The sequence below is a fragment of the Arcobacter sp. ISO1 genome (assembly GCF_058105185.1).
This window is the reverse complement of sequence record NZ_CM176573.1, coordinates 461243-518913: the sequence shown is the minus strand read 5'-3', so window position 1 is coordinate 518913 and position 57671 is coordinate 461243. Positions and strand designations below refer to the sequence as shown.

The 57671-nt window shown below is 29.5% G+C and carries 63 protein-coding genes, 1 tRNA gene and 2 riboswitches (2 of these 66 running past the window's edge); of the genes, 32 read left to right on the top strand and 32 right to left on the bottom strand.

Translation table 11 applies throughout. The features are described from left to right. From mqnP to AC2TY9_RS02555, 5 genes are all read left to right on the top strand, one after another. Nucleotides 1-110: the end of a menaquinone biosynthesis prenyltransferase MqnP gene (mqnP, locus tag AC2TY9_RS02575; RefSeq protein WP_489779316.1), read on the top strand. Its footprint begins 760 nt before the window's first position; the window shows 110 of its 870 coding nt (coding positions 761-870); the start codon falls outside the window, past its left edge; the stop codon is at nt 108-110. 90 nt (nt 111-200) lie between these two features. Further along, the gene (locus AC2TY9_RS02570; RefSeq protein ID WP_489779315.1) at nt 201-1010 is read left to right on the top strand and encodes a GGDEF domain-containing protein; all 810 of its coding nucleotides are present in this window, start codon (nt 201-203) and stop codon (nt 1008-1010) included. A 93-nt stretch (nt 1011-1103) separates the two neighbouring features. Next, nucleotides 1104-1180 (top strand) — tRNA-Arg (locus tag AC2TY9_RS02565). A 168-nt stretch (nt 1181-1348) separates the two neighbouring features. After that, nucleotides 1349-1921, top strand: a complete 573-nt coding sequence (locus AC2TY9_RS02560; RefSeq protein WP_489779314.1) for a hypothetical protein — start codon at nt 1349-1351, stop codon at nt 1919-1921. 138 nt (nt 1922-2059) lie between these two features. Next, entirely contained in the window at nt 2060-3688 is a 1629-nt protein-coding gene (locus AC2TY9_RS02555) for an EAL domain-containing protein (RefSeq protein WP_489779312.1), read from the top strand. Here AC2TY9_RS02555 and AC2TY9_RS02550 read toward each other — a convergent pair. After that, nucleotides 3681-3956 carry a hypothetical protein gene (locus AC2TY9_RS02550; RefSeq protein ID WP_489779311.1) on the bottom strand — a complete coding sequence of 92 codons (276 nt, stop codon included), beginning with the start codon at nt 3954-3956 and terminating at the stop codon, nt 3681-3683. The genes AC2TY9_RS02555 and AC2TY9_RS02550 overlap by 8 nt on opposite strands. Before the next feature lie 62 nt (nt 3957-4018). Then, entirely contained in the window at nt 4019-6226 is a 2208-nt protein-coding gene (locus tag AC2TY9_RS02545; RefSeq protein WP_489779310.1) for an ATP-binding protein, read from the bottom strand. Between the two features lie 519 nt (nt 6227-6745). Here AC2TY9_RS02545 and AC2TY9_RS02540 point away from each other — a divergent pair. The 7 genes from AC2TY9_RS02540 to AC2TY9_RS02510 all read left to right on the top strand — a co-directional run bounded on the left by AC2TY9_RS02540 (nt 6746) and on the right by AC2TY9_RS02510 (nt 13446). Then, the gene (locus AC2TY9_RS02540) at nt 6746-7846 is read left to right on the top strand and encodes a TRAP transporter substrate-binding protein (protein WP_489779309.1); all 1101 of its coding nucleotides are present in this window, start codon (nt 6746-6748) and stop codon (nt 7844-7846) included. After that, nucleotides 7843-8352, top strand: coding sequence for a TRAP transporter small permease subunit (locus AC2TY9_RS02535; RefSeq protein WP_489779308.1), 510 nt, complete (start codon nt 7843-7845; stop codon nt 8350-8352). Before AC2TY9_RS02540 ends, AC2TY9_RS02535 begins: the two co-directional genes overlap by 4 nt. A gap of 3 nt (nt 8353-8355) precedes the next feature. Next, nucleotides 8356-9681 (top strand): TRAP transporter large permease, encoded by a 1326-nt coding sequence (locus tag AC2TY9_RS02530; RefSeq protein ID WP_489779306.1) that lies wholly within the window; start codon nt 8356-8358, stop codon nt 9679-9681. A 1-nt stretch (nt 9682) separates the two neighbouring features. Continuing rightward, nucleotides 9683-11281, top strand: a complete 1599-nt coding sequence (locus tag AC2TY9_RS02525; RefSeq protein WP_489779305.1) for a gamma-glutamyltransferase family protein — start codon at nt 9683-9685, stop codon at nt 11279-11281. A gap of 12 nt (nt 11282-11293) precedes the next feature. Then, nucleotides 11294-12100 (top strand): sulfite exporter TauE/SafE family protein, encoded by an 807-nt coding sequence (locus tag AC2TY9_RS02520; protein ID WP_489779304.1) that lies wholly within the window; start codon nt 11294-11296, stop codon nt 12098-12100. Nucleotides 12101-12186: 86 nt separating this feature from the next. Further along, a complete protein-coding gene (locus AC2TY9_RS02515) occupies nt 12187-12468 on the top strand; it encodes a hypothetical protein (protein WP_489779302.1) in 282 nt (93 codons plus the stop codon). An 18-nt stretch (nt 12469-12486) separates the two neighbouring features. Beyond that, nucleotides 12487-13446, top strand: coding sequence for a ketopantoate reductase family protein (locus AC2TY9_RS02510; RefSeq protein ID WP_489779301.1), 960 nt, complete (start codon nt 12487-12489; stop codon nt 13444-13446). Nucleotides 13447-13617: 171 nt separating this feature from the next. Here the strand turns inward: AC2TY9_RS02510 and AC2TY9_RS02505 are convergent, their stop codons facing one another. Next, a complete protein-coding gene (locus tag AC2TY9_RS02505) occupies nt 13618-13818 on the bottom strand; it encodes a hypothetical protein (RefSeq protein ID WP_489779300.1) in 201 nt (66 codons plus the stop codon). 355 nt (nt 13819-14173) lie between these two features. Here AC2TY9_RS02505 and AC2TY9_RS02500 point away from each other — a divergent pair, with 355 nt between their 5' ends. Continuing rightward, nucleotides 14174-14533 (top strand): DUF2237 family protein, encoded by a 360-nt coding sequence (locus AC2TY9_RS02500; RefSeq protein WP_489779298.1) that lies wholly within the window; start codon nt 14174-14176, stop codon nt 14531-14533. Between the two features lie 30 nt (nt 14534-14563). Here AC2TY9_RS02500 and AC2TY9_RS02495 read toward each other — a convergent pair whose 3' ends face one another. From AC2TY9_RS02495 to coaE, 5 genes are read right to left on the bottom strand one after another with little or no spacing between them, the layout of a single operon-like run. Beyond that, the gene (locus AC2TY9_RS02495; RefSeq protein WP_489779297.1) at nt 14564-15148 is read right to left on the bottom strand and encodes a hypothetical protein; all 585 of its coding nucleotides are present in this window, start codon (nt 15146-15148) and stop codon (nt 14564-14566) included. Nucleotides 15149-15162: 14 nt separating this feature from the next. Further along, nucleotides 15163-16332 (bottom strand): formate-dependent phosphoribosylglycinamide formyltransferase, encoded by a 1170-nt coding sequence (gene purT / locus AC2TY9_RS02490; RefSeq protein ID WP_489779296.1) that lies wholly within the window; start codon nt 16330-16332, stop codon nt 15163-15165. A gap of 9 nt (nt 16333-16341) precedes the next feature. Continuing rightward, the gene (locus tag AC2TY9_RS02485) at nt 16342-17091 is read right to left on the bottom strand and encodes a glucosaminidase domain-containing protein (protein ID WP_489779295.1); all 750 of its coding nucleotides are present in this window, start codon (nt 17089-17091) and stop codon (nt 16342-16344) included. After that, complete coding sequence (gene dapF, locus AC2TY9_RS02480) at nt 17091-17840, bottom strand: diaminopimelate epimerase (protein ID WP_489779293.1); 750 nt, start codon at nt 17838-17840, stop codon at nt 17091-17093. The genes AC2TY9_RS02485 and dapF overlap by 1 nt, the downstream gene beginning before the upstream one ends. After that, nucleotides 17837-18427: a dephospho-CoA kinase gene (coaE, locus tag AC2TY9_RS02475; protein WP_489779291.1), complete on the bottom strand. Its 591-nt coding sequence runs from the start codon at nt 18425-18427 to the stop codon at nt 17837-17839. Before coaE ends, dapF begins: the two co-directional genes overlap by 4 nt. 116 nt (nt 18428-18543) lie before the next feature. On the opposite strand from coaE, the gene purM reads away from it, so the two are divergent. Continuing rightward, nucleotides 18544-19539, top strand: coding sequence for a phosphoribosylformylglycinamidine cyclo-ligase (gene purM / locus AC2TY9_RS02470; protein ID WP_489779290.1), 996 nt, complete (start codon nt 18544-18546; stop codon nt 19537-19539). Between the two features lie 123 nt (nt 19540-19662). Here purM and AC2TY9_RS02465 read toward each other — a convergent pair whose 3' ends face one another. Beyond that, the gene (locus AC2TY9_RS02465; protein WP_489779288.1) at nt 19663-20685 is read right to left on the bottom strand and encodes a glyceraldehyde 3-phosphate dehydrogenase NAD-binding domain-containing protein; all 1023 of its coding nucleotides are present in this window, start codon (nt 20683-20685) and stop codon (nt 19663-19665) included. Between the two features lie 238 nt (nt 20686-20923). On the opposite strand from AC2TY9_RS02465, the gene AC2TY9_RS02460 reads away from it, so the two are divergent. The 10 genes from AC2TY9_RS02460 (at nt 20924) to AC2TY9_RS02415 (ending at nt 31502) form a co-directional block, all read left to right on the top strand. Continuing rightward, nucleotides 20924-21397, top strand: a complete 474-nt coding sequence (locus tag AC2TY9_RS02460) for a DsrE family protein (RefSeq protein ID WP_489779287.1) — start codon at nt 20924-20926, stop codon at nt 21395-21397. 109 nt (nt 21398-21506) lie between these two features. Beyond that, a riboswitch (guanidine-I (ykkC/yxkD leader) is annotated at nt 21507-21606 on the top strand. Between the two features lie 45 nt (nt 21607-21651). Then, entirely contained in the window at nt 21652-22731 is a 1080-nt protein-coding gene (locus tag AC2TY9_RS02455) for a putative urea ABC transporter substrate-binding protein (RefSeq protein WP_489779286.1), read from the top strand. Between the two features lie 12 nt (nt 22732-22743). Beyond that, a complete protein-coding gene (locus AC2TY9_RS02450) occupies nt 22744-23556 on the top strand; it encodes an ABC transporter permease (protein WP_489779284.1) in 813 nt (270 codons plus the stop codon). Between the two features lie 2 nt (nt 23557-23558). After that, nucleotides 23559-24287 (top strand): ATP-binding cassette domain-containing protein, encoded by a 729-nt coding sequence (locus AC2TY9_RS02445; RefSeq protein ID WP_489779282.1) that lies wholly within the window; start codon nt 23559-23561, stop codon nt 24285-24287. A gap of 9 nt (nt 24288-24296) precedes the next feature. Further along, nucleotides 24297-25016 (top strand): urea amidolyase associated protein UAAP1, encoded by a 720-nt coding sequence (locus AC2TY9_RS02440; protein ID WP_489779281.1) that lies wholly within the window; start codon nt 24297-24299, stop codon nt 25014-25016. Between the two features lie 10 nt (nt 25017-25026). Next, on the top strand, nt 25027-25647 hold the full coding sequence (locus AC2TY9_RS02435) for an urea amidolyase associated protein UAAP2 (protein WP_489779279.1): 621 nt from the start codon (nt 25027-25029) through the stop codon (nt 25645-25647). Between the two features lie 107 nt (nt 25648-25754). Continuing rightward, nucleotides 25755-29342, top strand: coding sequence for an urea carboxylase (gene uca, locus AC2TY9_RS02430; protein ID WP_489779277.1), 3588 nt, complete (start codon nt 25755-25757; stop codon nt 29340-29342). Between the two features lie 117 nt (nt 29343-29459). Beyond that, on the top strand, nt 29460-30788 hold the full coding sequence (gene atzF / locus AC2TY9_RS02425; protein WP_489779275.1) for an allophanate hydrolase: 1329 nt from the start codon (nt 29460-29462) through the stop codon (nt 30786-30788). A 1-nt stretch (nt 30789) separates the two neighbouring features. Beyond that, nucleotides 30790-31176, top strand: a complete 387-nt coding sequence (locus AC2TY9_RS02420) for an allophanate hydrolase-related protein (RefSeq protein WP_489779274.1) — start codon at nt 30790-30792, stop codon at nt 31174-31176. Beyond that, entirely contained in the window at nt 31173-31502 is a 330-nt protein-coding gene (locus AC2TY9_RS02415; protein ID WP_489779273.1) for a DMT family transporter, read from the top strand. Before AC2TY9_RS02420 ends, AC2TY9_RS02415 begins: the two co-directional genes overlap by 4 nt. A gap of 16 nt (nt 31503-31518) precedes the next feature. On the opposite strand, the gene AC2TY9_RS02410 is transcribed toward AC2TY9_RS02415, so the two are convergent. The 7 genes from AC2TY9_RS02410 to AC2TY9_RS02380 all read right to left on the bottom strand — a co-directional run bounded on the left by AC2TY9_RS02410 (nt 31519) and on the right by AC2TY9_RS02380 (nt 36460). After that, on the bottom strand, nt 31519-32223 hold the full coding sequence (locus AC2TY9_RS02410) for a pirin family protein (RefSeq protein ID WP_489779271.1): 705 nt from the start codon (nt 32221-32223) through the stop codon (nt 31519-31521). A gap of 3 nt (nt 32224-32226) precedes the next feature. Then, on the bottom strand, nt 32227-32730 hold the full coding sequence (locus tag AC2TY9_RS02405) for an NADPH-dependent FMN reductase (protein WP_489779269.1): 504 nt from the start codon (nt 32728-32730) through the stop codon (nt 32227-32229). A gap of 24 nt (nt 32731-32754) precedes the next feature. Then, nucleotides 32755-33825 (bottom strand): ADP-ribosylglycohydrolase family protein, encoded by a 1071-nt coding sequence (locus AC2TY9_RS02400; RefSeq protein ID WP_489779268.1) that lies wholly within the window; start codon nt 33823-33825, stop codon nt 32755-32757. A gap of 3 nt (nt 33826-33828) precedes the next feature. After that, nucleotides 33829-34596: a DODA-type extradiol aromatic ring-opening family dioxygenase gene (locus tag AC2TY9_RS02395; protein ID WP_489779266.1), complete on the bottom strand. Its 768-nt coding sequence runs from the start codon at nt 34594-34596 to the stop codon at nt 33829-33831. 22 nt (nt 34597-34618) lie between these two features. Then, a complete protein-coding gene (locus AC2TY9_RS02390; protein WP_489779265.1) occupies nt 34619-35185 on the bottom strand; it encodes a YceI family protein in 567 nt (188 codons plus the stop codon). A 57-nt stretch (nt 35186-35242) separates the two neighbouring features. Continuing rightward, on the bottom strand, nt 35243-35692 hold the full coding sequence (locus tag AC2TY9_RS02385) for a MarR family winged helix-turn-helix transcriptional regulator (RefSeq protein WP_489779263.1): 450 nt from the start codon (nt 35690-35692) through the stop codon (nt 35243-35245). A 144-nt stretch (nt 35693-35836) separates the two neighbouring features. Beyond that, entirely contained in the window at nt 35837-36460 is a 624-nt protein-coding gene (locus tag AC2TY9_RS02380) for a LysE family transporter (protein WP_489779262.1), read from the bottom strand. A 143-nt stretch (nt 36461-36603) separates the two neighbouring features. Here AC2TY9_RS02380 and AC2TY9_RS02375 point away from each other — a divergent pair, with 143 nt between their 5' ends. From AC2TY9_RS02375 to AC2TY9_RS02350, 6 genes are read left to right on the top strand one after another with little or no spacing between them, the layout of a single operon-like run. Next, nucleotides 36604-37707 carry a pyridoxal-phosphate-dependent aminotransferase family protein gene (locus AC2TY9_RS02375; protein WP_489779261.1) on the top strand — a complete coding sequence of 368 codons (1104 nt, stop codon included), beginning with the start codon at nt 36604-36606 and terminating at the stop codon, nt 37705-37707. Between the two features lie 2 nt (nt 37708-37709). Continuing rightward, on the top strand, nt 37710-38555 hold the full coding sequence (locus AC2TY9_RS02370) for an ATP phosphoribosyltransferase regulatory subunit (protein WP_489779260.1): 846 nt from the start codon (nt 37710-37712) through the stop codon (nt 38553-38555). Between the two features lie 2 nt (nt 38556-38557). Next, nucleotides 38558-39808: an adenylosuccinate synthase gene (locus tag AC2TY9_RS02365; RefSeq protein WP_489779259.1), complete on the top strand. Its 1251-nt coding sequence runs from the start codon at nt 38558-38560 to the stop codon at nt 39806-39808. 4 nt (nt 39809-39812) lie between these two features. Next, nucleotides 39813-40364 carry a DUF507 family protein gene (locus AC2TY9_RS02360; protein ID WP_489779258.1) on the top strand — a complete coding sequence of 184 codons (552 nt, stop codon included), beginning with the start codon at nt 39813-39815 and terminating at the stop codon, nt 40362-40364. 1 nt (nt 40365) lies between these two features. After that, a complete protein-coding gene (carA, locus tag AC2TY9_RS02355; protein WP_489779256.1) occupies nt 40366-41487 on the top strand; it encodes a glutamine-hydrolyzing carbamoyl-phosphate synthase small subunit in 1122 nt (373 codons plus the stop codon). Nucleotides 41488-41531: 44 nt separating this feature from the next. After that, nucleotides 41532-42413 carry a DMT family transporter gene (locus AC2TY9_RS02350; RefSeq protein WP_489779254.1) on the top strand — a complete coding sequence of 294 codons (882 nt, stop codon included), beginning with the start codon at nt 41532-41534 and terminating at the stop codon, nt 42411-42413. Here the strand turns inward: AC2TY9_RS02350 and AC2TY9_RS02345 are convergent. The 11 genes from AC2TY9_RS02345 to AC2TY9_RS02295 all read right to left on the bottom strand — a co-directional run bounded on the left by AC2TY9_RS02345 (nt 42405) and on the right by AC2TY9_RS02295 (nt 51596). Beyond that, nucleotides 42405-42875, bottom strand: a complete 471-nt coding sequence (locus AC2TY9_RS02345; protein ID WP_489779252.1) for a phosphatidylglycerophosphatase A family protein — start codon at nt 42873-42875, stop codon at nt 42405-42407. The genes AC2TY9_RS02350 and AC2TY9_RS02345 overlap by 9 nt on opposite strands. Nucleotides 42876-42883: 8 nt before the next feature. Beyond that, nucleotides 42884-43768 (bottom strand): DNA-binding transcriptional response regulator, encoded by an 885-nt coding sequence (locus tag AC2TY9_RS02340; protein WP_489779251.1) that lies wholly within the window; start codon nt 43766-43768, stop codon nt 42884-42886. After that, complete coding sequence (locus AC2TY9_RS02335) at nt 43765-44889, bottom strand: bifunctional 2-C-methyl-D-erythritol 4-phosphate cytidylyltransferase/2-C-methyl-D-erythritol 2,4-cyclodiphosphate synthase (protein WP_489779250.1); 1125 nt, start codon at nt 44887-44889, stop codon at nt 43765-43767. The genes AC2TY9_RS02340 and AC2TY9_RS02335 overlap by 4 nt, the downstream gene beginning before the upstream one ends. Before the next feature lie 56 nt (nt 44890-44945). Continuing rightward, on the bottom strand, nt 44946-45767 hold the full coding sequence (locus AC2TY9_RS02330) for an HDOD domain-containing protein (RefSeq protein ID WP_489779248.1): 822 nt from the start codon (nt 45765-45767) through the stop codon (nt 44946-44948). A gap of 3 nt (nt 45768-45770) precedes the next feature. Next, entirely contained in the window at nt 45771-46709 is a 939-nt protein-coding gene (locus AC2TY9_RS02325) for a hypothetical protein (RefSeq protein ID WP_489779246.1), read from the bottom strand. Between the two features lie 54 nt (nt 46710-46763). Then, complete coding sequence (gene thiE / locus AC2TY9_RS02320; RefSeq protein WP_489779245.1) at nt 46764-47435, bottom strand: thiamine phosphate synthase; 672 nt, start codon at nt 47433-47435, stop codon at nt 46764-46766. Beyond that, nucleotides 47428-48222, bottom strand: coding sequence for a hydroxyethylthiazole kinase (gene thiM, locus AC2TY9_RS02315; protein WP_489779243.1), 795 nt, complete (start codon nt 48220-48222; stop codon nt 47428-47430). Before thiM ends, thiE begins: the two co-directional genes overlap by 8 nt. A 22-nt stretch (nt 48223-48244) precedes the next feature. Then, the gene (locus AC2TY9_RS02310; protein WP_489779242.1) at nt 48245-49192 is read right to left on the bottom strand and encodes an ABC transporter substrate-binding protein; all 948 of its coding nucleotides are present in this window, start codon (nt 49190-49192) and stop codon (nt 48245-48247) included. 44 nt (nt 49193-49236) lie between these two features. Next, the gene (gene tenA / locus AC2TY9_RS02305) at nt 49237-49890 is read right to left on the bottom strand and encodes a thiaminase II (RefSeq protein WP_489779241.1); all 654 of its coding nucleotides are present in this window, start codon (nt 49888-49890) and stop codon (nt 49237-49239) included. 81 nt (nt 49891-49971) lie between these two features. After that, nucleotides 49972-50075: riboswitch (TPP riboswitch) on the bottom strand. A gap of 46 nt (nt 50076-50121) precedes the next feature. After that, on the bottom strand, nt 50122-50868 hold the full coding sequence (locus tag AC2TY9_RS02300; protein ID WP_489779240.1) for an ABC transporter permease: 747 nt from the start codon (nt 50866-50868) through the stop codon (nt 50122-50124). Further along, complete coding sequence (locus tag AC2TY9_RS02295; RefSeq protein ID WP_489779239.1) at nt 50865-51596, bottom strand: ABC transporter ATP-binding protein; 732 nt, start codon at nt 51594-51596, stop codon at nt 50865-50867. The genes AC2TY9_RS02300 and AC2TY9_RS02295 overlap by 4 nt, the downstream gene beginning before the upstream one ends. A gap of 174 nt (nt 51597-51770) precedes the next feature. Between AC2TY9_RS02295 and AC2TY9_RS02290 the strand changes: the two genes are divergently transcribed. Continuing rightward, complete coding sequence (locus tag AC2TY9_RS02290; RefSeq protein WP_489779238.1) at nt 51771-52880, top strand: Mrp/NBP35 family ATP-binding protein; 1110 nt, start codon at nt 51771-51773, stop codon at nt 52878-52880. Nucleotides 52881-52919: 39 nt separating this feature from the next. On the opposite strand, the gene AC2TY9_RS02285 is transcribed toward AC2TY9_RS02290, so the two are convergent. From AC2TY9_RS02285 to AC2TY9_RS02265, 5 genes are all read right to left on the bottom strand, one after another. Then, nucleotides 52920-53474 carry a hypothetical protein gene (locus AC2TY9_RS02285; protein WP_489779236.1) on the bottom strand — a complete coding sequence of 185 codons (555 nt, stop codon included), beginning with the start codon at nt 53472-53474 and terminating at the stop codon, nt 52920-52922. 484 nt (nt 53475-53958) lie between these two features. Then, complete coding sequence (gene hisIE, locus AC2TY9_RS02280) at nt 53959-54642, bottom strand: bifunctional phosphoribosyl-AMP cyclohydrolase/phosphoribosyl-ATP diphosphatase HisIE (RefSeq protein WP_489779235.1); 684 nt, start codon at nt 54640-54642, stop codon at nt 53959-53961. 8 nt (nt 54643-54650) lie between these two features. After that, nucleotides 54651-54905, bottom strand: a complete 255-nt coding sequence (locus AC2TY9_RS02275; RefSeq protein WP_489779234.1) for a hypothetical protein — start codon at nt 54903-54905, stop codon at nt 54651-54653. 34 nt (nt 54906-54939) lie between these two features. Beyond that, entirely contained in the window at nt 54940-56034 is a 1095-nt protein-coding gene (locus tag AC2TY9_RS02270; RefSeq protein ID WP_489779232.1) for an SPFH domain-containing protein, read from the bottom strand. A gap of 18 nt (nt 56035-56052) precedes the next feature. Further along, complete coding sequence (locus AC2TY9_RS02265; RefSeq protein WP_489779230.1) at nt 56053-56973, bottom strand: branched-chain amino acid transaminase; 921 nt, start codon at nt 56971-56973, stop codon at nt 56053-56055. A 269-nt stretch (nt 56974-57242) separates the two neighbouring features. On the opposite strand from AC2TY9_RS02265, the gene AC2TY9_RS02260 reads away from it, so the two are divergent. Then, nucleotides 57243-57671, top strand: the 5' portion of a protein-coding gene (locus AC2TY9_RS02260; RefSeq protein ID WP_489779229.1) for an SAM-dependent methyltransferase. 168 nt of this gene lie beyond the right edge of the window; only the first 429 of its 597 coding nucleotides appear in the window; the start codon lies at nt 57243-57245; the stop codon falls past the right edge of the window.

Here is a 57671-nt window from a genome sequence, read left to right as displayed (position 1 = left end):
AACACTACTTAGTAAATAAAGACTTTACAAAAATTGATAAAGCCTTTTTTACTGTAAATGGATATCTAGGTATTGTATTTTTCTTTTTAATATTAATTGATTCATTTTGAGACTATTTTAGGGACAGTATTAAATAATCCTTAATTAAGAATTTAGATAATTCCTAGTAAAATTTTTTATTTTGGGATGGGGATTAACAAATGAGCGATAAATTAAAACAAGTCACATACCTGACTGTAAAAAACTTAAAAAATGAAGATATTATTTTGCCTGGGAAATACTCAAGCACTTTTGAAACCTTTGCAAAGGGACTTGAACTAGATGTTAAAGATGAAAAAGTAGTCTTAAAAGAATTAAATAATGATACAAATTATGTAAATAATATTGTTAAGAAAACAAACAAAAATTTAGATAATTTTTATAAATCAACAACTGATGCTCAAATTGCTATAAAAAATAATGATAGTAATTCTTTAGAAAAAATCAATTCAGAAATAGCTCAAATGAGAAATGAGATTAATGCCTTACAAAAGCAACTTTTTTCAGATCCTTTAACTGGTGCATACAATAGAAAATGGTTTGCTGATGAATACCTAAATGATGATATTTTTCAACATGAAGGTTTTATGGCATTTTTAGATTTGAATAAATTTAAACTTATAAATGATACCTATGGACATATTGTTGGGGATCAGGTTTTAAAATATCTTGTAAGATTTTTAAAAAAAGAGTTACAAAAACCAGGTGTTGATATTGTAAGATATGCAGGGGATGAGTTTATTGTTTTATTTAACAAAGAAAAAACTACAGTTTTAAATGTAGATAGAACTATCTCTGAAGCCCAAGAAAAGCTTTCAAGACAAAAACTAAAATCTGCAAAAATAGATGAACTTCAATTCTCTTTTTCTTATGGCATTAGCCCTTTTAGAAGAGGTGATTATATGGAAGATATTCTTAATACTGTTGATGAACTTATGTATAAAAATAAAGAAGCAAGCAGACAAATCTAAACCTCCCTAGAGCCTGCATAAGAGTCTATTCAGAGATTTTTAAACAAAATCAATGTATTATTCGCTTCCAATCAGTGTGAAACTGATAAAAGCGCGTCTGTGGCTCAACTGGATAGAGCACTGGGTTTCGGCCCCGGCGGTTGTGAGTTCGAATCTTACCAGGCGTGCCATCTAAAATCTCTTATCTAAACTCTAGGTAGTTTTTATATCGGTCTTTCTAATATTCTAAACTTCATTCACCCTTTTTTAACTATACAAATAATCAATTTAGATATTCATATATACTTTTAAACAAAAAATAATTCTAAAAATAATAAAATAACTCCAAAGGAATAAGTATGATTAAATATATAAAATATGGATTTTTGACTCTTATCGTAGGAGTCATATTTAGTGGTTGTGTAGCAAAGCCTAAGATTGCACTTGAATATAGACCTGCTTCTGTTTTAGAACTTGAGGGTAGAGTTAGTGTAAATGATTTTGGATACCTTCCAAAAGAAGATGTAACTCAAAAACAAATACCTAATACAGCATTAGGAGATGGATTATTTCTAGATGACCCAATAGGTGTGTTCTTTTCAAATGCAGTAAGAAGAGAATTTAGACAGTCAGGATTATCTATTAAAACAGGTTCATGCGAACTTGATGGAGAGGTAAATGAATTATTAATTGATGATTTAGGATTTTCAGTAGATTTAATCACTGATGTTAGATATGTCTTATACAACAAAGATAAAAAAGTATTAATGGACAATACATATAATACAAAGCTTGATGGCTTATCAAAGTTTGTGCAAGCATCTGTACTTTTTCAAAATTTAAATAAAATGTTTTCAAAAAATATTGAGTCATTTATGAAAGATCCTCAATTTGTTAAATCATTAGAAAAAGAATGTTCAGAAAATAATTAGGAGAGTATTTGAATAATAAGACTAGTCTTATTATTCCGCTCTTCAACTCTAGTTTATTTAATTCTCACTTTACTATGTATTTAGAATATATTCTAAAAATAACTAATAAATAATCATTTTTTATAGTATAATGAAATCATGGTATTTAATATATTAGTTATAGATGATGAATTTTCATCAAGAAACTTTTCTTTTATTACAGATAGTCTAAACAATACTAAAATAAGTATCTTAAGTGACTATAGCACTCTTAGTGCAGTTTTAAAAGAAGAAGCTATTCATATGATTATCATCAATCCTAATATCTTTTCTCTAGAAGAATTTAAAGAAATCATTGAAGAAAATAACTTAGATTATACTACAAATCCTATCTTGGTAATAACTCAAGAAAAAGATTTAAAAGTTGACTTTGATTTTATCTATGATTATATCAATTTTGAGATGTCTCAAGAACTGATTATTCGAAAAATAAGATTTTGTAAAGAGCTTTTTGAGAGAGAACTCAATTATCAAACAAGCATAAATAAACTTTTATACACAGATTCCCTGACCCAATTACCAAATCGTGTAAAACTAATAAAAGATTTACAAAATGGTTCTTTTCCTATAAATGCCCTTGCCATAATTGATATAAAAAACTTTAGAGGAATAAATGATTTTTTTGGTATTAGAATAGGTGACAAGGTTTTAAAACATACAAAAGAACTACTAACAAAATATATAGAACTGATAAACAATCGTGTGGTTTTATACAAGTTTCCTTCAGATATTTTTTGTTTAGCAAATACTGGATTATCAAAAAAAGAGTTTCAAGATTTAGTTTTTTATATGCTAAGTGGTATAAATAATCAAATCATAAAAGAACATGAATATGAAATAGATATTGATGCAGTTGCTGGTATAACCTTTTCTAAAAAAAAGAACAAACTGATTACTGCTGATTTAGCCCTTCAAAAAGCAAAATTGGAAAATAAACTATATCTAGTATTTTATGAAAAACTTGACAATCTAGTAGAATACGAAAACAATATGTATTGGACTAAAAAGTTAAAAAAAGCACTTTTTGATAATGATGTTATTGTTTACTTCCAGCCTATTTTAGATAACCGCACAAAAAAAGTTCAGAAATATGAAGTTTTAGTAAGACTACATGATAAGCAAAATGATGAGGTTGTACTCCCCTATCACTTTTTAGAGATATCAAAAAAGGCATGTTTATATAAAGAGATTACTAAAAATGTGATTGAAAAATCTTTCAAAGAGTTTGAAAATCTTGATTATGAATTTTCTATTAATATTTCATATGAGGATATAAATGATCCAACATTTTTGATATATATTGAAGAGATGTTGAAAAAATATCAAGTATCCAAAAGATTGACTTGGGAGATTCTAGAAGATGAAAATATAAAAAACTATGATGTTTTGATATGTTTTATTAAAGCAGTTAAAAAGCTTGGTTGTAAAGTTGCTATTGATGATTTTGGTACGGGATATTCTAACTTTGAACACTTATTAAAGATGAATGTTGATTGTCTGAAAATTGATGCTTCACTTATTAAAAATATTGTAAAAGATAAAACAAGTTACAAAATTGTAGAAACAATAATAAAATTTGCAAAAAATCTAAACCTAAAAACTGTTGCTGAGTTTGTAGAAAATAAAGAGATTTTTGACTTAGTAAATAAATTAGATGTTGACTTTTCTCAAGGAAACTATGTTAGTGAACCCCTAGAAAAGCCAAATTTTAAAGAGAATTTTATCTAAGAAAACCATATCTTCTATGATGGTTTTTTGTTCTTATTCTTTTTATCTTATGGGCGTACCTATTGTTCATTTGTTTTAAATCTTGTATTCTCTCCCAAAGTTTTTGGATTTTTATCTCATTATGTCTAATCTTTTGTCTAAAGTTTGAGACTCTTTCTTTTTTTGGATTTACTTTTATAAAGTTGTCATAGTGTCTATCAAATTGTTTTGCATTTAAACTTGATACTCCTAAACCTATAATCAAACCTATTGCTAATAACTTTTTCATTTTTTACTCCTTAAAGTTTATATGTGAAAGTTTAAAAACAAAAAGTGAAACTATCGTGAATATCAATTTTTTGGAATTTTAATAGTAAAAACAGCACCATGTATATTATTAGAGGCTTCTAGGTTCCCATCACAATGTTTATTTATAATTGTTCTACTCATGTGAAGACCAAGTCCTGTACCATCTCTATTTTTTTTAGTAGAAAAATATGCTTCAAAAATCTTATCAATCAACTCTTCTTTTATTCCACCTGCATTGTCATTTATTGTTAGCACTATATATTTATCTTCTTCTTTTGTTTCTATGAAGATTTTTTTATCTTTTATTTTTCTTTCTATTAGTACATCTTCTGCATTTTTAAATATATTCAATATCACTTGTTTTACTTCATTTTCATATGTATAAACTCTTTGCTTACAATTGTAGTTTTTTAATATCTTTATATTATTTGTATCAAGGGATAGTTTTATAATATTTAATGATTTATCAGCTAATTCTTCAAAGGAAACAATAGTTTTTTCTTTTTCTGCCTTGAAAAAGTTTCTAAAGTCATCTATAGTAGAAGACAAGTGATTTGTATATGTAGATATTAAGTTAAGTTCATCGTTAAGTTCTTTTGAATTTATCTCTTTTCCCATCATATTTTTAAGTAATAAAGCATTTGTAGTAGCTGACAAGGCAGTAAGTGGTTGTCTCCACTGATGAGCTATCATGCTTAGCATTTCCCCTTGTTGTGCTAGTTTTTGTTGGTGCATTATTAGTAATTGTTGATTTTCTAATTTTTTTTGTGCAAGAATTTTTTCTGTTTTATTAATAATATATCCATTTATATGACTTAGTTTATTTTCCTTGTCATAGGAAAACTGCCAATGAATAGATATGTATTTAATTTTTGTGATATCAGAATTAAGGATTAATCTAAATTCAAATTCATAGATATTTTGTTTTAAAAGTGTTTGTTCTTTTATTTTTAACATATCTTTTCTATCATCTGGATGGATGAGATTAAGAAAATGTTTAAAACTAATTACATCTTTATTAACTTCATATATCTTTTTTGCAGGTGCGTCCAAATGAAGAGTATCATTATAAACATCGTATGTCCATATGCCCATTTTTGCTAGGATTTGCATCTCATTTAGTTTTTGAGCATACTCTTCACTTTTGTCCTTTTCTGTATGGATACGATTATAAATACGAAATAAAATCAAAGAAAGAAAAGCAAAAGATTCTATTATAGAACCAATTTGCATACTTACAAGTCCATAACTAGTATCAATTATTCCCGTAAAGTATAAACCACAATACATAGAAGTATTGATAAAAGTGAACATTCCAATAAAAATAAATAAACTATATTTTACTTTCTTGATAATCATAAATAGTACAAATAAAAATAGAGATATTAATCCAAAATTTATTATCACTAGTTCAATAAAAAGATCAACATAATAACTAAAATTAAAAAGTAGTAAGATGATTCCTAATGAGCACATTGCTAGTATAGTTTGAAATAAATATTTTGTGAAACTGTATTTATTGACTTGTTTTTTAAAAAAGTTTTTAATAAATAAAGTAGTACCAATCAATGCTGCAAGTGCAAGAATCTCAGCATATTTAACTAAATTGGGAATATCTACATACATCAAAATGTAGCCAGAATGATATATCTGAAAAATCATAGTTATAAATATAAAGTACATATAATAGATAAATAGTTTCTCTTTAAATATAAAATAAATGATTAGGGCACTAGTTAAAATCAATATCATTATAGAAAGATATATCATAAAAACATTTTCATAAAAATCATTATATTTATCTACTTCATTATATGATTTAAAAATATCATAGGCATAAGTTGCATTGTATTTAGGCAATATCTTTACAAAGACTGTTTTACTACTGTTTTGTTCAAGTTCTACTTTAAAAGTATCTGTCACATATGGAAGTTGTTTATTTTTAAATGAAACGCTTGAGCCTCCTTTTAGAATATTATTTTCATCATAGAGTTCTATTTTATAAAGAAAAGCTTCTCTAAATCTAATATATTGTGAAGAAGCATATTTTAAGTCATTTTTCAAAGTGATACTTAGCCAGATTACAGATTGCGTTGCTGCAAAACTTGCTTTATCTGTTTTCTTAAAAATTGTATGCTGTTTTTTTTTAATATAGTCTAATGTTTTATTCCCATTTATATCCTCATATACTAAATATTCTGCATTTAATAAAGAGAAAAAGAATAAAAATATTAATAGTTTAAATTTCAAGTTCACAATCCGAAGTATTTAAAGGGTAAAAGTTTTATGAGGGTAATATTATCATAAATAGGTTTATAAGAATAATAATTAATCAATATCTAAATATAAAAAATAACAATAATCCATAATCTTTCTGGCATGATAAAAATTAAACATAGCCTGTATAAAAATTATGCATACTAAATGTACAATTAATGATAAAAAATATCTTTACAAAAATCTTACCAAGTTATAAAATACTTTTACGAAACACATTGAGGTGCTAAACAATACTAAAAATACTTAACTTTGGTATTTGTAGTTCCTTAACTTTTGATTTCATATATTTTTAGATAAATAAACATTTTTCTAAAAAATAAAAGTGCCTCTTTTATGTTTTATACTCTATTTAGAAAGAAAATAAGTTTAAATAGTTGTTCAAAAATAAAAATGAACTAAAAAAATAATATTTATAAAGCTTATTTAAAAAGAGAAAAGTCATAGGTGGATTCATCTTGAATCTTAATTATGAAGGACTAAGGAAAGAAAATGACTAAGAACAGAAGAGATTTTATAAAGAAAACAGGTTTAGCAGGAATAGGTGCAGCAATAGCAGCTCCAACGTTAGCAAATGCGGCAGTATCAGAAAAAAAATTTAGATGGAAGATGACAAACTGTTATGGAGCAGGGGCACCATTTTATTCAACTGGTCCTGGAAGTGCAAGTTACTTTTGTGATAGAGTTGAAGAATTATCTGGTGGTAGATTAAGAATTAAACATTATCCAGCAGGTGAACTAATCCCTGCAATGGAAGGTTTTGATGCAGTCTCTAAAGGAACTATTCAAATGAACTGGGGTAATTCATATTTTTGGGCAGGTAAAACTTTTGCAGCTCAATACTTTACAGCAGTTCCATTTGGGATGAATTTTCAAGGTACAAATGCTTGGTTACAATTTGGTGGAGGTCAAGAACTTTGGGATGAAGTATATAAGCCATTTAATGTAATTGGTTTAGCAGCAGGGAATACTGGTGTTCAAATGACTGGTTGGTTTAAAAAAGAGATAAATTCTGTTGAAGATTTAAAAGGTCTTAGAATGAGAGTTCCTGGTCTTGCAGGAAAAGTTTTAGAACAGCTTGGAGTTGGAGTTAAACTTCTTCCTGGTGGAGAGATTTTCCCAGCTTTAGAAAGAGGAGTTATTGATGCAGCAGAATTTGTAGGGCCTTTCCAAGATAGAAGAATGGGATTACATAAAGCTGCTAAAAACTACTATACAACAGGATGGGGCGAACCAAGTAATACAAGTGAGTGTTTAATCAACAAAGATGCATGGGAGTCTTTACCAAAAGATTTACAAGTTATTGTAAAAGCAGTTGCCGCAGAGTGTAATCTTATGGGATTATCTTGGTCTGAAGCAAACAACTCAGAAGCATTAAAAGATTTAGTTGAAAACGAAGGGGTAATAGCTAGAACTTTACCTGATGAAGTAATAGAAAAGCTAAGAGAAGTTACATTTGAAACATATGATAAATTAACAGCTAAAGATCCTTTAGTAAAAAAAGTTCACGACAGTTATTTTGCTTTTAAAGCAATGCATGATGATTGGCAAAATAAAAGTGAAGAAGTTGTGATGACTAAGTTATCATCATGAAAAACCTGATTGTAATTTCAGATAAACTCGATGCGTTCGTTGAACGCATCGGTAAAATAAGTTCATGGTTAATATTTATTTTAGTTTTGATGGTTGCAGGAGATGTACTTTTTAGATATTTTTTTCATATAAGTTCAATTGCTGAACAAGAACTTCAATGGCATATATTAGCTGCAATCGCAATGTTTGGTTCAGCTTTTACTTTCCAACAAAAAGAACATGTTCGAGTTGACCTTTTTTATCATCATTACAGCGAAAAAATAAAACAAATGATGGATATTTTAATTCCTCTTTTTATAATAATTCCTTTTTCACTTTATATAATTTATTTATCAAGTGACTATGTAATGCAGTCATATCATAATGGTGAAGTATCTCCTGATCCTGGTGGACTACCATATAGATATTTAGTTAAATCATTAATCCCAATTGGATTTACTTTGATTTTTATTCAAGCTTTAGCTGTTTTATTTAAAGCAATTTCACGATTTATAGGGGAGAGATAATTTATGGATCCACAAATTTTAGCAATTATGATGGTTGTATCTTTATTTACCCTTATTATATTAGGAGTTCCTGTTGCCTTTGCTATTGCAGGTGCTGGACTTTTATTTGGAGTTATTGGTGTAGATTTAAATTTGTTTAATCTTCTCCCTTCACGGATCTTTGGGGTACTTACAAATTATACACTTTTAGCAGTTCCTCTTTTTGTTTTTATGGGGATACTTTTAGAAAAATCCCGTTTAGCTGAAAAAATGTTAGATGTGTTAGGACTTTTATCTGGTAAAAAACCTGGAGGAATGGCTATTGCTATTATTGTTGTAGGTATTCTTATGGGTGCATCAACAGGTATTGTTGGAGCAACAGTTGTAACTCTTACAATGATTGCCTTACCCACACTTTTAAAAAGAAAGTATTCTCATAGTGTTTCTTGCGGGACAATTTGTGCTTCTGGAACATTGGGACAAATTTTACCACCAAGTTTAGTATTGATTTTACTTGCAGATATTAGTGGTGAAGCTATTGGACCATTGTTCGCAGCAGCACTTATGCCAGGACTTTTACTAGCTAGTTGTTATATTTTGTATATTATAGCTTTAAGTAAATTTGCTCCACACCATGTACCCCCAATTGATGAAGAGGAAAGAAATACTTACACAAAAAAAGAATTATGGATAGAATTTTTTAAATCAGTTGCACCTCCTTTTCTACTTATTTTTGCAGTACTTGGTTCTATTATTGGAGGACTTGCAGCTCCAACTGAAGCTGCTTCTATGGGAGCTATTGGTGCTTTGATAATTGTACTTTTAAGTAAAAGACTAAGTTTAGAAATTTTGAAAGAAACTTTATATGAAACTATGAAAGTGACTGGTATGATTATGTTTGTCCTTATCGCCTCTCAAGTTTTCGGATTAAGTTTTAGAGGATTAGATGGGGATTATTTAGTTGAAGATCTTTTTGATGCGATACCAGGGGGAATGTGGGGTGCAATTTTATTTATGATGTTTGTTTTGTTTATTTTAGGATTTTTCTTAGAATGGATTGAAATATCATATATTGTATTGCCATTAGTATTACCTATATTTCATGCTTTGGATGTAAATATGATTTGGTTAGGGATTTTAATTGCATTAAATCTGCAATCATCATTTTTAACACCACCCTTTGGCTGGTCACTCTTTTTCCTAAAAGGTGTAGCACCAAAAGAGATTAAAACAATGGAAATATATAAGGGAGTTCTTCCATTTATTGCAATTCAAATTATAGTGATTGCACTTGTGATGATTTTCCCAGAAATAGCCCTTTGGCTACCAAAAGCAATAGGATGGATGTAATATGAATATAAATTTACCAAAAACTCAAACTTCAAAAAATGGAATGGTTATTTCACCCCATTTTGCAGCTTCAGATGCTGGATTAGAGATTTTAAAGCAAGGTGGAAATGCACTTGAAGCAACAATTGCCGTTGCCTCTTCTTTGGCAATTCATTACCCACATATGACAGGGATTGGTGGAGATGCCTTTTGGTTAGTTTATGACCCAAAAGAGGGTGTTAGTTTTATTGAAGCTTCTGGATACTCTGGTTTTGATGTGAATATGAGTTATTATGAAGGTTTAAAAACAATTCCTTTTAGAGGAAAATTAGCTGCAAATACAGCTGCAGGAGCAGTTTCTGCTTGGGATTTAGCATATGAAAAAAGTAAAAAAGAATGGGATGGAACAATTCCTGAATCAAAGCTTGTAGAAGAATCAGTAAGTTCTGCCAAAAATGGAATAGTTGTAACAAAATCTTTAAGTGAAACTTTAGAAGAGAAAAAAGAAGAATTAAGTGTTGATGAATATTTTGCAAAGGTTTATTATCCAAATGGAAATACACCAAAAGAGGGTGAAAAACTTGTTCAAGAAAAACTTGGAAACACTTTAGAAAAACTTGGAACAAATGGTTTTGATGATTTTTATAGAGGAAGTTTAGCAAAAGAGATATCAAGTGACTTTAAAAAAAGAGACGCCTTATTAACAAGTAAGGATTTAAGTGAGCATAATGCATCTTGGAATAAGCCCCTTGAAATGAATATGAGCAAAGGAAAACTTTTTAATGCTTCTGCTCCAACACAAGGGATTGCTTCACTTATGATTTTAGGGCTTTTTGATAGATGGTGTGAAAAACTTCCACAAAAAGATTCTACAAACCATGTGCATCTTTTAGTAGAAGCTACAAAAATAGCTTTTAAGCATAGAGATAAAATGGATACAAGTGCAAGCCCAGAGGATTTACAAAAATGGTTAGAACCAGAGTATTTAGACAAATTAAGTTTAGAACTTGATTTAGAAAAAGTACTTCCTTGGGGAGAAAATGCAGCCCCAGGCGATACAACTTGGTTTGGTGTTTCAGATAGTGAAGGTAGAATTGTAAGTGCTATTCAAAGTATTTATCACGAGTTTGGAAGTGGGTTAACTCTTCCAAATACTGGAATTGTTTGGCAAAATAGAGGTTGTAGCTTTGCCTTAGATTCAACTCATATTCAATCTTTGGCGCCACATAAAAAACCATTCCATACTTTAAATCCTGCAATTGCATTATTTGATGATGGAAGAGTTATGGCCTATGGAACTATGGGTGGAGATGGTCAACCTCAAACACAAGCTGCTGTTTTTTCTAGATATGCCTATTATAATGAAGATTTGCAAACATGTATAAATAACCCTAGATGGTTATTAGGTAGAACTTGGGGAAATTCATCTCAAAGTTTAAAACTTGAATCAAGATTTGATGAAAAATTAATTGAAGAGTTAAAACAAAAAGGTCATGATGTAGAGATTTTAAAAGATTTAGATTCAGCAGTTGGACATGCAGGAGCATTGGTTTTTTATCCTTCTAAAACAATAGAAGGGGCATTTGACCCAAGAAGTGATGGAAAAGCTTCAAGCTTTTAAGGATATATATTTATGAATGAATTATTGATTTTAATCCCTATTTTACTTGCAAGTGGTGTACTAGCTGGGTTGCTTGCAGGACTACTTGGAGTTGGTGGTGGAATTGTAATAGTTCCAATGCTATATCATATTTTTATATATATGAACATTGATATATCTATTGCAATGCCACTAGCTATTGGAACATCACTTTCTACAATAGTTGTAACATCAATTATCTCCGCACGGTCACACCATAAAAAAGGTGGAATCGATTGGGATTTAGCAAAAAGGTGGATACCTTTTGTGATACTTGGGGTATTAATTGGAGCTTTCTCTTCAAAGTTTATTGATGGGACAAATTTAAAATTTATGTTTGGTATTTTACTTTTAGTAGTATCTTTACATATGATTATTAGTAGTTTCAAAAGTTTAGTTATTGCATCATCTTTACCTGGTAAATTTGGTCAATCAATTTTTGCAGTGCTTCTTGGTGGCTTTGCCTCATTACTTGGAATTGGGGGAGGGACACTTATGGTTCCACTTCTTTCGCTATTTTCATTTCCAATTCATAGGGCTGTTAGTACAGCTTCATTATTTGGGCTTATTATTAGTATCCCTGCAACAATTGGCTATATAATTGTTGGGTGGAATGTCGAAAATCTTCCTTTAGCTTCTACAGGTTACGTAAACTGGTTAGCTTTTGCTGTACTTGTTCCTATGACTATGTTTTTTGCTCCTTATGGGGTAAAGTTAGCATATAAATTAAATGTAAAACAGCTAAAACTAGCTTTTTCTATATTTTTATTATGTGTTGGAATAAAGATGGTTTTTGTATAAAACCATCTTTAACTCTTTTCTTACCACTAGATTTTTTAATTATAAACATAGTATCTTTTTAACTTCTATATAAATCAGGAGATAAAATGAAAAAATTAATTTTACTATTTACCTTAGCTATTTTTACTATTTCAGCAAATGCAGTTAGTTTTTCATGGCTTGAAGGGAAGTTTAAAAACGGTGGAACAATCAAATCAGTAATGAATGAAGTTGACGCAGCTGGATGGGATTTTAGAACTTATACTTGGATTGATGCAGCAGGAAGAGTTTGTACTGTTGTCTTTACTGAAAATAAAGGGGGAAATGCTGATTGTGATTTTCCTCCAAAAGATTTTGATTATGATGAATTTTACAAAAAAATAAAATAAAAACCTAGGATAAAATTTATGAATATTGTAGTAATTGGAGCAGGGGGAATAGGCGCTTTTTATGGGATGATTTTAGAAAAAGTAGGTTGTAATCTGAGCTTTGTAGCTAGAAATGAAACCCTTGATTTTTTAAAAAATAATAAGATGAAAGTTACTTATCAAAATGAAATTCTTGAAAAAAAGATTGATACTTACTCAATTGATGAATTAACAAAAAATTTTAACCCAGAAGATTTTGATGCAGTTTTTATAGCCACAAAGGCAATGAGTACAGAACAAATCTCAAAAAAACTTGGCACTTGGACAGAAGGTAGTTTAAATATTCCTTATTATATATCTTTACAAAATGGTGTTGAAAATGAAGATATAATGGAAAAATATTATAAAAAAGAGTATGTAATAGGTGGATTAACTAGACTTATTGTATCCCATACAATCTCTTTAGGTCATGTTCATTGTGAGGGTGAGGTTCAAACTTTGATTGGGGCATTAAATCACACTAATAAAAACAAAAAATTCCTTGATGAGTTAAAATTGATTCTTGATAAAACTGGAACAACAACTTTTATTTGTGAGGATATTAGACTAGAACTTTGGAATAAACTTATCATAAACAATGGTGTTAATGCTATCTGTGCTTTAGTTCAAGAAGAATCAGGACCACTAATAAGAGATGAAAAAACATCAAAATTAATTTATGGACTTATGAGTGAAGCTGCAAAGGCTTCAAATGCTGTTGGTGTAAATCTTACACAAGATGATGCAAAAAAGATGTTTGAACTTATGACAAATTTCCAGTCAGTAAAACCATCTATGTGGGTTGATACTCAAAATAATAGAGATTTAGAACTTGATGAGATTTGTGGAGTTGTTATTAGAAACTGTGAAAAACAAGGTTTTGATGCACCATACACAAGAACTATTTCTACACTTTTAGAGTTTATATATAATAAAAGAAGAACCAAAATTAAGGCATAAAAAAAGGCTCCTTTTGGAGCCTTCCCTGATTTTTCGGAGAAATGTTATTAATTCGCTTTTTTATATTTAAGATAGGAGTTCGCAGTTCCCTCTCAACCAATACTTAAATTATAAAGTATGAGAATTAATCATTAAGTAATACTTAATTAATAAAAGGTTAACAATAGCCTTTTATCTGTAATATTGTTCCAAGTCTATCCATGTTAAATGTTTTTCAACTTTCATTTGATAAATATGCTTTGGTGCAGGAAATTTAAGTTCAACTGGTAAAGAAGCCCATTCTTGTACACTTATATCATTAAAATGATCCGTTAATTGATGTTCTAATTCATTTGAAATTTCAACTATTTTTACTGATTCAACTCTTTTCATTTTAAACTCCTTGTTTATTTCTATATGAAATTGTATTAGTTAAAAATGACATTAAAGTGATGTTTTGAACATATGCTCAAAACTTAAGTAAAAATTTATACTTTGAAGAGATTTTTTGGCATAAAAAAAGGTTCCTAAAGGAACCTTAAAATTTTGGAGAGTTTTTTAATTCGCACATTAAACTTTTTTGAGATAGGAGTTCGCGGTTCCCTCTCAACCCATAAGAAAATTATAATAGATGAGAATTAATCATTAAGTAATAAACTGTTAATCAAAAGTTAACAATTGAATTTACTAAGAAAATAAGAGTAGATTTTTTATTTACTGTTATATAATAGATAGAAAAAGGAAAATAATGCAAACAAATTTATACGATGAACCACTAGCAGTTTGTTCAACATCTCCTATGACGGGTTTTTTTAGGGATGGTACATGTAGAGTATCATTTGATGATAATGGAAGCCATAGTGTTTGTGCTGTTATGACTGATGAGTTTTTAGAATTTTCAAAATCTAGGGGAAACGATTTATCAACACCTATGCCAATTTATGGTTTTCAAGGATTAAAAGAAGGTGATAAATGGTGTTTATGTGCTTTAAGATGGAAAGAAGCTCATGAAGCTGGGTGTGCACCTAAAATTGATGCTAAGGCTACTTCAAATCAAGCAACTAAATTTATCCCTAAAGAGATTCTTTTAAAGTTTAGTATAAATTAATCAAAGAGGAAGTATCTTCCTCTTTAAAATCTAATCTGATTTTTCCAAATACTTTATAATCTCTTTATTTGCTCTATTTGATAAAAAATATTGGTATAACATTCTATCCACATCAAAAAGTAACTTACTTGTGTCTTGGATTTGTGTTGCAACATTATTAGAATCAACAGCAAGTTGAAGATATAACTCTTTATCTTCACTAATCCAAGTATTAACTATCTTTGAATAAGTTAGAGATTTTAGTGAAATATGTTCAGCAAACTTTTTTATATCTTTATCAAACACTTTAGGATTGTCTAGTTTTTCAGTATAGGCTTTATATAATTTACCCGTTTTAGAATATATTCTTTTTAGTAGATTATTACTTGCAACAATAAGTGCCTTTTGTTTATAAAAATCTAGATTTTCCTCTTTGATCTCTTTTACAAAACCAATTGCTGTGATATTGTTTTTTATTTTATTCTCAATTAGCCATGCAGGAGCATTTGAAGGTATCTCAATCTCCTCTTTTTCTATCTTTTTTTTAGAATCAGAAAAAGGATTGATTGAGTTTAGTGAAAAACATCCAGTAAGAAAAAATATTGAAATAAGAATAAAAAATATATTTTTCTTCATAATCTTATATAAACCTAGCAATCTGAAAATTTAGAGATAATCTCTTTTGATGTCTCAAGGGCTTTTTGGCTTGAATCTTTATCAAAAGTTAAAGCAACTGCCATTCTTCTTCCAACATGAGATTGTGGTTTTCCAAATACTCTTACAAAACTATTTTTTGTAAAAGCACTATCTTCTATCTCTACAATTGGGTTAAAAGTATCATCTTTTGCTTTATAAGCAGCACTTGCTCCACATCCATAATCAATATAATCTAAAGGCAATCCTAATACCGCTCTTACATGAAGGGCAAATTCACTTTGAGATTGAGTAATCATAGTAACCATCCCTGTATCATGAGGTCTAGGACTTACCTCACTAAAGAACACTTCATCCCCTTGAACAAACATCTCAACACCGAAAATACCTCGTCCACCTAAACCATCAGTTACTGTTTTTGCAATTTTTTGTGCATTTTCTTTTGCTTTTTCACTCATATCCATTGGTTGCCATGAGAAGATGTAGTCACCATCTTGTTGAATATGTCCAATTGGTTCACAAAATACTGTTTGTTTTTCATTTCGTACAGTAAGCATTGTAATTTCATAATCAAATTTGATAAAGGCTTCAACTATTAATTCACTTGCATCACCCCTAGCTTCTTTAGCAATCTCCCAAGAAGATTCTAAGTCAGCTTCACTTTTTGCTACACTTTGACCATGTCCAGATGAACTCATTACAGGTTTAATTACACAAGGAAATCCCATATTTGAAGCTGCTTTTTGAAGCTCTTTAAAAGTACTTACAAATTCATATGGACCAGTTTTTACTTTTAGTTCTTCTGCTGCAAATTGTCTGATGTTTTTTCTATTCATTGTTTTATTAACTGCATCAGCATTTGGAATTACATGAAACCCTTCATTTTCTGCATCAAATAAAGCTTGGATATTAATAGCTTCAACCTCAGGTAAAATATATGTAGGTTTTTCTCTTCTAATTACATCTAATACTTCATTTTTATTTTTCATATTTATAGTATATGCTTTATTTGCAACTAATTGAGCAGGTGCATTATTATAACTATCAACAGCAATTGTCTCAATACCTAATCTTTGTGCCTCAATCACAACCTCTTTTCCAAGTTCTCCACTTCCAAGAAGCATGATTTTTATGGAATCAGATTTAATAGGTGCAGTAAATTTCATTGTTTTCCTTTAGTGTAAATTTAACATTTTGTCGTTTCTTATCATGATAAAAAACTCTTTGTCATAATGTGCTAGATGGTTTTTTCTAATAATTGATTGTAGAATTTTAACATAGTCATGACCAATTCCCGAGTATTTTGTCATGGTTTTTGCTAGTTTCATACCATCAATAAACTCTTTTTTTAATCTCATTGTGCTTCTTTTTGCTCTAAACTCATAATAAGCCCCTGTTCTATTTAGGTTTTTCATATATGCAGCAATAGAGTTTTGTAAGGTGGCAAAAATTCTAATAAAATGTTTTTTCCCTGTTTGTCTTTGAAGGGGTACCATTCCAATTTTTGGGTTATAGGTCCAGTGTCCAAAAATATTATTGGCTTTTTTGAAAAATCTACTTGTTCCCCATCCACTTTCTGTAGCAGCTTGTGCTAAAGCTAGTGATGGAGGAACTATATCAATTCTTCTTAAAAACTCAGAATAATCATAGATATCTGAAACTTTATATTTTATTTGTAGCTCTTTAAGTTTTTTATACTCAAAAGAGTCTTCTAAAAGATTTTTTTTACCTAACAAAGATTTGATAAATTCTCTTTCTTTTAAAATCTTTCTATTTTCTAATTCTATTTGACCAACAAAATACTCAAAGAAATATTTTTTCTTTTCAGCTAATGGAAGTTTATAATAATTAGGTGGAAAACCAGTAGCTTTTAATGAAACCAAAAGCAAACTAAAACCAAAAACTATTTTTAAAAATATCTTCATTAAATAGTAGCCGTGAATACTTTTTTAACGGCACCTTTAAAATATAATTTGCCGTTTGTTTTAGAAATAGTTAACTCTTCACCACTTTTTGGGTATACAAAGGTTTTGTCCTCAACAAGATGAAGATTATTTGCTCTTATAAAACATGCAACCATTCCAGTTCCACAAGCTAAAGTCTCACCTTCAACACCTCTTTCGTAGGTTCTAACTTTGATTACTTTACCATTTTGGCTATCTTCTATTTTTGCAAAATTTACATTTGCATTGTGTGCGTATCTCATTTTTGAACATAAATCATGGTCATAATTATCTAAGTTATCAGTTAATGTAACTAAATGGGGAACTCCTGTATCAATTAAGTACCAAGTCAAACCATTTTCTTCAAACTCTTCTTTTATAACTTTTGGTTCAGTCATTTGTGTTTCAACTATATCTCCATCTACTTTTGATTCTATAATTCCAGCTTCTGTTAAGAACTTCATATGAGAAGGTGCTAGGTTATTATTATATGCGTAGTGAGCAACAGCTCTTGTAGCATTTCCGCACATAGCAGCATCACTTCCATCGCTATTATAAAACATCCATTTAAAATCTGCATCATTACATGGTAAAAGGGCAACAAGACCATCTGCTCCAATACCTTCAGTTCTATTGCAAAGTTTTATTGCATCTTGTGTGAAATCTTTTTCAATAAAAGAGTGAAAGATAACAAAGTCGTTTCCACTGGCACTATATTTTGTATATGTCATAAAATCTCCCCGATAACTCTTTTAACTTCTTTTTCAAGATTTTCAAGATTTGATGAGTTATCAATAATTATATCTGCTAATTGTTTTTTTTCTTCAATATCCATTTGATTTGAAATTTTTAATTTCGCTTCTTCTTCATTTATATTGTCTCTATCCATAAGCCTTTTTATTTGTAACTGTTTTGGTATATAAACTACTAATGACTTTGGAATTGGATAATGCATTTTTTCAAAAAATAAAGGAATATCAATAAAGTAAGGTTTCCCTTGTTTTTCAAACACCCTTGCTTCATTGTAAATCTCATCTTTGATTAAAGGATGAAGTAATGCTTCAAGTTTAAGTTTATTTTCCTCATTTGAAAATATTATTTTACCTAATTTCTTTCTTATAACTTTTCCATTTTCAACATACTCTTCACCAAAAATAGTGGCAATTTTTCCACTATTTTCATCAAGCAATCTATGTGCAACTTTATCTGCATCAATTATTGAAAAACCGTGAAGTTTGAAAAGGTCACATACAGTACTTTTACCTGTTGCAATTCCACCTGTTAAGGCTATTGCATGTTTAAAAAAATCATTATTCATATTGAAGATTTTACTATAATAATGATTTATTTAAGGTTTAAGAAGATAATTCATCTATATCTTTGTCATTTTTCGATACAATACCACAAAAATTTTAAATAACAATAAGGAAAAAAATGTCAACAGTTAGTTATAAAGACGCTGGTGTAGATATTGATGCTGGTAATCAGTTTGTAGAGAATATTAAACCACACGTAAAATCAACTTTAATTCCAGGAGTTTTAGGTGGAATTGGTTCTTTTGCAGGTGCTTTTGAGTTACCAACGGGATACAAAAACCCAGTATTACTTTCAGGAACTGACGGGGTTGGTACAAAATTAAAATTAGCAATTGATTCAAAAAAATATGATACTGTTGGTATCGATTTAGTTGCTATGTGTACAAACGATTTATTATGTAATTTTGGTGAGCCACTATTTTTCCTAGACTATTATGCAACTGCAAAACTTGAAGTAAATGAAGCAACGGATGTTGTAAAAGGGATCGCTGAAGGATGTATTCAATCTGAGTGTGCATTAGTTGGTGGTGAAACTGCTGAAATGCCCGGGATGTACAAAGAAGGTGATTTTGATTTAGCTGGTTTTTGTGTTGGAATAGCTGAAAAAGATGAGTTAAATAGAATTGAAAAAGTTAATGCAGGTGATGTATTAATTGCACTTCCATCTTCAGGTATACATTCAAATGGTTTTTCTTTAGTTAGAAAATTACTTTTAGAAAAATTAGGGATGAGTTTAGATGATGATTTCCAAGGAAAACCACTTAAAGATGTTTTATTAGAACCAACTAGAATTTATGTAAAAGAGTTTAAAGCAAACAAAGAAAATATTAATGCCTTAGCACATATTACAGGTGGTGGTATTACTGAAAACTTACCAAGAGTTTTACCTGACAATTTAAAAGCAGTTATAAAAAGAGATTCAGTAAAAGTGCTTTCAATTTTTGAATTTATGGGTGAGCATGTTGAATTAGAAGAGATGTATAGAACTTTTAATATGGGTGTTGGAATGATTTTAGTTGTAAACCCTGATAAAGTAGATGCAGTATTATCTAACACTGACGGTTATGTTATTGGCGAGCTAGCTGATGGTGAAAAAGGCGTAGAATACATCTAGATTTTCACTCATCTTCTTCGTTAAAGATTAATTTTAACTCAATCACATACTAAAATGTATGTTCAATCGTTAAAATTGATCTTTGCCTTGAATCTAAATAAAACTCTAAATGTCTTCTTTCTTTTAATTCTTTGAATGATATTTCATAATATCAGTAACTTTTGATGCATATCCCCATTCATTATCATACCAAACTAAAAGTTTAATCATCTTGCCATTTTTTACATCTGTATATCTATGGTCTATTATTGTAGTTTTATTCTCTTTTTTGAAATCACTTGATACAAGTGGGTCAAAATTATTTAGAACAATATTAAAATTTTGATTCTTTTCATACTCTTCAAAAATCTCGATTATCTCATCTTTTGTACAACTTTTTTCTACAAAAAGTGTTACATTTATTGCTCCAACTGTATCTGTTGGAACCCTGAGAGAATTCGAAGCGATTAGTTCATGACTAAATTTTGAGTCAACAAATGAACATGCTTTTATTGTTGTTGTTTTATTTGGAATAATATTTTGTGTTGAAGAACGTCCAAACTCAAAGTTATATTCAACATCTCTTGTTGAACTTCCTACAAAATGTCCATCTAAAACCCTTTGGTGATTCAATAATGGGTGAATAGTAATAATGTCACCACAGATAATTTTTTTCTTTTTATCAATAATTTTAAGTGCAGGTAATAAAGCAGTGGCATTGCATGAACTTGTTGAAATGATTTTGTGTTTTTGTTTATCAAGCTCTTGTTCATTTACTCCTAAGATAATATTGATATCTGCTTGGGCATTTGGATGGCTTAAAAAAACAGCTTTAACAGGTAAGTTTTTTAGTTTGTCTATATTAGTTTTAACTCCACTTGAATCAACTATAATATCGATATTACTTAAATCAGCATCAAGTAAACTTGAATGGTTTGTGATTTTTATTTTTGTTTGAGTATTTTGAATATAGCTTTTATCAACAACTTTGAACTTATCCTCTAAACTACCATATGTTGAGTCATAATTTATTGAATAAACTATATTTTCTATGTATGGATTTATTTCATTTATTATAACAATCTCATATTCTTTTTTTTGAAGAAGTTGGATTAAAACAGATTTTCCTATTCTTCCTACGCCATTTATAAGTACTTTTTCTTTCATAGGCGTATTGTATCATAGATTATATATATTATTTATATCTATTTGGTAATCCATATAAAATCTATTTATTTAATATAAAATCTATTTAAATCCCTTCATATCAATAGTGTATAATCTTGATTAATTTAATATATAATTATTACTTAAAGTATATTGAACTTTTTTATTAAACTAAAAATTGTAATTTGTAGTTTAATCCCTTGATGATATGATTGATTAAATTAAAATAGGAGATAGCATGAAATTTTTTAATTTAAAATTTTTACTAAGTACACTGTTGATATTAGGTACATTTGGATTTGCAAATGCCCAAACAGTAAAACAAAAAGTTGTTTATCATATTAACTATGATAATCCAAAACACCAAGCAGGGGCATTAAGAAATATTCAAAATCATATTAATGCAGTTGGAAAAGAGAATCTTGACATAAAAGTTGTTTTACATGGTAATGGATTAAGTTTACTTCTTGACCCAGAATCACTGGCAAAAACAAAATTAAAGTATGGAAATGCAAATGAGCAAACGCAGGCAAAAATTTCAGGATTAAAAGATCAAGGTATCACTTTTAGTGTTTGTGCAAATACATTAAAAGGTAAAAATATAAATTTTGAAGATGACCTTTATGATGTAAGTGAAGGTGATATTGTTGCAAGTGGAGTTGCCGAACTTGCTATTTTACAGTCTCAAGGTTATGCATATATCAAACCTTAATTTTTAGAACTGTATAAACTTTATACAGTTCTTCCCTTGAAGAAATTAATTTAATCAATTACAATTTAAACAACAAAACATATTAGAGGCTAAGCCTCATTTCAAAACTACAAAAGGAAGCTAGGGTTCCGATCTATAATTTAGATGACTGGTCCGAGAGCTTGCGACTCATAATTAGAGTTACACGGAGGGATAAAAGCCCGGGAGGTTTAGACCTCTTGATGTGTTTTAAATTCTAATTAGGAGAATTAAAGATGAAATCATCTTCTTTCACAAAACTTTTCAAAGTACTGACACTGTCTGTTCTATTCTTAGGGCTAACTACAAGTTCACTTTTTGCTGAGACTAAAAAAGATTTTAAAGTTGCATGGAGTATTTATGTTGGTTGGATGCCATGGGATGTTATAGAATCACAAAAAATCATGGATAAATGGGCAACTAAATATGGTATCAATGTAGAGATTGTTCAAATCAATGATTATATTGAATCAATTAATCAATTTAGTGCTGGTGAATTTGATGGATGTACAATGGCTAATACAGATGCATTAGGAATCCCTGCAGCTGGTGGAGTTGATTCTACTTCATTGATTATTGGTGACTTTTCAAATGGTAACGATGTTGTTATTTCAAAAGATGCTAAATCTATTAAAGAGTTAAAAGGTACAAATGTAAACTTAGTTGAATTATCAATTTCTCACTATCTACTTGCTAGAGGATTAGAAAAAAATGGTATGAGTGAAAAAAATATTACTGTTGTAAATACATCTGATGCTGATATGGTTTCAGCTTATACAACTGCTGATGTATCTTCTGTTGTAACTTGGAAACCACAAGTAAGTGAAATATTAGCTATGCCAAAGGCAAATAATCTATTTAACTCTTCAGATATTCCAGGAGAAATCATTGACTTAATGGTTGTAAATACTCAAACTTTAAAAGATAATCCAGCATTTGGTAAAGCGTTAGTTGGAGCATGGTATGAGATGATGGCTTTAATGAATTCTGATACAAAAGAATCAAAAGATGCTAAAACAATTATGGCAAAAGCATCTGGTACTGATTTAGCTGGTTTTGAAGACCAATTAAAAACTACAAATATGTATTATAACCCTGCTGATGCAGTTGAGTTTAACAACTCTGATGATATTGCAAAAACTATGGAGTTTGTAGCTAAATTCTCATTTGATCATGGATTATATGGAGAGGGTGCAAGTGATTACGGTTTTGTAGGAATTGAGTTCCCTAATGGAAAAGTAGTTGGAGATAAAGGAAATATCAAATTAAGATTTGATGATACATATATGAAAATGGCAGCTGACGGGAAGCTGTAATTAGGATAATCAATGAAAAGGTTAATTAATCAAGTCCCTTCAAAAACAACAAATTTGTTTTTGGGGCTTCTGCCTTTTCTTTTGATTGCGGTGGTTTACATTGGGGCATCCAATGCAAGATTGGCTGAAAATCCAAATGATAAACTGCTACCTTCTATTGAAAAGAGCATCAATTCTATGAGTAAAATGGCTTTTGAGAAGAGCAAAAGAAGTGGCGAATACATACTTTTAAATGACACACTATCTAGTTTAAAAAGACTTGCAATGGGTGTAATTATAAGTGCTATGTTTGCTTTAGCAGTTGGTATTGCAATAGGAACTATTCCATATGTGACTTCAACTGTATCACCGCTTATATGGTTTTTTTCTTTGATACCAACAATGGCAATGCTGCCTATACTATTTATCGTATTTGGATTAGGTGAGGTTTCAAAAGTTGTTCTTATTATACTTGGAGTTGCTCCAATTATGACAAGGGAGATTTACCAAAGAGTAAAAGAGATTCCAAGTGAGCAAATTATAAAAGTTCAAACACTAGGCGCAAATACATGGCATATTATTTTAAGAGTTATAACTCCACAAATATTACCAAGATTGATTGATGCAATTAGAATTACACTTGGAACTGCATGGATATTTCTTATTTCAGCTGAAGCAATTGCAGCAACTGAAGGTTTAGGTTATAGAATCTTTTTAGTAAGAAGATATCTTGCTATGGATGTGATTTTACCTTATGTTATATGGATTACACTATTAGCATTTTTAATAGATTTTATCCTAAGACAATTTAACCAAAGACTATTTCCTTGGTTTGGTAAGGAGTAATTATGAGTTTGGTTAAAGCAAAGAATCTATGGAAAATCTATGGTGATAATATCATCTTAGAAAACGTGAATTTTTCAATGGAAGAGGGTGAGTTTTGCGCTCTTGTAGGACCTTCAGGATGTGGTAAAACTACATTTTTAAGAATGCTTTTAGGTGTTGAAGAACCATCAAAAGGTCAACTTTATTTTGAAAGTAAAGATTATCCAAAGGAGCCAAGTGATGAAAGGGGTATTGTATTTCAGCGATACTCAACACTTAGTCACTTAAATGTGATTGATAATGTAGTTATTGGTTTAGAGTTTGAAAAGTCAAAATTTCTTGGAAAACTCTTTGGAGATGAAAAGAAAAAAGCTATGGAGACAGCTGATGAGATATTAGAAGCTGTTGGTTTAAAAGATGCAAGAAAAAAGTTTCCCCATGAATTAAGTGGTGGAATGAAACAAAGATTGTCAATTGCACAATCACTAGTAAAAAAACCAAAACTTTTACTTCTTGATGAACCATTTGGTGCATTAGATCCGGGTATTAGTTTAGATATGCATGAGTTACTTTTAGATATTCACTCAAAATTAAATTTTGGGGTTGTGATGGTAACTCATGATATAGGCGAAGCCTTTAAATTAGCCCATAGGGTTTTAGTATTTGACAAAATAAAAGTTGATAAAGATTACCCAAATAGATTTGGTTCAACAATTGTTAGTGATGCAGATGCAAGTAATAAAAGAAAATAGGAAATAAAAATGAAGAGTAATAATATTGTATTAAATGAAATTTTATATTCAAGTGTTAAATGGTCGAAAATCATAAGAAGAGGTCAAACTATTCAATTAAAAGCATTAGGAGATAATGCAAGTTTAAGTGCTATGTTCTACAACGCTTCAAACTCATATGAAAGATTTAATAGTGCGGATACAGTAAAGATTCAATGGAATGCCTTTTTAGGAAAAGAAAAATGTCTTTTTTCAGAAATGGGAAGGGTTTTATTTGCAATTAGCGATGATACAACCGATGGTTTACTTGATTCTTTAGGGGGTATCTCAAATCCTAGAATTATAAAAGAAAATTTTGGTGGTGAAGCAACATATGATAGTTGTAGAAATGGTTACCATAAATCTGATAGAGAAAATTTTTTAATTGAACTTGGGAAATATGGTATGGGTAAAAAAGATATGATTCCAGCTCTTAATCTATTTAGAAAAGTAGACGTAAAAGAGGGGTCAAATTTAGTTCTAAGTGATAGATGTGCTAAAGAAGGTGATTATATTGAATTAACTGCACATATGGATGTTTTATTAGTACTTTCAAATACACCACATGCAATGGATAAAAGTGGAACTTACAATCCCAGTGATGTGGAGATTACAATCTTTGATACAGTACCTTTTAAAGATGAAGACTACACAAGTTACTCTCAGGAAGCTAAAAGAGGTTTCCAAAACACTAATAGATATTTTGTATAAGGATAAAAAGATGTCAAAAAATATTGAAACTGCAATTTATAATGAAAAACTACTTTCAGGACTTCCATGGTCTGGTGTAATTAAGAAAGGTCAAAGATTTAGAATAGTTGATTTAGAAGGTTGTCAAGCTGTTGATACACTTTTTTACAACAATAATGATTATTCAGATAGATACAGCGCAACAGATACAATTAGAGAACAAGGTTCTATTTTTATAACAACAGGAACGAAACTAATTTCAAATGATGACAATGTTTTAATGGAAGTTGTAGAGGATACTTGTGGAAACCACGATACTTTAGGTGGACATTGTAGTGCTGAGAGTAACTCAGTTAGATTTGGACTTGATAAAAAGTATATGCACTCTTGTAGAGATAACTATTTAACTTTGGTTGGTGAGCTTGAAATGAGCCCAAAAGATATTACAAATAATATTAACTTTTTTATGAATGTTCCTGTTGAAGAGAATGGACATTTAGCTATTGTTGATGGTATTTCAAAACCAGGTGATTATGTAGAGATGGTTGCTCTTATGGATACACTTGTGATGATTTCAAACTGTCCACAGTTAAATAACCCTTGTAATGGATATAACCCAACTCCTATTCAATTACTTATTTGGGAAGATTAAAAGAATATGGTTTAAAAGAGCCTTATCTTTTTATTTTGTGGGACGACTTACAAAATATAACTCACTTGGGACGGCCCAATCTATAAACTAAAGCTTAAGGATATAAAGTGTTTAAAAAAGTTTTAATAGCAAACCGTGCAGAAATAGCAAATAGAATTATAAAAACTTTAAAGAAAATGGGTATTGAATCAGTTGCTATTTATAGTGAAGCTGATAAACATGCTTCATTTGTGATGAATGCCGATATTTCAATTCCTTTAAATGGAACATCATTAAATGAAACATATTTAGACTATGAAAAGATTATAAAAATTTGTAAAGATAATGGTGTAGATGCAATCCACCCTGGATATGGATTTTTAAGTGAAAATGTTGAGTTTGTAAAAAAATGTGAAGAGAATAATATAGTTTTTATAGGCCCAAACTCAAAACATATTGAAGAGTTTGGTTTAAAACACACAGCAAGAGCTATTGCAAAAAATAGTGGTGTTCCTTTACTTGAAGGGAGTGAATTATTAGATTCACTGGAAATTGCTAAAAAAACTGCTTTAAATATTGGATATCCCGTTATGTTAAAAAGTACTGCCGGAGGTGGTGGTATTGGTATGAAGCTTTGTTTTAGTGAGGATGAATTAGTTGATGCTTTTGATTCAGTTATTAAATTAGCTGGCTCAAATTTTAGTAATAGTGGAGTTTTTTTAGAAAAGTATATTGAAACTGCTAGACACATAGAGGTTCAAATTTTTGGTGATGGAAAAGGTAATGTTAAAACGTTAGGTGAAAGGGATTGTTCTATTCAAAGAAGAAACCAAAAGGTTATAGAAGAAACTCCCTCTCCTCTAATTTCAGATGAATTAAGAGAACAACTTTTTGAAGCTTCTTTTAAACTAGCAAAGGCAGTTGATTATAAAAGTGCTGGTACCGTTGAATATATCTATGATACAAAAACAAATAAGTTTTACTTTTTAGAAGTTAATACAAGATTACAAGTTGAACATGGGATTACTGAAGAGGTTTGTGGTGTTGATTTAGTTGAATGGATGATAAAAATAGCAGCAGGTGATAATACTCCACTTATAAATTATGAACATAATCCAAAGGGACATGCTATTGAAGTTAGAGTTTATGCAGAAGATGCAAGTAAAAATTTCCAACCTAGTACTGGACTAATCACAAAAGTTGAATTACCAAATGATGTTAGAGTTGATACTTGGATAGAAGATGGATGTGAAGTTAGCTCTTTTTATGATCCTTTGCTAGCAAAACTTATAACTGTAAGTGATACTAGAGAAGAGAATATTTTAAAACTACAAGAGGTTTTAAATACAAGTAGAATTTATGGAATTGAATCAAACCTTTCATATTTAGAAGATATTTCTAAAGAAGACTTTTTTATTAACTCAAAATTTTATACAAAGGTTTTAGATGGTTTTGATTATAAACCTTTAAAAGTGGATATTTTAAAATCTGGAACCTTAACAACTATTCAAGATTATCCAAGTAGACTTGGCTTTTGGGCTGTTGGTATTCCACCATCAGGAGCTATGGATAGTTTAACTCCAAGATTACTAAATCAACTTTTAGGAAATAGTGAAAATGCACCATTTATAGAGATGACTTTTATGGGTGCAAGTTACAAATTTAGAGCCAAAACAACTATTGCCATTGGTGGAGCTAATATGCAAGCTAAACTAAATGGGCAAGATATAGATATGTTTAAAGCAATAGATGTAAAAGCTGATGATATATTAGAGTTTAAAAAAGTAGTTGGAGATGGAAATAGAACATATTTAGCTATTTTAGGTGGTTTTGATACTGCAAAATATCTTGGAAGTGCTTCAACTTTCACCTTAGGTGAGTTTGGGGGACATGGAGGAAGAGCTTTAAAAGCTGGTGATGTTTTAAGTTTTAATGAAATTAAAAATAAAGAGATTGTAGATTTAAAAGATACTCCAAATTTAAGTAATGAATGGGAAATAGGTGTTGTTTATGGACCCCATGGAGCACCTGATTTTTTCACAAAAGAGGATATAGAAACTTTTCTAGATACTTCATGGGAAGTTCACTTTAATTCAAGTAGAACAGGGGTAAGACTTATTGGACCATCTCCAAAATGGGCTAGGGAAGATGGAGGGGAAGCTGGTCTTCACCCTTCAAATATCCATGATAATGCCTATGCCTTTGGTACTATTGATTTTACAGGTGACCAACCTGTAATACTTGGACCTGATGGGCCAAGCCTTGGGGGCTTTGTTTGTCCCGTTACAATTATCTCTTGTGAGTTATATAAAGTAGGACAATTAAAAGCTGGTGATAAAATCAAATTCAAGCCTGTTAGTTTAAAAAATGCAGACTTAATGAATAAAGCCTATGAAGAGGCAATTTCAACAAATGGATATTTACCAAAATTAAAAGAGTATATTATTGATTTTGATGTTGAAAAACAAACACCAATTATTGAGAGTATGAAGTTTAAAGAACTTGATATTGATATTACAATTAGAGCTGCTGGAAATGAGTTTATTTTAATTGAAGCAGGGGAGTTAAAACTTGATATTGAGTTAAGATTTTTTATTCATGCACTTATGAATCGTTTTGAAGAGTCTAATTTAGATGGAATTATTGATTTAACACCAGGAATTAGAAGTTTACAAATACATTTTAATTCACAAATAATTAGCCGTGAAAAGATTTTAAAAACGGTAATTAATACCGTAAACTCATTAAAAGATATTGAAAACTTAGAGGTTGACTCAAGAACAGTATGGTTACCACTTTCATGGAATGACCCATCAATTCAAAAGGCAATTGATAAATATCAACAGGGTGTAAGACCAAATGCCCCTTGGTGTCCTTCAAATATCGATTTTATAAAAAGAATAAATGGTTTGGAGAATAAAGAAGATGTTAAAAATATTGTTTTTGAAGCTGATTATTTAGTTTTAGGACTAGGTGATGTTTATCTTGGAGCTCCTGTTGCAACTCCCCTTGATCCATCACATAGAGTAGTTACTACTAAATATAATCCAGCCCGTACATGGACAGCACAAAACTCTGTTGGTATTGGTGGAGCATATATGTGTGTATATGGTATGGAAGGGCCTGGAGGGTATCAACTATTTGGTAGAACTTTACAAATGTGGAACAAATTTAGATCTACAAAAGAGTTTGAAAAACCATGGTTATTAAGATTTTTTGATCAAGTAAAATTTTATCCTGTAACAAATGAAGAGTTAGAAAATATTAGAGATAAGTTTTTATATGGAAAATTTTCTTTAACAATTGAAGAGAAAAGTTTTAAATTAAAAGAGTATAAAAAGTTTCTTGAAAAAAACAAAGAAAAATCAGATACTTTTCAAATGAAAAGACAAAAAGCATTTGAAGATGAAAGACAAATGTGGAAAGAAAAGGGCTTAGATAGTTTTAACACTTCTATTGAAGCAGTTATGGATAAAGATGAGATTATCTTAGCTGATGATGAAGAGGCAGTTGAATCAATCATGGCTGGAAATATTTGGAAAATAGAAGTAAAAGTTGGAGATAAAATTAAATCAGGAGATGTTTTAGTTATCTTAGAATCTATGAAGATGGAAGTTGAAATAGAAGCTGAAGTATCTGGGACAGTATCGCAAATTCTTTATAAAGAGGGTGATAATATCAATAGTGGTGATGTACTAGTTGTGATAAAGAAATAGAGCTACTCGTTAGCTCTCTTTAGGATTTGCTTCTTTAATGATTTTTTATAAATCATGTTAAAAGAAGTTAAGAATTAATTGGTCCCTTCAAAAATGGGACATTTTTTAAGGACAAAAATGAATTTAAATATTAATAGTTTAAGAGAGTCTTATCTAAAAAAAGAGATTACAGTAAAAGAAGTAATCTTATCAATAAAAGAAAGAATAAAAGAGTATGAAAATCATAATATATGGATTTATACTTTAAGTGATGAACAAATGGAAACTTACATTAAAAATTTAAGTGATAAAGATATTGAAGATTATCCATTATATGGAATCCCTTTTGCTATAAAAGATAATATAGATTTAGAAAATATTCCAACAACTGCAGCTTGTAAAGAGTATGAATATGTTCCTACAAAATCAGCTTTTGTTGTACAAAGATTGATTGATGCTGGTGCAATCCCTATTGGAAAAACAAACCTTGACCAATTTGCTACAGGATTAGTTGGGACTAGAAGCCCATATGGGGAGTGTAAAAACTCAATTTATCCTGAGTATATTTCAGGTGGGTCAAGTTCTGGAAGTGCAGTTTCAGTAGCCTTAGAAATGGCAAGTTTCTCCCTTGGAACAGATACTGCTGGAAGTGGTAGAGTTCCTGCTGCTTTTAATAATCTAATAGGATTAAAAGCAACAAAAGGAGTTGTTAGTACAAGTGGTGTTGTTCCAGCTTGTAGGAGTTTAGATTGTGTAACTGTTTTTTCTAAAGAGTTAGATTCTGTTAAAACTGTATTTGAGATAATTAATAAATATGATGAAGAAGATATATATAGTAGAGTTTACGAAGCAAAAGAAAATAGTGTAAAAGAGAAGTTTAAATTTGCGATTCCTAAAAAAGAACAATTAATGTTCTTTGGTGATGGTGAAGCAAGAGTTTTATTTGAAAAAGCTGTTGAGAAATTTGAATCTTTAGGTGGAGAAGCTTACGAAATAGATTATGAACCATTTAATGAAAGTGCAAATTTACTTTATAGTGGACCTTGGGTAACTGAGCGATATATAGCTATTAAAGAGACTATTACAAAAACTGCTGAAGTTGTAGAACCAACTGTTAGAAAAATCATTTCAGGTGGAGATAAAATAGATGCTATTAACTATTTTGAATCAGAATATACTCTAAAGAAAAATAGAAAATATGCAGATAAAATCTTTTTAGATTATGAGTTTTTATTAACTCCCACAACAGGAACTATTTATAAGATTAATGAGGTAAATGCTGACCCTATTGCATTAAATACAAATCTTGGGTATTACACAAATTATATGAATCTTCTTGATTTGTGTGCTTTAGCAATTCCTGCAGGATTTAGAAAAAATGGTTTACCTTTTGGTATTTCTATTGTTTCAGACAAGTTTGAAGAAGAAAAAGTATTAGATTATTGTGAAACATATTTAAAGGATTAATATGAATGAAAATGAAATATTAGTTGGAGTTTGTGGAGCACATATGAGTGGCTTACCATTAAACTGGCAATTAACACAATTAGAAAGTAAATTAGTTAAAAAAACAAAAACAAAAAAAGGTTATAGACTATATGTACTTGAAAATAAAGACCCAATAAGACCAGGGATGATTTATGATAGCTCTGCTTCAACTCAGATTGAAGTAGAGGTTTGGTCAATGCCAGTTGAAAATTTTGGTAAGTTTATGAAAATGATTGCTTCACCTTTAGGAATTGGAAGTGTTTTTTTAGAAGATGAATCTTTTGTATATGGTTTCTTATGTGAAGCAGATTTTGTGAAAGATGCAAAAGAAATAAGTGAACTTGGTAGTTGGAGAGCCTTTGTATGACAACAGTTAATTTAGCTTGGGGTTTTCTTGTTATTGCAGGATTACTTGAAGCTTTATGGGCAATGGGGTTAAAGTTTAGTGAAGGATTTACTAAACCCTTGCCTACTTTTTTTACTTTGATTTTAGTATTAAGTAGTTTTTTCTTACTTTCAAAATCAATGAAAGTACTACCTGTTGGAGTTGCTTATTCTGTTTGGTGTGCAATAGGTATCTCAACCCTTGTTATTATTGAATATTTTTATTTAGGAACATCTTTTAATATACCAAAGGTGATCTCTATTTTATTTATAGTTTTAGGAATAATAGGTTTAAAACTTTTCTCTTAAAAATGGAAGAAAGATTTTATCTTGCTTCCATTTCAATAAATAAAAAATGAGAGTTTTCTATTGCTTTTATTTTTAATAGATTCTCTTCTGTAATTTCACAAGCATCACCATTTTCTAAAACTATTTCATTTATGGTAGAACTTCCTTCAATTTGAACAAAATAAATTTGTCTATTTGGGGCAATTTCATAACTTAATTCTTTAGAATCATTTAACTCACTAACATAAAAACTTACCTCTTGGTATAGCTTTATTGGAGCATTACCATTTTTAGAAGAGACTATATTTAAAAGTTTATTTTCACGTTCTTCTTTTTTAAATCTATGGGAACCATACAATTTTGCTAAACCTTTTTTAGGAGGTATTATCCAAATTTGAAGTAGTTTTAAATCTTCTGTTTTATTTAGGTTATGCTCACTATGAAATATACCATTTCCAGCACTTAAATATTGAACTTCACCCCTTGTTAAAGTCTCTTCATTTCCCATGGAATCTTTATGGGTTAATTCCCCTTGAGTAATATATGTTACTATTTCCATGTTTTCATGGGGATGTGTGTCAAATCCAGAATCTGGGTGAATGATATCATCATTTAAAACCCTTAAACATCCAAAATTGATGTTTTGAGGGTTATAGTATTGAGCAAAACTAAAATGGAAACGGCTTTCAAGCCAACCAAGATTAGATGTTCCCATATTTTCTTTATTTAATTTTTTTATCATAATTTACTCTTTTAATAATAAATAGTATTGGTTTAAAATTTTTTCTAAACTCTCATTTCCCATTGTAACTGTATAGCTTGTGACAATATCCCTAGGCATTACAATGGCACCTAGTCTTGTTAATTGGTTTCTAAATGTATTTAGAAAATCAACTCCATTACTTCCTGAGTGAGTTGCAAGTTGGATCTTCTTAAGAGCAAATAATACTCTAAAATTATCACCAATTCTTGAAATCCAAGCTATCATATTTAGTAACACAGGGGGTGCACTAAAGTTATATTCAGGAGAAACAAAAATATAACCTTGTGCTTCTTCCATCTCTTTTGCTAAATCAAGAGCTTTTTTAGGAATACCATCATTTTGTTCTTTATTAGTATCATACATTGGTAAATCTAATTCAACTAAATTAACAATCTTAGTATCATGATTTTTACCATTTAATTGTTTTTCAATTCTTTCTGCAAGTTTTACATTTTCATTTAAACTTGATACAAATATCATAATCATTTTTTATCCTTACTAATACATAATTTATATTTGACTAGCAAGTTCATCTGCTAGTTTTAATAATTCATCTTTTTCATTTAATCCATCAATAAATCTTTGAGGAATATTTTGAAAACCTACTTGTGCACCAACTAAAGTACCTGTTAAGATAGATCTAGCTTGGTTTTGTCCTCCACCATTTAGAGCATCTAATATCGCAGATTCAAAATCATTTTTAAATCTTGCTGCTAAATAATAACAAGCAGGAAGCATATGATAAATAGCACAAGGCATACCATATACAAGTGAAACTTTCCAAGCTGGTTCAATTTTTATATCTTCATCTTGTGCAGCTTGTGCCATATATGATGGAGATAAAAGTGCATCAGGTGAAGCAAAAAGCCCAATATTTGAAGGGTCTTTACTACCAGGTTTTGGTGCTTGTAAATTATCCGATGTTACTGCGTGAAAGGGAAGGTCACCACTTTTTACCATCTTCATAAGTTTGGTTGAAATATCTTTATCTAATACTTCACCTTTTACTAGTTGCGCTAAAACTGCTCCATATGCCACTGTCATTGAACCAACAATATCATCAACTTGAGTTAAAAATGTATTATGTGAAATTGTTTTTGCTAACATTTTTGGTTCATATGCATATCTAATTGCTAAGGCTAAAGTTCGCTCAATAGCTTCTGTTGTATCAGCTCGACTACCAACTTTATCCCATGAGAGTTTTTGCTCTACTCTTTGCCTATAAACTTCTCTTATTGATTGAGAAGTATATCCTCCAGGTCCCGACATTGGATTTCCATCTATTTTTGTAAATAATTCAGTATCTAATTTTTTACAGAAATCCTCTTGGTCATAACCATTATTATCAATTATCGATTTAATCATTAATTTTAAAATATATCCTGATTGAGAAAGGTTACCTTTTTTTTCATTTTCATGGTATCTTCCTTTTTTAGGACTAGTAAAATCTGTTATCCATTTTCCATAATCTTTATATTGTTCTTCTAAATCATAATACCAGTGACATCCAAGTGCTATTGCATCACCAATAAAAGCACCTAAAATAGCACCTTTTGCTCTATCCTTTGCTGAGATTTCCATTTCTCATCCTTTAAATATTATACTATCCATAGATAAATTTCCATACATATAAACGTTATTTGCACTTTCTCCAATTTTATCTTTAGAACTACCAATGTTTACTAATAGTGGTAGAAAGTGTTCTAAAGTAGGGTGGTTTTGTTTTAAGAATGGTACCCTCTTAATTAGGTTTTCATAATCTCCTACTTTTAAATTTTCAACAATAAAATCATGAAATTGTATAGAGTACTCTTTTATATCTCTTGTATCTTCATCTCTATTTCTATCCATTAGATTATGAGTTAATGTACCACTTCCTATAATCAAGGTATCTTCTCTTACTGTTTGTAAGATTTCCCCTAGTTTTAAAAAATCAACTTCAGTGAAATTTTGTGGAATTGATAATTGAAGAACTGGAATATCAGCATCCGGGTACATAAATCTTAAAATTGACCATACCCCATGATCATAACCACCTCTTTTTGTATCTTTTTCAATATTAATTCCATTTTGTTCAAAGAGTGAGATAATCTCATCACTCTTTTTTATATCATTTTTTGCTTTATATTTTAAACTATATAACTCATTTGGAAAACCATAAAAGTCATAGATTAAAGAGGGTGACTCTTCATATAATATATTCAAATTTTTTGTCACCCAGTGAGCAGATATTACCAAGATAAATTTAGGTTTTTTAAATGTTGATGGTAAGTTTTGAAAAAATTCTGTAGTACTATTATCTCTTAACATCAACATTGGTGAACCATGTGAAACAAATATACTTGGTAACATATTCTTTTCTACTCCTTTTTAATTATTGTGCAATACCTTCTAAATCAATCATGATTTTTACATTTTCACTAACTACAACACCACCAGCCTCTAAAGCTTTGTTCCAGTTAACACCATAATCTTTTCTGTTGATTTCTCCAGTTATTGTTAAACCAGTTCTAACATTTCCCCATGGATCTGTGATTGTTGCCCCAGCAGTTTCTAAATCAAAAACAACGTCTTTAGTTACTCCTCTCATTGTAAATTTACCATGAGCTTTATCACCTTTTACTTCAGTTAAATCAAAAGTGATTGATGGGTATTTTTCTACAGCAAAAAAATCATCAGATTTTAAGTGCTTATCTCTTTTTTCATTATCTGTATCTATTGAAGCAACATCTACTTTACCACTTAGTGCTTTAAGTGTATTTGTTTTTTCATCATATTCAAATTTTCCCTCAAACTGAGAAAAGTTTCCTGTAACATTTGAAATCATTAAGTGTTTAACTTTAAAGTTAACATTTGAGTGACTTGGGTCAACAACATAATTTCCTGCATATAATGCACCTGCTGCTAAAATCGATGCCATTCCTAGTTTTATTAGTTTCATAATATATCTCCTTATTTTAAATTACTAATTAGTAATATTAAGTTAAAAAAAAGTTTACTAAGCTTTGTAAACTTTTCTCAACAAACCGTATAAAGTATCTAACTCGTCCTCATCTAATACATCCATATACTCATGGATATTTTTTGCATGATGAGGGAAAAGTGATTTCATTTTATCTTTACCTTTTTGGCTAATAGATAAAATACTTGCCCTTTTATCTTCAGGATTTGGTACTGCTGTAATCCATCCATCTCTTTTTAGGTTTTTTACAACAACTGTAATATTACCTGGTGTACTCATTGTAAACTTGGTAATAGCCCCAATAGATAAATCACCCCTATGATAAAGAACTTCAAGTACTTTAAACTGAATAAACGTCAAGTTATGTTCTGAAAAATATTTAATCTCTTGTGTAGCAAATCTATTATAAGTTTTTACTATTTGAACCCATGTTTTCATTGCTTGGTCGGTTTTTTTACCGTAACTGATTAAACTTCTTTTTTCCATATGATAACTCCTGATGAAATTATAGTACTAATTAGTAGTTCTTGTCAAGGGCTTAAGATAATTTTAGTACTAGTTAGTATTAAAGGAAAACTAAAGAAGTCCCACTAAAAGAGACTTCTAGAAATTTGAGAATTTTTTAAAAGTTTAAGCTTTTTTTGCTGTAGACATAAAAATTGCTGCTAAAATTAAAAAAGAACCAGTAATTCTGTTTTGAATTTTTATCGCTTTTACATCTTTTATTAAGAATTTTAATTTAGAAGCCATAGATGAATAACCTGTCATTACAAATACATCTATAATACATAAAGTTGTAATAATAATTAAAAACTGTAGCCATAAAGATTCATTTGGATTTAAAAATTGTGGAATAAATGCAACTAAAAAAACTGTTGCTTTAGGATTGGTCAAATTTATTAACGTAGCAGTTAAAAAAGCTTTTTTTGCATTATATTTTCTTAAATGTTCACCTTCTTCTGGCATTTCAACTTTTTCAAATATTTTTGAAAGACCTAGATAAACTAAATAAGCAACTCCAATCCATTTAATTATATTAAAAATCATAACAGATTTTGCTATTAATGCCCCAAGTCCAATAACTACAACAAAAGTTTGTATAAATAGTCCAGCTTGTAAGCCCATAATTGCAGCATATGATTTTTTAAGTCCATAATTGATTCCATAGTTCATAGAAACAACAGCACCCGCTCCAGGTGAAATTGAGATTGCTAAAGAAGCTAAAAAAAGAGTTAACCAAACATCAAATTCCATAAAAAACCTTTTTTTATTATTTAGGGAATTATATTTTAAAAAGAATAAAAAGACAAAAAAATTGCTTAACCTCTTCGTAATAAAAATCTGGCTAATATATCATGCTTTACTAAAAATGACATTTTATTATTGAGGATAAAGATATGCTTTTAACACCAGGACCTACCCCTGTACCAGAGTTTGTTAGAAAAGCTATGGCTGATGTTACAATTCATCATAGAACACCAGAGTTTGAAAAAATATTTGAAGAAACTAGAAATTTATTATTAGAATTACTTGATATGCCAGAAGCTGTTATGTTAGCTTGTAGTGGGACAGGAGCTATGGAAGCTTGTGTTACAAACTTAACAAAAAAGAAGGCTTTAACTGTTAACTCAGGAAAGTTCGGTGAAAGATTTGGAAAAATCTGTGATGCCCATGGTATTGAAAAAACAGAAATTATAAATGAATGGAATACTCCTGTTTCAGTTGATAAAATTGTTGAAACAATAAAAGAAGATAAAGATATTGATGCAATTTTTATCCAAATTTGTGAAAGTGCTGGTGGTTTAAGACATCCAGTTGAACAAATGGCACAAGAAGTTAAAAAAATCAATCCAGAGATTATGATTGTAGCAGATGGAATTACAGCAGTTGGTGTTGAAAAAATCGATACAACAAATCTAGATGCATTAATCACAGGAAGTCAAAAGGCACTTATGTTACCTCCTGGTCTTGCAATGATTGGATTATCAAATAAAGCAGTTGCAAATATTGAAAACTCTCCAAGAGGTTTTTATTTTAACTTAGCAACAGAAATAAAAAAACAAAAAACAAATACAACAGCATGGACTGCAGCTACAACTTTAACAATTGGTTTATGTGCAATTTTAAAAGAATTAAAAAATATTGGATTTGAAAATTTATATGCTGAAACTGAAAAAAGAGCAAAAGCTACTAGAGAAGCTTTAAAAGCTATTGGATGTGAAATTTATCCAAGTAATCCTGCAAATGCTATGACAACAGTTTATACTGAACATGCTCCTGTAATTAGAAATGTTTTAAAAACAAAATATAATGTAAATATAGCAGGTGGTCAAGAGCATATTAAAAAATTAATCTTCAGAATTAATCATATGGGATTAGTAGAAGATTTTGAAGCTTCTTGGGCAGTTAATGCAATTGAATTAGCATACGATGAATTAGGTTTAAGAAAATATGATGGAACAGCAAATAAAGTTTTTGCTGAAAATATGTTTTTAGGGTAAATATGATTTTTGAACATGAAATACCAAAGGGTAGTAGACTTTATTTTGGTAAAGCTGCTAAAGCAAAAAGAGAATTAGAAAACAAAATTAGTAATATCTTAGATAATGAAGGTTTTGAAGAGATTGTTACTCCAAATTTTTCTTACTCTCAACACCAGTCAATAACAAATGATAGAAAGCTAATTAAGTTTTCTGATGAGAAAAATGAACAAGTTAGCTTAAGAGCTGATTCAACACTGGATGTAGTTAGAATCATCACAAAAAGGTTAGGAAGAACAACAAGTCATAAAAAATGGTTTTACGTTCAACCAATTTTTACATATCCTTCAACTGAAGATTATCAAATTGGATGTGAGTGGATTGACCATGATAATATTGTTGATATTTTAAACCTTACAGGTGTTGTATTAAAAAATATTGGAATTGATCCTATTTTACAACTTTCTAATATCAATATTCCAAAATTGGTTGCAAACGAATTAAATATTGATGTTGAATTATTTAAAAATGGTGAAATAGCTAAACTTTTAGAGTTAAATATCCCATGGTTGGAAGAGCTTATAAAAGTAAAAGATGTTCAAGATTTAGAAAAATGTATAGATGATGTTCCATCATCAATTAAAGCAGAATTAGAAAAACTTTTAAAAAGTGCTAAAGAGGTTTCATATAAAAATTTAGTGATTGCACCGCTTTATCATGGAAGTTTAAAATATTATGATGATGTTTACTATAGAGTAATTCAAGATAATTATGTAATTTGCAAAGGTGGACAATATAGTTCTGAAGGAATTTCTTCTTTAGGATTTGCATTTTATACAGATAGTTTATTAAAAATTTTAGAGGATTAGGAATGAGCGCAGATTTAATTGTAGGTATTCAATGGGGAGATGAAGGTAAAGGTAAGATGGTTGATATGCTTGCCCAAAATTATGATGTTGTATGTAGAAGTCAAGGTGGACACAATGCAGGACATACTATTTGGGTTGATGGAACTAGATATGCTTTACACTTAATCCCTTCAGGGGTATTAAATCCAAAAGCTATAAATATTATTGGTAATGGTGTTGTATTAAGTCCTGAATCAATAATTAAAGAGATGAGTCAATTTGATAACTTAGAAGGTAGATTATTTATCTCTGATAAGGCACATTTAAATTTACCTTATCATGCTTTAATTGATCAAGCAAAAGAAAGACTAAAAGGTGATAAAGCTATTGGTACAACTGGAAAAGGTATTGGGCCAAGTTATGCTGAAAAAATTTCAAGAACAGGTTTTAGAGTAGGTGAGTTATTAAACCCTAAAAAATTAGCTTCTGGAATTATTGAGTATTTTGAACAAAGTAAAGCTATATTTGATGTTTTAGAGATTGAAACACCAAAAGAGGATGAATTAGTAGAATTATTAGCTTCATATACACAAGAACTTGCACCATTTATTGCAAATACTACAAATATGGTTTGGAAAGCTTTAGATGAAAATAAAAAGATTTTATTAGAAGGTGCTCAAGGAACGCTACTTGATATTGACCATGGAACTTATCCATATGTAACATCTTCAAGTACAGTTAGTGCTGGTGCTTGTACTGGTTTAGGAATTGCTCCAAAAGATATTGGTGTTGTAACTGGTATTGTTAAAGCATATTGTACAAGAGTTGGAAATGGACCTTTCCCATCTGAAGATTTTGGGCCAGATGGGGATAAACTTGCAGAAGTTGGTCATGAAGTTGGGACAACAACTGGTAGAAAAAGAAGATGTGGTTGGTTTGATGCCGTTGCAGTTAAATATTCAAGCAGATTAAATGGATGCGATCAATTATCTTTAATGAAACTTGATGTGTTAGATGGTTTCCCAAAAATTAAAATTTGTGTTGCATATGAATTAAATGGGGAAAGAATTGATTATATGCCATCGGATATGGATGATGTAAGACCTGTTTATGAAGAGATTGATGGATGGGATAGTGTAGTTGGTTGTAGAGATTATGATAAATTACCTGCGAATGCAAAAAAATATATTGAAAAAATAGAAGAATTAACTGGTGTAAAAGTAGGGATCGTATCAACTTCACCAGAGAGAGACGATACAATTATTAGGGGATAAACCAATGAGAATGAAGTTACATCATACACCATATATTTCTAGAAGAATTTCAAGAGATTTGGTAAACTGTGATCTAGTAGAAGTTAGAAAAACTAGAGAAGAAATTGCAGATGAAATAGAGAAAATATTAGATCAAGATATTGAAAAAGAGCATGAGTTAGACGACAAAGTTGCAGATGTTTTAGATGAACAGCAAGAAGAGATTGAATATTTAAATGCTGATTATAGACAACTTTTTTGGCTTGCGAAAAAAAGAATGGCTAATGAGTTTGGTGTTATATTAAATAATGAAGATAGATATTCTGACATTGCACATAAAATATTAGATTTTTTATGGGAAGAGGATTATATCCATTATACATGTTCAGATAATAAAATTAAAAATGTAATTTTTGAATCAATTGATGAGTTTTTAAAAGGCTTTGAAAAAGCTGATGACAAAGTTATGGAAAAGATAAAAAATTATAAAAGAAAACTTATTCCAGGAACAGATGAATATGATATTGTTTATCATAGATTATATGAAGAAGAACTAATTAAACGAGGGTTAATGTAAGATGCAAAAAGTATGGATTTATATTGAAAATGGTACGTTTTTAGAGGCTAACTCTTTTGGTGCTACTGGAACAACAGTGGGTGAGATTGTATTTAATACATCATTAACTGGTTACCAGGAGATAATAACAGATCCAAGTTATGCTGGACAATTTGTAACTTTTACGATGCCAGAGATTGGGAATGTTGGAGTAAATGCTGATGATATGGAAAGTAAAACTGCATACTGTAAAGGTGTTTTAGTTAGAAATTATCATCATGAATATTCAAATTATAGAGCCCAAGGTGATTTAGATACATTATTAAAAGATAATAACGTTCTTGGAATTTGTAATATCGATACTAGATACTTAACTAAAATGTTAAGAGATGAAGGAGCAATGATGATGATTGCTTCAACTGAAATTAGTGACAAAGATGAATTAGCTAAGAAACTAAGTGAAAGCCCTAGAATTGAAGATATAAATTATATTAAAGAAGTCTCTACAAAAGAGGTTTATATCCATAAAAATGGAGCTTGGGATCATGAAGTACAAGCTTACAACAAAGCAGTTATGAGTGATAAAAAAGTTGTAGTTGTTGATTTTGGTGTAAAAAGAAATATCTTAAATGAGCTTGTTGAATCAGGTCTTGAAGTTGAAGTAGTTCCATCTACATTTAAAGCCGATGATTTAATTGCTAGATTTGAAGCTGGTGAGATTGGAGGGATTTTCTTATCAAATGGTCCTGGTGATCCACTAACTTTAACTGAAGAGAAAAAAGAGGTTCAAAAACTTATTGATAAAGATATCCCAATGTTTGCAATTTGTTTAGGTCACCAAATGCTTTCAATCGCCCATGGTTTTGATACATATAAATTAAAATTTGGACAACATGGTGGAAATCACCCAGTTGCAAACCCTGAAAAAGTTGTTGAAATTACAGCACAAAACCATAACTATAATGTTCCAGATTCAATTATCCAAATTGCTGATGTAACACATATAAATCTATTTGATAATACAATTGAAGGTGTTAAATATAAGAATAAAGCAATATTCTCAGTTCAACATCACCCAGAGGCAAGTCCAGGTCCTCATGAATCAAAATATATTTTTGATGAATTCGCAAAAATAGTAAAATAAGTTAACTTATTTTACTATTTAACATAAATATTCTAGTCTAAATTTTGGAAACTAAAAAAGCTATATTTATTTTTTTATTACTTGGAATTATTTGGGGAAGTAATTTTATATATATGAAATTAGCAACTGAGTATATAAGTGATTTACAAGTTGTATTCTTAAGGGTTTTATTTGGTTTTATTCCAGTTTTAATTTACACAATATATAAAAAAACTATGAAAATAGAGCATTTTAAATATGCATTTCATTTTTTTATTATGTCTTTACTTGGAGCATCTGTTTATTATTACTATTTTGTAAAAGCTTCTTCATTACTTTTATCAGGAATAACGGGTGCACTTAGTGCTTCAGTTCCTTTATTTGCATTTACTTTGGCCGTAATATTTTTAAAAGATGAAAAGTTAGATAAAAGATTGTTTGGAATATTAATAGGTTTATTAGGGGTTATTTTAATTGCAAAACCTTATGAGTTTGATGTGTTCGAATCAAATATTGAAGGGATTAAAGCTATTATTCTGGGTTCACTAGTTGTTGGCTCATCTTTTGTATATGCAAAGAGATTTATAAGTCCATTGAAAATACACTTTTCAGCCCTCACAAGCTACCAATTAGCTTTTGCTACTCTTACCTTATCTTTATTTGTTGATTATGATGGAATATCAAATATCAGCTCAAATATGAATGTTTTATTGGGAACAGTTATTGGCTTAGGTTTATTAGGGACTGGATTGGCATTTATTTTGTATTATTATTTAATAGAACACTTAGGTGCAGTTAGAGCTTCATCAGCTACTTATTTACCACCAATAGTTGCATTATTGATTGGTTTTTTTATTGTTGGTGAAGATATAGATTTAGTAGATTTAATTGGAACAGTTCTAATTTTGTTTGGTGTTTATGTAATAAATAGAAAAAGTTTAAATTAAAAACTTTTCTACTAATTGATAAGTTCCTGCTGTTGCTATACCTGCTGCAATACCAGCTACAACATCATCTCCCATAACTCCCCAGCCACCTTCAACTTTTTCATCAATTCTTCCAATTATAGATGGTTTCCAAATATCAAAAAGTCTAAAATAAACAAAGGCTAATGAAGACATTATAATAATGTTTTCTTGTGTAATTCCACAAATTGAAAGAGCAATCCACATACCAGCAAGTTCATCAATAACAATCTCTTTACCATCATGAACTCCCACTTCTTCTTCATAAATATTAATCTGTTTCACTGCAATAACAGTGATTAAAATTGCTAATAAAAATAGGGTAGAAACATCAATTATTTGAAGTAATGCAATACCTAAAATAAGTGCAAGAAAGCTTCCAACTGTTCCTGGTGCTTTTGGACTTAATCCACTATAAAATAAAGTTAAAAATAGTTTTCTCATGTTTTCTCTTATTTCTTTTTTTCTATACCGAGTTTTTTTCTTTTTTCCCAAAGAGATTTTCTTGAGATACCAAGTTTTTTTGATAGTTCAGTATCAGGGTATTTAGTTTGATATGATAATACCATCAATTTTACATAATCGTTGATTGTCATTATAGAATTTGTTGGCATCATATTGTCTTCTTTATGAAAGTCAATTTTTGTATAAGGAAACTCTTCTTCTTTTTCCATTGAAACAATTACACATTTTTTATCTTCAACAAGTCTATTTAGACTCTCTTTTGCGCTTCTTTTTAAGGTTTGATATTCTGTTAGGTATAAAATACCATTGAATTTATCATTTAAATGTTTTTGCCAATTTTCATCACTTAGTGAAATAAATTTCATATGTAAGTTTAGTTTTCTTGATAATTCAAAGGTTAACTTATCTGCAGCAATTTGTGAGTTTGTTTCAATTAATATTGGAAATGATGTTGGAAGGATAGTTCCTGTTGTATCTACATCTTTAAATTGAAAATCAAGATATTCTCTTAAGGTAAATAACTCTTTTCTAAGTGATTTACACTCTCTATAGTGATAAATTTTTCTAATAAGCTCATCCATAATAAATGGCTTCATAATATAATCTTTTGCACCCTCTTTAATTGGGTCAGTTACAGTTTCATCTGAAATATATGAAACTAATAAAAGAATAATTGAATCATTGTATCTTCTAATAATTGTTTTACATAATGCAGCAGGTAAAGATGTTGATAAAAGAATAATATCATAATCTTTTGTTAAATTTTCAATATTTGGTGATTCAACAAAATCACAATTATGTCCATCATCTAATAATCTAGACACAACTTTTTGTGCTAAATAAATCTCACTCTCTATAATTAATATATTCATTTTCTATCCCACTCATAATATTTTAACGTTGCAATACTTTGAACTGCAACTCCCTCACTTCTACCAATAAATCCTAATTTTTCTGCTGTAGTCGCTTTGATATTTACAAATTGTTTCTCTAAATTTAAAAGTTGCGCCATAGTAGATTTAATTTGATTTTTATATGGATTTATTTTTGGTTTTTGAGCTATTATTGTCAAATCAATATTTACAATTTCATATCCCACATTATAAATAAATTTAACAATATGTCTTAATAACTCTTTTGAATCTGCACCTTTATATCTTTCATCGGTATCTGGGAAAAATTCTCCAATATCTCCAGCACCACAGGCCCCTAAAAGTGCATCTATAACTGAATGTATTAGTACGTCACCATCACTATGTGCTTTAAACCCATATTCTACATCAATGTTGACTCCACCAAGACACATTTTTTTATTATCTTCAAATGGATGTATATCAAAACCTGTTCCAGTAAAGAAGTTTTTTGATGGTGTTTTGATACACTCAATTTCTTGTATATCTTCTTCAAAAGTTAATTTTTTACTTTTCAAACACCCTTGTACATAATGAACACTTCCCTCTATATTTTTAATAGCGCTACTATCATCTGTAAACTCTTTATTTGTATCAAGTGCTTTTTTTAAAATATTTGTTCGTGAGAGTTGTGGTGTTTGGATAAGCTTTACTTCATCTCGATTTATTGTGTCATTTTTGAAAACGACTGTGTCGCTTACGTTTAGTATTGGGACTATACAGTCTGCTTTATTTTTTACATCTATTAAGTTAGTTATAACCTCTTTTGGTATGCAAGCCCGTGCAACATCAGTTACCATAACATAGTTAGTAGTAACCTCTTTTAATGCATTCTTCATTGAAGCTTGTCTAGTTTCTCCACCTTTTACAAAAGTTACATCATCAGTAAAGTTTTTCATATAGTTTAATTCATCTTCATGTGAAGCAATTATGATTTTATTAAAAGAGTAAAAACTTGAAAGTCTTTTTGTAACAAATAACCACAATGGAGAATTTTCAGTTCTTAGCCATTGTTTTTTTGAAGAAAGCTCGAATCTTGTGGAGTTTCCTGCACAAAGTAATATTAATGTAATATCTGACACAAAGACCCTTTGGGTAAAATAGTTACATATTATAGTGAATTGTAACTTATGAAACCTTAAAGGTCATTTTCTAATTTAAATTTAATAGTATCTATAGATTGTAATAAGAGGTCAACATCAAAGCCATATTCGCTTGCTTTAGTTAATGCTCTTTGGACATTATAATCAGATAATGGGTTTTTAATATCTGTAAGAATTTTTATAATTTCTAAAATTTTAGCCTTTTCAACATAATCCTTTGGACAATGTTCTAAATCTTCAACAAAACCAATTGAGAAGATTAAGTTATGGCTTAAGTTCCAGTGTTTGAAAATATTTGCTGTAATTCTAGCACATGAAAAACCTAAAAACTCTTTTTCCACAGCTGTTACATTTTTTGTAATTTTAACTTGCTCAATAAACTCTTCAGTTTTTCCACTTTCAGAAACAATATCAGCAATAATGAATTTCCCAACTTCTTGTAAAAATGCAGGGATAAGTAAATCTTCTTTTAAATCAAAACTAATTTTTGAAACCCATGAGTTAATTAATGCACTTGAAAGATTTGCAGAAAACATAAAGTCATCAGTTGTTGCCTCATAACAAGATAGTTTAGTATCTACAAGGTTCTGAATAACAGTTCCTAATGCAATGGAGATAGTAAAATTTATACCTAATAATGAGATTGCTCTGCTTGGAGTTTCAACTTCGCTTACAAAACCAAACATTGCTGAGTTTGCAACCCTTAATACAGTAGTAATAATCAAAGGATCTTGTTCTATGATTTTTAATAAATCTAAAGGTTCTTTGTGTGACATCTTTCTAAACTCTTCAAGTTCTAAAACACTTTTAGGAAGGGGTGGTAATGTATCGATTTTCTCTATTATTAGTTTTTTCATTATTTATCCTGCATTATCAACATTAATCTTGCTTGATATAATATCAATTAATTGTTTATACTCATCTGTATTAAGTTGTAATAATTGAATTTTCTCATCAGTAATACCAATTCCTTTCGCTTCTAGATACTCAGAAGTTTTTATAAACTCTTGAAGTAAAAGTTTTTCAAAACTTTTTTTTTCAAAATTGTTTATATCTTTTAACTTTGTAGTCTCATAAAAGAAATCAATAATTTTTTTATAATATGGATTATCATCAAACTTAAGTTTTGGGTCAAAATATTTTATCTTATAGTGCATTTGTAAAAGTAAAAAACTTAGATTATTAATAAAAATACTTTTTTCTAGTTCTTTATCATTCTTCAAATAAGTTAAAAATGAACTATCCTTTGAAAGTTCAAATCCATGGACAATCTTTTCACATTTAGACTGATAGTATTCAAATACATAGTTAATGTCTTTTTTTCCAATATCAAAATAACTTAGATGTGAAAATTTATATCTTGCTTGTCCTATATGATTGTTTAAGATATTGATTTTCTCTTGATTTAATTGAAGTTTGATTTTTAAAAAAGTTTTTGATTCTATTAAAGCCTCGATTATTGGCTCCACAAGGGTTCTTTTTGATTCACTTTTTGAATAGATTTTACATAATTGATTAAATAAATCAATTAGATGAATATATAACTTAAATTTGATTTCAAATAACTCTTTATCTATTAATAATAGTTTATTTAAGGTGTCTTCATTGGATCTAAATATTTGTAAAATCACTTCATCATTAATATTATTTTCATTTATAGTCTCAATAGATTGATTCATATTTATTTTTATAATAAGACTTATAATCTCTTGCTCTGATTCGATTTTACAGATTTTAATACTATTTATATTTTCATATATGTCATAATATAATTTTCTTAGATTTTTATTATTTTCCATTATTTTACTATCCCTAATTCAATATTATAACTTATACGTATAAGAAAATCAAATTTAGCAAGCTTTCAAATTTTCTATTGTTTTTTTAATATCCTTTGATTTTGTGATAGCAGAAATAACTGCAACTCCATCAGAACCATTTTTTAAAATATCTTTTGTTTTAAATTCATCTATTCCGCCAATTGCAACTAGTGGTTTTAAAATATTTTTATCTCTTATATTTTTTATTAAATCTAAACCAACACTTTGTTTTGCATCATTTTTTGAAGTAGTTTCATATATTGGCCCCACTCCAAAATAATCAATACCTTGTATATCTTTTGCTTTTATTGCTTGATTTAAAGTATTAATAGATAAACCTAGTATTAGTTTTCCATCTATGATTTTTATGACTTCATTTACTGCTTTATCATCTTGCCCAATATGAATACCTGTGGCATTTAACTTTAAAGCAAGAACAATATCATCATTTATAAAAAAAGGCACATCATATTTTTTACAAAGATCTTGAGCTTTTTTTGCTAAATTAAAAATATCCTCTTTATTTTGTAAGCAGTTTCTCCCTTTTTCTCTAAATTGGAAACAAGTAATTCCTTTTTTTAAGGCCTCTTCTAAAATAAAAAGTAAGTTTTCTTGTGGATTATTTCCTAAGTGAAGACAATCTTGAGTTCCTGCTATAAAATAGACTTGAAGCATATTTTTAACATTTAACATTTCTTTATTCAAAACTTACCTTTGCATATTCTTCTGTCATTTTGTCATCTATTTTTGCTAAACTATCAAGTAAATTAACATAAAACTGTCCAGTTTGATTATTTTTTAAAGTTTCTTGTGCAATTTCTCCTGCAATGGCATAAGCTGTACAAGCATTTAAAGTTAGATCAAAAGCAGTTCCATCTAAAGTTAAAAATGCTCCACAAACTGCACTTAAAAGGCAACCTGAACCTGTAATTTTTGGAAAAAGTTCGCATCCATTTTCTATTTTTGCTACTTTTACTCCATCACTTATATAATCAATTTCGCCACTAATTGAGACAATACAATTATATTTTGAAGCTACATCTTTTGCAATTTGCGATAAATTTCCATCTCCACTTCCTGCATCTACACCTTTTGCATTCCAATTTACCTGGGCAAGATAGGCAATCTCACCTGCATTTCCTCTTATTAAATCAAATTTTATCTCACTTAAAAGAGTTTTTACAGTCTCTTGTCTAAATGTAGTTGCCCCAACACCAACGGGATCTAATACTACTGGAGTTTTATTTTTATTTGCACATTTACCTGCTTTAATCATAGCCTCAATTTGATCACATGTAAGTGTTCCTATATTTATAACTAAAGCTTGGCAAATAGCTGGTAACTCATCCATCTCCTCTACTGCATTAGACATAATAGGAGAACATCCAATACTTAATAATCCATTTGCCACATAATTACATACAACTATATTTGTAATATTTAGTATTAATGGACTATTTTTTCTTAATTTTTCTAAATTATTTGTTTGCATTTAATGCCTTTATTTTATCTCTTTATTTTAATATTTCTTGAGCATATTCTTCTAAACTTGGCAAAGTTTTAATAAGCTCATTTTGCTTCATAAAATCAGCCATTTGTTTATAAACTTCTTTATCAAAAGTAGCAGGATTAGTTGCTAGATAAGGTAAAGTATCACTCCATGCAAGACGATTTAATTTATTATCTAACTCTTTTGGTTTATAACTTACAAAAGCTTCCCAAGATTTTTTAGGATTCTCTTTTAGATATTTTGTAGCTTCTTGTAAAGATTTTACGAAGTTTACATATTTTTTAGCAGATGCATTGTCTTTATTTGCTACAACTACAAGTTCATCATATTTAGGAACCCCATATTTTTCAGGGAAAAATGCTTTTCCTTCTTCTTTCTCTATTTTTAATTGATTTAATTCAAAGTTTCTAAAAGCACCTATTACTGCATCAACTTGTTTAGTCATCAAAGAAGGAGATAATGACCAATTTACATTTACAAGTTCTACATCTTTAGAAGATAGATTTACAGATTTTAACATTGAGTCTAATAATGCTGTTTCAAAACCACTTACAGAGTAGCCTACTTTTTTACCTTTTAAATCTTCTATTTTGTTTATACCACTATTTTTTAATACTACTAAGCTATTAAGTGGAGAGTTTACAAGTGTAGCTATTCTAACTAATGGTAAGCCTTGGGCTACTTGCATTTGAAGCTGTGGTTGATAATCTACTGCCAAATCAGCTTTCTTTGCAGCTACTAGTTTTGGTGGCATTGATGGGTCAGCTGGTTCGATAATCTCTACTTCAAGATTGTTTTTTTCAAAAAAACCTTTTTGTTGTGCAATTATAATAGCCGCATGATCTGGATTTACAAACCAGTCTAAAAGTAGGCTTACTTTTTCAGTTTGTGCAAAAGCACTTGAACCTAATAGCATTAAGCTAAGCGTTATTTTTGATATTGTCTTTTTCATAATTTCCCTTATTGAATTTTTTATGTTTTAGTTTTTTTAATCTTTTATGATAGGTCTAAACCCATTTGCCAAAAAGATATTTCCATTCGTGTTGCTGTTGTGAAAATATCTTGTATCTTTTCCATTTGTTTTTTTGATAAGTCTTTGCATAGTCCTTCAAAAAACTCTGCTGCATCATTTGCAGCTTCTTGATACTCTTTTGAAGAATACATATCTATCCAAGATTGATAAGGATTATTCTCTACACTTAAGTTATTTTCTGTGATATAATCTGCCACTTTTGCGTAACCAACAAAACAAGGTATTAGCCCTGCATAAAGTTGAGCTAAATCTCCATTCATACCACATTCAAGTACATATCTTGTGTAAGCAACACAAGCAGGAGATTCTTTTTGTTTATAAATTGATTTCTCATCTATTCCAAAATCTTTGCAATAGTTTATATGTAGTTGTATTTCATCTAATGTAGCATTTAAAGCTTGTTGTGAAAAATTCATTTGCTCAAAATTTTCACTTTTATACATAGCAAGAGCGAAAGCTCTGCAATAATGGAATAAATAAATATAATCTTGCATTAAATAGTGTTGAAAATTTTCAAGTTCAAGTGTTCCATTTGCTAGTTTCTGAATAAATTCATGCTTTATATAGTTGTCCCAATATGGCTGCGAGTTTTTGATAAGTTTTTGTGTGATTGTCATATCTCCCCTTTTGATTTTAAATACACAAGAAGAGAAAATTATCTTGGAATAAAGATAGACTAAATTTGAAGTATAAAAATACATTTGTAAAAAACAAATCCCTACGCTAGAATTACCTAGATCAGGTTCAAAGGTCGAAGTTCAAAACTTCCTCTCAGCCTATATATAAGCTCCCTATGCATGAAAAACAAATCTTATCAGAAAAAAGAATTTAAGTCAATTTAATGCAGATTAATGCAAGTGTGAAGCCCAAGGTATGAATTTTTTTGTTAGAAAATCTGTTAAAAAATAGATACTCAAAGTCATTACAATTAATATAAAAAGTGCAGAAAACATCAAGTCTATTTGCATTCTTGCATTTGCATGCAACATAAGATAACCAAGTCCTTTTGATGAACCAACCCATTCACCAATAACTGCCCCAATGGGAGCTATACAAACTGCTATTTTAAGTCCTGAAGCTAAAGATGGCAAACTTGCTTTAAATCGTACTTTAAATAGAGTTTGAAGAGGAGTTAGATTGTATGTATATGCAAGTTGAAGCCACTGTTTTGGGGTGTTTTTAAGTCCATCATAACAAGCAGTAGTTATAGGAAAATATATAATAATTACAGTCATAACTATTTTTGAAGCCATTCCATAACCAAACCATAAAACCAAAAGAGGTGCTATGGCAAATACAGGGATTGCTTGCGAGATTACAAGTATTGGGAGTAAATATTTCTCAATTCTTTTAAAATAAAGTAAAGCAAAAGCGGAGCTAAGACCAAAAATACAACCAAGTATTATTCCTACAATTATTTCTAAAAGTGTAGTTTGTGTATGTTCCCAAAGTAAGCTGTATTGAGTTATTAGTTGAAGAAAAACATCTTTTGGTTGTGGCAGTATATAGTGTGGCAAATCAAAAATTACAATAATACTTTGCCATGAAATAAATAAAAATGAAATAGGAAGTAATATTTTTAGAGTTTTTTTCATATATCATTTCCTTGAAGTTTAGATATTAGCTCTTCTTGCAAATTCCATAGTTTTTCATTTGATAGTTTATGGGGTAAGGTTCCTTGTAAAGAAGCCGCTTCTTCTAAAACTACTGGCTGATTTTTTAAAATATAAATATGATTTGCTAGCTTTATAGCTTCTTGTGGATCGTGGGTTACAAGTACGACAGTTTTATCTTCTAGTAATTGACAAGTTAAATCTTGTAGTTGAATTTTTGTAATGGCATCTAATGCTGAAAAGGGTTCATCCATTAAAATAAGATTTGCTTCTTGCATAAGTGTTCTAGCTAATGCAACTCTTTGTTTTTGTCCTCCTGAAAGTTCATATGTTTTTTTATCAAGGTGTTTTGACATATTAACTTGTTCTAAAAGTTCTTTTGCTTTTTTTAAAGTTTGCTTTGTTTTCCGCCCCTTTAGATGATGATATAGTTGAACATTATCTAAAATACTAAGCCAAGGATATAGTGAGTTTTCTTGACTAAGCCAAGCTATGTTTGTACCTTCTTTTAATGTTATTTTACCATTAGTGATATTTTCTTTTTCTAAATCAACTATACATCGAAGTAATGTTGACTTTCCAACTCCTGAACTTCCAAGTAAGGCTGTAGTTTTATTCTCTAATATATCAAAGTTTAAGTTTTTAAATAGTTTTTTACCTTTAAAGTCAAGGTTTAAGTTTTGTATTTTAGCTATAAAGTTATTATTCATGATTTGAATAATATAATAAAAGAACTAAAAAAAAAGGATTTATGTAATTTATATATACTAAGGATATTTTTGATTTTTTTTATAAACTTCAACTTGTAAAAAGTACAATTAAGACTAAAATTATCCTATATTAAATATAATACGAAAATTTTATAACTAATAAGGAAAAGCACAATGACAGTAGCTGAAATAAAAGATGAATTAGGAAAAGTTTTATATCCAGGATTTCAAAAATCAATCGTTGAGTTTGGTTTTTTAAAGGATGTAGAACTTGATGGAGATAAGTGCACTGTACATTTAGACATAACTTCAAGTGCACCTGAAGTTGAAGATGAACTAAAAAAAAGTATTTCAACAGTTTTAGGTACAATTGGAGTTTCAAATATAGTATTTGATATTAAAAAACCAGAAGCACCAAAACAAAATAGTAACTCTCAAAGTGGACAAAATATTGCACCACAAATTAAAAACTTTGTAATGGTAAGTTCAGGAAAAGGTGGGGTTGGTAAATCAACAACTACTGTTAACTTAGCAGTTGCAGCCGCTATGCAAGGTAAAAAGGTTGGTATTTTAGATGCTGATATTTATGGACCAAATATTCCTAGAATGATGGGTTTAATAGGTCAAGAAGTTGAAATTGTTGGGAATAAAGCAAAACCATTTTCAATTTATGGTGTTGATGTAATGTCTATGGGTTCACTTATGGAAGAGGGGCAATCTCTTATTTGGAGAGGTGCTATGATTATGAAAGCTATCCAACAATTATTAAGAGATATTTTGTGGGAAGAATTAGATATTCTTTTTATTGATATGCCTCCAGGAACTGGTGATGCACAATTAACACTTGCTCAAAGTGTGCCTGTAACATGTGGGATAAATGTAACTACTCCTCAACATGTAGCACTTGATGATTCAAGAAGATCACTTGATATGTTTGCAAAACTTCATATTCCAATTGCAGGAATTGTTGAAAATATGAGTGGATTTATTTGTCCAAAATGTGGTGAAGAATCTGATATCTTTGGAATGGGAACATGTGATGAATTAGCTGAACAGTTTAATACACAAGTATTAGGAATGTTGCCAATTGAACCAGCTATTAGAGAGGGTGGAGATGCAGGAAAACCTGTTGTTTATTTCCAACCTGAATCTGAATCTGCAAAAAGATATATGAGTGCTTCAGCTAAACTTGTAGCTTTTATTGATGAAGTTAGTGAAAAAGCAGAAAATGCTTCTATTCAGCCTACTACACCTCCTGGTGTATCAGCTTGTTCGTCTAAATAAATTTATTAGAAAGGAGATACAATTTTGTGTCTCCTTTTTTTATACATATTTAGAAATATCAACATCATCAATTTGCTCTTCTTCTAAAAACCCTTTTATCGAACATGACATTCTATATAAAGATTTAGATAAATCATTGTACTCTTTGATTCTAGTCTCAATTAAGTTAACATTATCATAGTCTCTTTTTATGATTTTCTCATTTTCATTTTCAAGTCTTTTAATTGGCTCTACAAGTATATTTGTTGCATATTTAATAAGGGGAATTGTTAGAGATAAAATAAGAAGGCTAAGAAAAAAAGAGTTGTAAATTTTTTCTATAAAAGGTTTCATTATAGTATCTACTGGAATTATTATAGTAAGATAATCTTTATCTTTAGATTCGGATTTAAGTACAGAATAATAAACATAATTTTCATTTTCTAATTCCATTTTAAAATTAATTTTTTCAATTTTTTTATTTTTTACAAATATTAAAATCTCTTTATATGGTATTTTTGTAATATCTTTGTCAATATTTATAGATGCAATTATTTCAGAAGTATCTTTGAAGAGTATTATTTTTTGTTCTTTATTTGTTGCTTGTTTTTGCAAGAAGTTAGAAATACTTTCTAGTGAAACATCTATCCCTACTATAGTATTTGTAGCTGTAATTCTTTTTGCATAGGTAATACCTTTTTGATTTATATTTACAAATTGATAAGGCTTAGTTTTTATTACTTTATTCGTCCCAAAGGCTTTTTTAAACCAAGGTCTTGTATTTGGATTGTATCTGGCTATTTTTTTTGTTGTATTTATCAGTTTGTGATTTTTATCAATTAATTGGTTGTATCTGTAGCTAATTCCATCTTCTTCTTTGTATATTTTTACAACTAGCCATCTAGCTTCTTTTGGTGCTTCATATCTTTTTCTAAGACTCTTATTAACATTTAGGTTTATTACTTCATAAAAGTAACCATTTGTATTTCCTGAATATATTGCATATATTTCTAGATTATTATTTAAAACCCTGGTTAATAATTTTAAATAATATAAAAATAATGTTTATTACTAAACTTAAAAGATAAGATTTTATCTTTTAAGTTGCTACTCTTGAGTTTTTTTCTTCAATTCCAGATAAACCAAACCTTCTAGCTATTTCTTGTTTAATTTGATCAGGATTAATGTTTTTAGAAGCAAGGGCAACCATACAGTGGTAAACTAAATCAGCTGCTTCATAAACTATCTCATCTTTATCATCATCTTTAACTGCAAAGGTAAACTCTCCAGCTTCTTCAACAATCTTTTTAAGCATAGAGTTTTGTTTTCCATTTAAAAGTTTTGCTGTATATGATTTTGTTGGGTCATCGTTTTTTCTTGACTCTATTACATGGTAAAGATTGTCAATAACACCATATGCTGATGTAGTATCTATTTCTACATCAGATGTTGTTTCTTTTGTTTCTAAATTTGTAAAGAAACATGATTTTCTTCCAGTATGGCAAGCTACACCAGTTTGTTCAACTTTTAATAAAAGAGTATCATTATCACAGTCAATTAAAATATCTTTCACATCTTGAATATGTCCAGAGCTTTCACCTTTTTTCCAGATTCTTTGTTTAGTTCTAGAAAAATAGTGGGCTTGCTTTGTTTTTATTGTTAAATCTAAAGCTTCTTTGTCCATATATGCCATCATTAATACTTCATTAGTACTTGAATCTTGTGTTATTACGGGAACCATTCCATCAACTTTTTCCCAGTTTATTAATTCACTATTTGTCATTTTATACCTTAAAATTTTGATCCAATATTGATATTTACATTATCAATTGTTTTAGTTTTTTTATCTACGCCAACATCCCCATCAATATTAAGTTTATCTTTTCTTTTTTGTTTTTGTTTCACTTGGGGAACTTCATTTAAAAGATTTTCTTTCTTTTCATAATACTCTTTTGTTTTTTCAAGTTTAATTGTATCGTCAATAATAATTTTGTCTTGTGAGTAGCTTATATTTAAGAGTATTAAAAAAAGAAATAGGGGTTTCATAGAAATAGCTTTTCAATAAGAGTGAAATTCACTCTTATTGATTATTAATTACAGTATCTCTTGTTTTACTTTTAGTATCAACCCAGATATTTGGAGTTGAACCACCAGGAGTTAAGAAAATTTTAGCATCTTTATTTTCTCTAAGTGCATCGTTAAATTTCCCTTGAACTTGAATTTGTTGCATTTGAAGTAATTCACCAGTTAAAGATTTTGCAATCTCTTTGTTTGCTGCTGCTTGCGCTTTAGCTTCAATTGTTACAGCATCTGCTCTACCTTGTGCTTCAATTCTGTTTTTATCAGCCTCACCCTTTGCAAGCGCAGCTTTTTTCTCAGCTTCTTGTTTAGCTCTTAAAACTTCGTATCTAACTCTTTCAGACTCTTGGTTTGCAATTTGAACTCTTTCAATTTGCTCTTTAATTTTTTGAGGAAGAACAATTTCTCTTAACTGAACAGATTCAACAGAAACAGGTTTACTTTCAAGTGATTCAATTTGCGTTCTAATACCATTTTCAATCATTGTTGCAATTTCATTTCTTCTTGTTGGTAATTCTTCTGCGTTAAATCCACCAACAACATTTCTTACAATATTTCTTACAACAGGGTTAACAATTTTATCTTCCCATGCTGGTCCCCATGTAGCAATTGTTAATGGAGCACCATCAGCAGTAAGTCTATATTGAACAGTTAATTCAATAGAAACTGGTAAACCCCTTGCATCAAGAATATTAATTGCAGGGTTACTTCTAATACTTTGGTCAAAACCATTACTTGTTTCAACAGAAGCATAGTTCATAAGTCTAACTTTTGTATCTACAACTGTAACCTTTTGGTATCCTGGTATTATAAAGTGAAAACCTGGTCTTAATGGTTGTTCTTCATATTTACCTAATGTTTGTTTTATACCAACATTACCTGACTCAATTGTCATAAATGGTTTTGTTATAAATAAAATAGCAAAAATAATTACAATAACGTAAATAAATCCTGCTTTTTTCCCAAAATTTTTGAAAAATTCTGGTGGCTCAAAAGGTGGTTGATAGTTTCCCCCACCACCATTTCCTCCAGAACCGTTACTATTTCCCTTGTTTTGTTGTTGTCTATTTTTGAAATAATCGTTATCAATTGGCATTTACTAACCTTTTTATTTTTAGTTTACGTATGTTAAATATTTAACATACTTTTCATTTTTACCTTGAACTACGTCAAAGTAAGCCTTTTGAAGCGCTTCGGTTACAGGACCTCTTTCACCTGCTCCAATAACTCTACAATCAACTTCTCTAATTGGTGTTACTTCTACAGCAGTTCCAGTGAAGAATGCTTCATCAGCAATATAAATCTCTTCTCTTGTAATTCTTCTTCTAACAACTTCATATCCCATATCATTAGCAATATCAATTACTGTTGATTGTGTAATTGATTCTAATGAATTATCATTTGGTGGTGTAATAATAACTCCATCTCTAACAATAAAGAAGCAAGCTCCTGATGCTTCAGCAATATAACCTTGGTCATCTCTTAATAAGGCTTCATCATATCCTGCTTCAACTGCTTCAAATTTTGCCATTTGAGAGTTTAAGTAGTTAGCAACTGCTTTTGCTTTTCCCATACCTGAGGTATTAGGAGTTCTTGTCATAGATGAAATTTTTACTCTAACACCTTTTTTCATACCCTCTTCACCAAGATATGCTCCCCATTCCCATGCAGAAATAGAAACTTGAGTAGGGGCATCTTTGTGATAAAGTCCCATAACTCCATAACCAAGATATACTAAAGGTCTAATGTAAGCACCTTCAAATAACTCATTTTTTTGTAATAATTCAACTTGAGCATCATTTAACTCTTGTATAGTATATGGAACATCAATTAATGTCATTTTAGAAGAATTAATAAGTCTTTTTGTGTGCTCTTCTAATTTAAAAATTGCACATCTTCCATCATGAGTTTTATAAGCTTTTGTACCTTCAATTGCACCATTACCATAATGTAATGTGTGGCTTAAAACATGAACTTTTGCTTCATGCCAATCAACAAATTTCCCATCCATCCAGATGTATTTTGCTTCAGTCATTTTTATAATCCTATATATCGTTTGAAATTTAGCAGATAGTCTATCTAAGGTTTTATTAAAGTTTAGTGAGATAAAAGATTTATATAATTTGTAATAAGAGTTTTTTATTTATGGTCTATTAAAATTCCACCAAAATAAATAAAAAAGTGAAAAAGAGTAACTTGTTACTCTCTTTAGGATTTGCTTCTTTAAAGGGAATTTACTTCCCTTGTTAAAAGAAGTAATAAATATGTGGTCCCTAAAAAATGGGACATTTTTTAGGAGAATAGATGAGCCAACAAGAGTTTTGGAATAGTAAATTTTCAAGGGAAGGTTTTTTATATGGTTTAAAACCAAATGGTTTTATTGCTTCAAAAATCAAATCATTTCCAAAAGGCGCAAAGGTTTTATGTTTAGGCGAGGGTGAAGGAAGAAATGCAATCTTTCTTGCAAGAAGAGGTTTTGATGTAACAGCAATTGATGCTTCTGATGTAGGTCTTGATAAACTAAAACAAAGAGCAAAAGAAGAAAACCTTGAAATAAAGACAATATGTATGGATTTGAACCATTGGGAAGATGATTTAAAATATGATGTAATAGTTGCTTCATTTTTACATATGTATAAAAAAGATAGAGACAAATTGTTTGAAAAAATTGATGACTGTTTAAATATTGATGGTTTATTTGTAGGGGAGTTTTTCTCTCAAAAACAAATATCT

What these genes read in the sequence shown, in the direction of transcription:
- carA (WP_489779256.1), top strand. Translation starts at nt 40,366, where the DNA reads ATGCAAAAAGTATGGATTTATATTGAAAATGGTACGTTTTTAGAGGCT.
- AC2TY9_RS02390 (WP_489779265.1), bottom strand. Translation starts at nt 35,185, where the DNA reads ATGAAACTAATAAAACTAGGAATGGCATCGATTTTAGCAGCAGGTGCA.
- AC2TY9_RS02420 (WP_489779274.1), top strand. Translation starts at nt 30,790, where the DNA reads ATGAATGAAAATGAAATATTAGTTGGAGTTTGTGGAGCACATATGAGT.
- AC2TY9_RS02560 (WP_489779314.1), top strand. Translation starts at nt 1,349, where the DNA reads ATGATTAAATATATAAAATATGGATTTTTGACTCTTATCGTAGGAGTC.
- AC2TY9_RS02550 (WP_489779311.1), bottom strand. Translation starts at nt 3,956, where the DNA reads ATGAAAAAGTTATTAGCAATAGGTTTGATTATAGGTTTAGGAGTATCA.
- AC2TY9_RS02465 (WP_489779288.1), bottom strand. Translation starts at nt 20,685, where the DNA reads ATGAAAGAAAAAGTACTTATAAATGGCGTAGGAAGAATAGGAAAATCT.
- purM (WP_489779290.1), top strand. Translation starts at nt 18,544, where the DNA reads ATGTCAACAGTTAGTTATAAAGACGCTGGTGTAGATATTGATGCTGGT.
- AC2TY9_RS02500 (WP_489779298.1), top strand. Translation starts at nt 14,174, where the DNA reads ATGCAAACAAATTTATACGATGAACCACTAGCAGTTTGTTCAACATCT.
- AC2TY9_RS02360 (WP_489779258.1), top strand. Translation starts at nt 39,813, where the DNA reads ATGAGAATGAAGTTACATCATACACCATATATTTCTAGAAGAATTTCA.
- AC2TY9_RS02265 (WP_489779230.1), bottom strand. Translation starts at nt 56,973, where the DNA reads ATGACTGAAGCAAAATACATCTGGATGGATGGGAAATTTGTTGATTGG.
- AC2TY9_RS02295 (WP_489779239.1), bottom strand. Translation starts at nt 51,596, where the DNA reads ATGAATAATAACTTTATAGCTAAAATACAAAACTTAAACCTTGACTTT.
- atzF (WP_489779275.1), top strand. Translation starts at nt 29,460, where the DNA reads ATGAATTTAAATATTAATAGTTTAAGAGAGTCTTATCTAAAAAAAGAG.
- AC2TY9_RS02505 (WP_489779300.1), bottom strand. Translation starts at nt 13,818, where the DNA reads ATGAAAAGAGTTGAATCAGTAAAAATAGTTGAAATTTCAAATGAATTA.
- coaE (WP_489779291.1), bottom strand. Translation starts at nt 18,427, where the DNA reads ATGAATAATGATTTTTTTAAACATGCAATAGCCTTAACAGGTGGAATT.
- AC2TY9_RS02495 (WP_489779297.1), bottom strand. Translation starts at nt 15,148, where the DNA reads ATGAAGAAAAATATATTTTTTATTCTTATTTCAATATTTTTTCTTACT.
- thiM (WP_489779243.1), bottom strand. Translation starts at nt 48,222, where the DNA reads ATGCAAACAAATAATTTAGAAAAATTAAGAAAAAATAGTCCATTAATA.
- AC2TY9_RS02270 (WP_489779232.1), bottom strand. Translation starts at nt 56,034, where the DNA reads ATGCCAATTGATAACGATTATTTCAAAAATAGACAACAACAAAACAAG.
- purT (WP_489779296.1), bottom strand. Translation starts at nt 16,332, where the DNA reads ATGAAATTTACTGCACCTATTAAATCTGATTCCATAAAAATCATGCTT.
- AC2TY9_RS02570 (WP_489779315.1), top strand. Translation starts at nt 201, where the DNA reads ATGAGCGATAAATTAAAACAAGTCACATACCTGACTGTAAAAAACTTA.
- AC2TY9_RS02450 (WP_489779284.1), top strand. Translation starts at nt 22,744, where the DNA reads ATGAAAAGGTTAATTAATCAAGTCCCTTCAAAAACAACAAATTTGTTT.
- AC2TY9_RS02485 (WP_489779295.1), bottom strand. Translation starts at nt 17,091, where the DNA reads ATGAAGATATTTTTAAAAATAGTTTTTGGTTTTAGTTTGCTTTTGGTT.
- AC2TY9_RS02515 (WP_489779302.1), top strand. Translation starts at nt 12,187, where the DNA reads ATGAAAAAATTAATTTTACTATTTACCTTAGCTATTTTTACTATTTCA.
- tenA (WP_489779241.1), bottom strand. Translation starts at nt 49,890, where the DNA reads ATGACAATCACACAAAAACTTATCAAAAACTCGCAGCCATATTGGGAC.
- AC2TY9_RS02405 (WP_489779269.1), bottom strand. Translation starts at nt 32,730, where the DNA reads ATGATTATGATATTTGTATCAAGTTTAAATGAAAATGTAAAACTTGCA.
- AC2TY9_RS02535 (WP_489779308.1), top strand. Translation starts at nt 7,843, where the DNA reads ATGAAAAACCTGATTGTAATTTCAGATAAACTCGATGCGTTCGTTGAA.
- AC2TY9_RS02375 (WP_489779261.1), top strand. Translation starts at nt 36,604, where the DNA reads ATGCTTTTAACACCAGGACCTACCCCTGTACCAGAGTTTGTTAGAAAA.
- AC2TY9_RS02530 (WP_489779306.1), top strand. Translation starts at nt 8,356, where the DNA reads ATGGATCCACAAATTTTAGCAATTATGATGGTTGTATCTTTATTTACC.
- AC2TY9_RS02435 (WP_489779279.1), top strand. Translation starts at nt 25,027, where the DNA reads ATGTCAAAAAATATTGAAACTGCAATTTATAATGAAAAACTACTTTCA.
- AC2TY9_RS02385 (WP_489779263.1), bottom strand. Translation starts at nt 35,692, where the DNA reads ATGGAAAAAAGAAGTTTAATCAGTTACGGTAAAAAAACCGACCAAGCA.
- AC2TY9_RS02540 (WP_489779309.1), top strand. Translation starts at nt 6,746, where the DNA reads ATGACTAAGAACAGAAGAGATTTTATAAAGAAAACAGGTTTAGCAGGA.
- AC2TY9_RS02275 (WP_489779234.1), bottom strand. Translation starts at nt 54,905, where the DNA reads ATGAAACCCCTATTTCTTTTTTTAATACTCTTAAATATAAGCTACTCA.
- AC2TY9_RS02330 (WP_489779248.1), bottom strand. Translation starts at nt 45,767, where the DNA reads ATGAAAAAACTAATAATAGAGAAAATCGATACATTACCACCCCTTCCT.
- AC2TY9_RS02555 (WP_489779312.1), top strand. Translation starts at nt 2,060, where the DNA reads ATGGTATTTAATATATTAGTTATAGATGATGAATTTTCATCAAGAAAC.
- AC2TY9_RS02410 (WP_489779271.1), bottom strand. Translation starts at nt 32,223, where the DNA reads ATGATAAAAAAATTAAATAAAGAAAATATGGGAACATCTAATCTTGGT.
- AC2TY9_RS02440 (WP_489779281.1), top strand. Translation starts at nt 24,297, where the DNA reads ATGAAGAGTAATAATATTGTATTAAATGAAATTTTATATTCAAGTGTT.
- AC2TY9_RS02325 (WP_489779246.1), bottom strand. Translation starts at nt 46,709, where the DNA reads ATGGAAAATAATAAAAATCTAAGAAAATTATATTATGACATATATGAA.
- AC2TY9_RS02395 (WP_489779266.1), bottom strand. Translation starts at nt 34,596, where the DNA reads ATGTTACCAAGTATATTTGTTTCACATGGTTCACCAATGTTGATGTTA.
- AC2TY9_RS02510 (WP_489779301.1), top strand. Translation starts at nt 12,487, where the DNA reads ATGAATATTGTAGTAATTGGAGCAGGGGGAATAGGCGCTTTTTATGGG.
- AC2TY9_RS02520 (WP_489779304.1), top strand. Translation starts at nt 11,294, where the DNA reads ATGAATGAATTATTGATTTTAATCCCTATTTTACTTGCAAGTGGTGTA.
- AC2TY9_RS02445 (WP_489779282.1), top strand. Translation starts at nt 23,559, where the DNA reads ATGAGTTTGGTTAAAGCAAAGAATCTATGGAAAATCTATGGTGATAAT.
- AC2TY9_RS02300 (WP_489779240.1), bottom strand. Translation starts at nt 50,868, where the DNA reads ATGAAAAAAACTCTAAAAATATTACTTCCTATTTCATTTTTATTTATT.
- AC2TY9_RS02340 (WP_489779251.1), bottom strand. Translation starts at nt 43,768, where the DNA reads ATGAATATATTAATTATAGAGAGTGAGATTTATTTAGCACAAAAAGTT.
- AC2TY9_RS02310 (WP_489779242.1), bottom strand. Translation starts at nt 49,192, where the DNA reads ATGAAAAAGACAATATCAAAAATAACGCTTAGCTTAATGCTATTAGGT.
- AC2TY9_RS02415 (WP_489779273.1), top strand. Translation starts at nt 31,173, where the DNA reads ATGACAACAGTTAATTTAGCTTGGGGTTTTCTTGTTATTGCAGGATTA.
- AC2TY9_RS02365 (WP_489779259.1), top strand. Translation starts at nt 38,558, where the DNA reads ATGAGCGCAGATTTAATTGTAGGTATTCAATGGGGAGATGAAGGTAAA.
- hisIE (WP_489779235.1), bottom strand. Translation starts at nt 54,642, where the DNA reads ATGACAAATAGTGAATTAATAAACTGGGAAAAAGTTGATGGAATGGTT.
- AC2TY9_RS02455 (WP_489779286.1), top strand. Translation starts at nt 21,652, where the DNA reads ATGAAATCATCTTCTTTCACAAAACTTTTCAAAGTACTGACACTGTCT.
- AC2TY9_RS02525 (WP_489779305.1), top strand. Translation starts at nt 9,683, where the DNA reads ATGAATATAAATTTACCAAAAACTCAAACTTCAAAAAATGGAATGGTT.
- AC2TY9_RS02345 (WP_489779252.1), bottom strand. Translation starts at nt 42,875, where the DNA reads ATGAGAAAACTATTTTTAACTTTATTTTATAGTGGATTAAGTCCAAAA.
- AC2TY9_RS02370 (WP_489779260.1), top strand. Translation starts at nt 37,710, where the DNA reads ATGATTTTTGAACATGAAATACCAAAGGGTAGTAGACTTTATTTTGGT.
- AC2TY9_RS02400 (WP_489779268.1), bottom strand. Translation starts at nt 33,825, where the DNA reads ATGGAAATCTCAGCAAAGGATAGAGCAAAAGGTGCTATTTTAGGTGCT.
- AC2TY9_RS02380 (WP_489779262.1), bottom strand. Translation starts at nt 36,460, where the DNA reads ATGGAATTTGATGTTTGGTTAACTCTTTTTTTAGCTTCTTTAGCAATC.
- AC2TY9_RS02290 (WP_489779238.1), top strand. Translation starts at nt 51,771, where the DNA reads ATGACAGTAGCTGAAATAAAAGATGAATTAGGAAAAGTTTTATATCCA.
- AC2TY9_RS02460 (WP_489779287.1), top strand. Translation starts at nt 20,924, where the DNA reads ATGAAATTTTTTAATTTAAAATTTTTACTAAGTACACTGTTGATATTA.
- dapF (WP_489779293.1), bottom strand. Translation starts at nt 17,840, where the DNA reads ATGACATATACAAAATATAGTGCCAGTGGAAACGACTTTGTTATCTTT.